The organism is Streptomyces sp. NPDC044033 (assembly GCF_056434425.1).
The window spans coordinates 52,526-108,786 of record NZ_JBWKFF010000025.1; the positions used below are offsets into that span (position 1 = coordinate 52,526).

A 56,261-nucleotide genomic window follows, 5' to 3' on the forward strand; every position below is an offset into this window, starting at 1 on the left:
CATCTGGTAAGATCGCCCCCCGTGGGCCTCCGAGACCTCGACGAACTGCGTCGTCGTCCTCTACGGCGCGTCTCCCTTCCCCCCCTCCCCCCCCCCTCCCGGGCCCGGGCCCGGACCCAGGCGCGGGTCCGGGCCCGCAGTGCCCGCACCCGTAGGGGCCCAAAGGCCATAGCCCGTAGCGCCCCAGCTCGCCGACCCACCACCGCTCCCTTCGGAGGCACCACTCATGCCCCTCACATCCCGGGCCTCGGCCCCGGCCGGCCGGCGCCGCAGACGGCGCTCGGCGGCCGCCTCGGCGCTCGCCGCCGCTCTGGCCGCCACCGCGGTCGCCGGCTGCGGCTCGGGCCGCGGGAGCGACAGCCGCACCATCACGATGTGGACCTACCCGGTGATCTTCGACGAGGCGAAGAACAAGGCGTACTGGAACGGGCTGGTCAAGGAGTTCGAGAAGCGGCACGCCGGGATCACGGTGAAGGTGGAGACCTTCCCGTGGGCCAACCGCGACACCGCGCTCGCGACCGCCATCGCCTCCGGCAAGGGACCCGACGTCGTCTACCTCGTCCCCGACCAACTCCCGATGTACAAGCGGAACATCCGGGTGACGCAGGCCGGGGACGCGATGGCCCGCCCGGTCGCCGAGGTCGCGCTCGTCTTCACCCTCGCGCTGCTGCATCGCGTGCACCGCTTCGACCACGCGCTGCGCTCGGGCGCGGACTGGGAGACCGCGAGCACGGCCCCGCCCCGGCACGAGATCCACGGGAGCGAGATCGGAGTGATCGGCGCCTCGCGCACGGGCCGCGCCTACATCGCGCTGGTCCGCGCGCTGGGCGCCCGGGTCTCGGTCAGCGACCCCTTCCTGGGCGCCGAGGAGGCCGAGCGGCTGGGCGTACGCCGCGTCTCGCTCGACCGGCTGCTTCGGGGCAGCCGGGTGGTAGCGGTCCACGCCCCCGCGACCGAGGCGACCCGACGGCTCCTCGACGCGCGACGGCTGGCCTCGATGCCGGACGGGGCGGGCCTCGTGAACACCGCGCGCTCCAGGCTCGTGGACGAGGAGGCGCTGCTCGCCGAGGTGCGCGGCGGCCGGCTCGACGCGGCGATCGACGTCTTCGACACGGAGCCGCTCCCGTTGGGCCACCCCTTCCGGTCCCTGCCCAATGTGCTGCTCACCCCGCACCAGGCGGCGGGCACGGCAGAGGGCCGCCTCCGACTGGGGGCGAGCGCGGCCGACGAGGTCCTACGGCTCCTGGACGGACGCGGGCCCGCGCACCCGGTGGGGCCCGAGGCTCTCGTTCGCCTGCACTGAGCGGGGACGGCGGATCGGGGCGGATGGAGAAGCGGTCGGCCGGGGCGGGTGCGTCGCCAGGCCGGCCGCTCTCGGCTTCCCCCTACAGATCGCGTAGGCAACACATGGCTTCCCGGGCGCCGCTCGCCCCGCCGTCCACCGGCCCGCAGCGGTCTCAGGCCGCCCGCAGCCGCTCGTCGATCAGCTCGGCCAGCCGGTCCAGGCCCTGTTCGATACGGTCCGGGGTGAGGGTGCTGATCGACAGGCGCAGTTGGCGGAAGCCCGCCGAAGCGCCGTAGAAGTGGTGCATCGGCGTGAACAGCACGCCGTAGCGGCCGGCCGCGTACTCCAGGAATTCGTCGTCGACGGTGAACGGGACGGTGAGCACCACGAAGAACCCGCCCGTCGGCGCGTTCCAGGAGACTCCGGCGCGGTCGCCCAGCCGCTTGGCCAGCCCGTTCAGCACTCGGTTCAGATTGTCCCGGTATACGGCCGCCTCGCGGAGATTGGCGGCGATCATGCTGCAACCGTTGCTGAGCAGCTTTCCGCCGATCACCGCCTGGCCGATGGGCGAGGTGTTCACGGTGAGCATGCTCTTGATTTTCGACAGTTCGTCGGCGAACAGCCTGCTGTCTCCGCCACTCCCGCCGCCGTCGCCGTCACCGCCGGTCACGCGCTGGTCGGCGACCACATAGCCCACCCGCGCGCCCGGTACACCGGTCTTGGCGAATGAACCCAGATATACGACACGGCGCCGGCGGTCCAAGGCTTTGAGAGTGGGCGGCCGGTCGGGCCCGCTGTGGAACAGCCCGTACGCATTGTCCTCCAGCAGCAGGATGTCCTCGGCCTCGGCGATTTCCAGCAGCCGGTGCCGGTCGGAGGTTTTCATGCTCACGCCCACCGGATTGGCGAAATCCGGCGTCACATAGCAGGCGCGGACCCGCTTTCCCTCGCTCCGCGCGGCACGCAATCGGACCAGGAGGTCGTCCAGGTCGATCCCGAACTCACCGGTGCGCACCGTCCGTACCGGCAGGTCGGCGAGGAGCGCGGCGCCGGTCAGTCCGACGTAGGTGGGGCTCGGGGCGAGCAGTACGTCCCGGTCGTCGGCGCGCAGCGCGCGCAGTACCAGGAACATCGCCTCCTGGCAGCCGACCGTGACGACCACGGACCGGGGGTCGATCTCGATGCCCTCGTCCACGGCGAGGCTGCGCGCGACGAGGTCGGTGATGATTCCCTTGGTGTCGCCGTACTGGTAGAGCGTACGGGCCACTTGGGCGTCCGTCATTCCGCGTTCGGCTCTGAGGTGATCGCAGAAGACCCGCAGGTATTCATGTACCTGCGCCACCTCGTAAAACCCCTCATAGGGGCGCCCGGCCGCGAACGAGATGGCTTCCGGATACGCTCCGGCGATCTGGTTCAGCAGATTCATGGACTCCATCGACGCATCGCCCAGCGATGCGTGCAGCGTGGCCGCGTTCAACTCGGCGAGTGCGATGTCCGGTCGCGCGTTTTCCATGGATGGATTCCTTCTCGCAGAGGACGACAACTCACAGATGACGGCTCGCGGGGCGGCGGCTCGCGGGCGGAAAAGGCACTGCACACCGCACCGAGACTATCGCCCGGAAACACCCGCACAGCGATGACTGTTCATCCCGGACAGGTATGGGCAGCAGCCAAGGGCAGCACAACCCCAAGAAACCCACCTGCGGGAAGTCACGGTAGCGCCCCGGCATCAATCCTGACAGGTGCGGAATGCATGAGGGCAGACGTAGCATCGGGCCCGACCGGCATTGCGTTCCCCATCATTCGCTCAAGTGCTCCCCTGCGTGACAGGACGCCCATGACCGACGCACCGAAACGGACGACTTTCCTCCACGGCCTCGCGACCGAGACGCGGAACTGGAGCGCACGGGGGCGGCGTGCCCTTCGATAGCGGGCCGGAGCCCGCGACGCTCCGCTCTCTGGACGACGTGGAGCGGGCCGCCGCCGCGGTGCTGCCCCCGGACGTACGGGACTTCGTCGCGGGCGGCAGCGGCCGGGAGCGGACGCTGGCCGCCAACCGCGAGGCGTTCGACCGGATCTTCGTACGGCCGCGGGTGCTGCGCGATGTCTCGCGGTGCGCGACGGACACCACGCTGCTGGGCCGACCGGCCCGTATGCCGGTAGCCGTCGCCCCAGTGGCGTACCAGCGGCTGGTGCACCCCGAAGGCGAGTCGGCGACCGCCCGCGCGGCGAAGGCGGCGGGCGTGCCGTTCACCGTGAGCACGCTGAGCAGCGTGCCGGTCGAGGAGCTGACCGCCGTCGGCGGTTCCGTATGGTTCCAGCTCTACTGGCTCCACGAGGACGGGCGGTCCCTGGATCTCGCGCGCCGGGCCGAGGACGCCGGGTGCGAGGCGCTGATGCTCACCGTCGATGTGCCGTGGATGGGCCGCCGGCTGCGGGACGAGCGCAATGGATTCGCGCTGCCGGACCATGTGCGCGCCGCCCATCTGGACGCCGGAGCCGCTTCGGCGGCGCACCGGAACGCGGCCCACGCCTCGGCGGTGGCCGTCCACACCGGCCGGGCGTTCTCCCCGGCCCTCACCTGGTCGCACGTGGCCGAGCTGCGGGCCCGTACCCGCCTTCCGCTCATCCTCAAGGGCATCCTGGACCCCGAAGACGCGCTTCTCGCCGTGGAGTCGGGGGTGGACGCGGTCGTGGTGTCCAACCACGGAGGCAGGCAGTTGGACAGTGCGGTGCCCAGCGTCGAGGCGCTGCCGGAGGTGGTGGAGGCCGTCGGCGACCGCTGCGAAGTCCTGCTGGACAGCGGGGTACGCGGCGGTACGGACGTGCTCAAGGCGCTGGCTCTCGGCGCGTCCGGCGTGCTGGTCGGCCGCCCGCCGGTGTGGGGCCTGGCCGCCGGCGGGGAGAGCGGCGTCCGGCGGGTGCTCGATCTGCTGGCCGAGGAGCTGAGGGACGCGTTGGGGCTGGCAGGGTGCCAAAACGTCGCCTCGGCCCGAGAGTTGTACGTTCGCTCGGACCGTAGGCGGTAGCACGGACCGTACGTGGCAGCGCGGACCGTACGCGGTAGCACGGCCCTGCCGGAACTCGGATCGATGCGCCGACGAGGGCCCGGAGCCGAACCGACGCGGCCGGCCGGCCCTGTGCCCGTCGCCGTCCGCCTCACGTTTCCGGAGGCGCGCGGAGAAAGCTCCTGGTAGGCGCGGTTCCGCGAGCGCCCGCCAGGAGTTTGGGGACTGCGGCAGGCCGGGCGCGCGGTGTGCCCCGAAGGGGCCCCTGCCGGACCATCCGCAGACGCCCCCGGCAACGGTCGGCCAGCCCCCGGCGTACCTCCGGCTACAGGGCGACGGCACTCACCTCTCCCCGTGCCACCGGCCGGGCGAGGGTACGGCCCATCAGCGGCGTCAGCATCTCGATGGCGCTCGCGATGTCCTCGATGTCGGCGTCCACCAGCGCCTGGTCACCGTCGCACAGCGCCCTCTTCGGCTCCGGATGCACATCGATCATCACGCCGTCCGCACCGGCCGCGAGGGCCGCCCGGGTCAGCGGCAGCACCAGCTCCCGGCGGCCGGCCGAGTGCGAGGGGTCGACGATCACCGGCAGATGGGACAGCCGCTGGGCCAGCGGCACCGCGCTGATGTCGAGGGTGTTGCGGGTCGCGGTCTCGAAGGTGCGGATACCCCGCTCGCACAGCACGATGTCGAGGTTGCCGCGCTGCGCGATGTACTCCGCGGCCATCAGCCATTCCTCGACCGTCGCCCCGAAACCCCGCTTGAGCAGCACCGGCTTGCCCGCCGCGCCCACCGCCTGGAGCAGCGCGAAGTTGTGCATGTTGCGCGTGCCGACCTGGAGCATGTCCGCGTAGGAGGCCACCAGATCGACACCGGCCGCGTCGATCACCTCGGTGACCACCGGCAGCCCGGTCTCGGCCCGTACGTCCGCGAGGACGCGCAGTCCGGCCTCGCCGAGCCCCTGGTACGCGTACGGCGAGGTGCGCGGTTTGAACGCCCCGCCGCGCAGCAGCGACGCCCCGGCGGCCTGGGCCATCCGCGCCGCGGCCAGCGTCTGCTCCGGCGACTCGACCGCGCACGGCCCCGCGATCACGGTCAAGGTGTCCGGACCGATCGGCACCCCGCCGACCCTGACCACCGAGCGGTTCGCATGATGCTCCCGGCTGATCAGTTTGTACGGCACCGAAATCCGCACCGCGTCCAGCACCCCGGCCCGGCTGCGCAGATTGAGCGCCTCGAACGCGTCCACATCCCCGACCAGCCCGACGATCGTGCGCGTCACCCCACGGCTGACGAAGGCGTCACCGCCGGCCGTACGCACCAGATCGACTATGGCGTCGATTTCCTCCTGTGTGGCCTCCGGAGCCATCACTATCACCATGAGAGGTTCCTCCCGTCGCTGAGGCTCCCGGGCCGTAAAGAGTCCGGGAGCGGATGACATCATTCGGCGTGCCGTACGGGGGAAATCCGTGCGTCTTCGCTGCCCGGCCGGGGCGGACGAAAGGAATCCGGGTGAACACGTGCGCGGCCATGCCCGGAGCACCGTTCTTTCCGTCCAACAGGTTACGAGTTCCGGGATGGCCGCTCAACAATTCCGTGCTCCTCTCCAGCCGGATTCCCACTGACGGCAGACTGAGCGGTACGGGCCGGTCCGGAGAGACATCCCTCAGCGGTTCGGGCACCATGTAGGGGCCGGGAAGCGCGAACCTCCCGGCTCCTTCGCGCGTCGCGGGGGACGACCTGATCATTTTGATGTGCGCCACGGCGGCGGTGCTGTCGCCGGGGGAAGTGAGCAACCCATGGCCATGGTGGGCCTGTTCTGGATCGCGCAGGGTGATGTGTACGTAGGCGCGAAGCCGTCCGCTCCGGCTCCCGGGGTACGCCTGGCCCCCGAGGGCGTGATGGCCCTGGGCGACAGGCAGTCCGGCCTCTGCCTATGGGAGGACGTGCGCGCCCTGACGGTGGCGGACGTCCCCGTCAAATCCCTGATGCGGCAGGTCGGCGTGTTCAAGGGGATGGCTCTGAACGTGGCGGTGAACCTGGCTCTGCCCAACGGCCCGGGCCGGGTGGACGAGGCACCGCCGATGATGACGGTGCGCGTGGAGACAGCCGCTGGTACCCGCGAGTTGGCCGCTTTCACTGCCGCGGCCGTCGGCTACCCCCCGGCAGAGGTCGCTCTCTCCCGAACCCTCCTGTCCCGCCTCACGGAGGGCGAGGCGACGATGGCCACGACGCTGGCGGAGATGTCGGAGTGGGGCCGTGCGTGGCAGGGGGCGTCGCCGCGGGGGCCGGAGCGCGAGGCGTTGCTGCGGAAGTGGGTGGGCTGACGCCTTTCGGAGCTCCGGCGGTATGCCGGTGCGCACGCGTCGAGGCCGGGGCGGCGTCGCCGCGGCGGGCTTCGCACCCAGCGGACTTCGCACCCAGCGGGCTTCGCGCCCGTCGGCGCGCAGGGAACGGATGGGCGGGCCCGGTGCCCCAACCAGTTGGCTCAAAGCGGCCTGGACGGTTCCGGCCGTCTGTTCCGTCTTCCCGGGGCTCTCGGTCCCGGGTGACTATTGATCAAGGGGAACGGCGGTCCGGGAGGGCCGGTCACCGGGCCTCCCGCTCGAAAGGCCAATCGACCTGACTATTTCCTGGGGTATTTCCATGCCGCTTTCCACTCGGATTCCTGGAACCGCCATCACCGCACTGGTCATGCCGACAGCGCTCATCCCAGTCGGTACGAGCATGAACTCCACGTATCTCCACGGCGCCGGCGCGAGTGACGAAGTCGGCCTGTTCCGGGATGGCGGGCCGACCACGTCCGCCGCATAGTCCGGCCATCCGATTCGGTCGAACCGTCTTATGCGTCTCATCATGGTCACGCTCGCCCCGCGCGGCCGGCATCCGGCAAGCGAGCCGTTGGCCGCCGAGATCTCGGATGTGATGTGGGTATTCGCCACTCCGGAGGCCCAACTGGAGCACGTGAGCATCCGGTCCGGCGGCTGCTTCATCCATCTCGGGTTCTACAGCCGGCTCGACAGCGCGGCAGCGGCCGACGCGACCACGGCGATCTGCCGACGGGCGCTGGCGTCATCGCCTGTCCTGCGCGGCTGGGAGGTCGCCGCGCTCAGGCAAGCACCCGAGAATCCGGATTTCTGACCACCCGACACGCGAATTCGCCGCCCCTGCGCCCGGCGCGTCCCGGCCAGGCCGTCGCCCTGACCGGCGACGGCGACGACCGGGGCCCGCACTGGGCGCCCTCGACCACCGCCGCGTGGCGGCCCTCCATCCTGTCCCGCCCCGACGGGCCTTCGCCCGTCCCGCGCGAATCCCGGCGTTCACCCCGTCCCTTCCCCGGCATCCCCACTGCCCGACGAATGGTTCTGTCATGACTTACGCGCCCGATTTCGGCCTTGGCCATGTCGAGTTCCGCGTCGCCGATCTGGCGGCGGCCTCGGCCGAGATGACCGACCTCTACGGCTTCCGCCCGGTGGCCCGAGCGAACTCACCGGAGAGCGACTCCCTCGCCCTTCAGCAGGGCCGGATCACCCTCGTACTCACTCAGGCCCGCACCGAAAGCCATCCGGCGGCCGATTACGTCCGGGCTCACGGAGACGCCGTGGCGGACATCGCGCTCACCGTGCCCGACGTGCCCCTGGCGTTCGCCGGCGCCGTGGAGCGCGGGGCGGTCCCGGTCGCCCCGCCGTCCCGGCATCCGGACGGCCGTACCACCGCGGTGATCGCGGGCTTCGGGGACGTGGTGCACACCCTCGCCGAGGCCGGCTCGTCCGCGGTGCCACCGGCCTTCACCGCTCTCCCGGACACCGCCCCGGAGGGCTCGGACGCCCTGCCGCCGGGCGAACTCCCGCCGGATGAACTCCTCACGGACATCGACCACTTCGCGGTCTGCCTGGAGTCCGGCGACCTCGATGGCACGGTGGAGTTCTACACCCGGGTGCTCGGCTTCCGGATGACCTTCACCGAGGACATCGAGGTGGGGGCGCAGGCGATGGAGTCGAAGGTGGTCCAGAGCCCCTCCGGTGAGATCACCTTCACCCTGATTCAGCCGGTCGCCACCGCCGCGCCCGGCCAGATCAACCGCTTCGTCAAGGACCACGGCGGCCCCGGAGTGCAGCATCTCGCCTTCTCCACCGCGGACATCGTCACGACGGTCGGCACGCTGGGCGAGCGCGGCGTCGGCTTCCTGTCCGTCCCGGAGTCCTACTACGCCATGCTGCCCGGCCGGCTCGACCTGGCCAGGCACACCACCGCTCGGCTGCGTGACCGGAACATCCTGGTGGACGAGGACCACGACGGCCAGCTGTTCCAGCTCTTCACCCGCTCCACCCACCCGAGCAACACGCTGTTCTACGAGGTGATCGAGCGCTTCGGCGCCCGTACGTTCGGCAGCGGCAACATCAAGGCCCTCTACGAGGCGGTCGAGGCCGAGCGGCTGGCGTCGGAGGGTGAGTCCCGGTGAGCGGCCGGACGCAGACCACCGCGGCCGGTTCGGCGCCGGTGTCCGTGGCGGAGTTCGCGGCGATCGCCGAGCGGGTGCTGCCCCCCGAGGTCTGGGACTTCATCGCGGGCGGCGGCGACGCCGAACTGACCCTCGCGGCCAACCGGGCGGCCCTGGACCGGATCGGGCTCGTACCCCGCGTACTGTCCGGAGCCTCCGGCTGCGACACCGAGGCGGAGCTGCCCGGCGCGCCGACTGCCGCACTGCCGGTCGCGGTCGCGCCGATGGCGTATCAGCAGCTCGCGCACGCGGACGGCGAGCTCGCGACGGCTCGGGCGGCAGCGGCGGCCGGGGTGCCGTTCGCCCTGAGCATGCTCAGCAGCCGGCCGATCGAGTCCGTCACCGCGCTGGGCGGTATCACCTGGTTCCAGCTGTACTGCCTGCGCGATCCAGGCGCCACGGCCGAGTTGGTGCTACGGGCCGAGAAAGCGGGCTGCTCGGCGCTGGTCGTCACCGTGGACGTGCCCCGGATGGGGCGACGGCTGCGGGACCTGCGCAACGGCTTCGCCCTGCCGACCGATGTGGCGGCCGCCAACCTGGACCCGGCGAGCGTCCAGGTGACCCATGACCGGCGGCCCGGTGTCTCCGCCGTGGCCGAGCACACGGCCCGGACCTTCGCGGCCGGGCTGAGCTGGGACGACCTCACCCTGCTGCGGGAGAGGACCCGGCTGCCGCTGATCGTGAAGGGGGTCATGGACCCCCGAGACGCCGTACTCGCCGCCGACCTCGGCGCGGACGCCGTGGTGGTCTCCAACCACGGCGGCCGCCAGTTCGACTCCGCCGTGGCCAGCGTGGACATGCTGCCGGCGGTGCGCGAGGCGGTGCCGGGCCGCTGCCGGGTCCTGCTGGACAGCGGAATCCGCGGCGGTACGGACGTACTCAAGGCACTGGCGCTGGGCGCGAGCGGCGTCCTGCTCGGCCGGCCCGCCCTGTGGGGGCTGGCCGCCGGGGGCGAGGCGGGCGTGCGCAAGGTCCTCGACCTGCTCGGCGCGGAACTGCGCTCCGCCCTGGAGCTCTCCGGCTGCGCCGACCTCGCCGCCGTCCGGCTGCTGACGGCACGGGTGCCGGGCGGCCGCGCGTATGAAGGGGGTGTCCGATGACGACGGTCGAACCCGCCGCGTCCGTCCGGCTCGACCCGGCGGACCTGCACGCCTCGCTCCGCGACCCCGCGCTGCTGTCGATGAACTTCCTCAACGAGGTGGCGAACCGGTTCCCGGACGCGATCTCCTTCGCGCCCGGCCGGCCGTGCGAGGACACCTTCGACCTCGCCGACCTGCATCGCTACCTCGACGCCTACGCCGCCTATCTGACCGGGACGAAGGGCTACGACCGTACGCGGGTCCATCGGGAGCTGTTCCAGTACGGCCGCACCAAGGGCATCGTCCACGAACTCATCGCGCGGCAGCTCGCCGTGGACGAGGGGATCACCGTGGACCCGGAGGCCGTCCTGGTCACCGTCGGAGCCCAGGAGGCGCTCTGGCTGGTGCTGCGCGCCCTGCGGGCCACCGACCGCGATGTGCTGCTGGCCGTGGCGCCCACGTACGTCGGGCTGACCGGCGCCGCCCGCCTGCTGGACTTCCCGGTCCATCCGGTCGGCGAGGGCCAGGACGGTGTGGACCCGGACGACCTGCTCGCCCGGATCGCGGCCGCCCGTGCCGAGGGGCTGCGGCCCCGGGCGCTCTACCTCGTGCCCGACTTCTCCAATCCGAGCGGCCTCAGCATGACCGTACGCAGCCGCCACCGGCTGCTGGAGATCGCCGCCGAGCACGATCTGCTCCTGCTGGAGGACAATCCGTACGGGTTCTTCCAGGCCGTGGAGGGCGAGCGGCCGCCGACCCTGAAGGCGCTCGACACGGGGCAGCACGTGGTCTATCTCGGGTCGCTGGCGAAGACGTGCTTCCCCGGCGCCCGGGTGGGTTTCGCCGTGGCGGACCAGCGGATCGCGGGACCGGAGGGCGGGCTGCTGGCCGACGAGTTGTCGAAGGCGAAGAGCATGCTCACCGTGAATACCCCGGCGGTGAGCCAGGCCCTGGTCGGCGGCATGCTGCTGGAGCACGGGGGCAGCCTGCTGCGGGCCAACGAGCGACAGATCGGCATCTACCGCCGCAACCTCGACTGCCTGTTGCGCGGGCTGAGCCGACGCCTCGACGGCCTGGCGGGGGTCCGCTGGAACACGCCCGCCGGTGGCTTCTTCGTGGGTCTGACGGTGCCGTTCCCGGTCACCGACGAGTTGCTCGACATAGCGGCGAACCAGCACGGCGTGCTGTTCACGCCGATGCGCCACTTCCACGACAGCGAGGTGGCGGCGCGGCAGATGCGGCTGTCATGCAGCTACCTGACGACAGATCAGATAGAGACGGGGCTGGACCGGCTGACCACGCTGATCACGGAGCGGATCTGACCGCGGAGCCGACCAGGACCGCTGACCGGGCCCGCTGTCCCGCCAGGGTCCCGGCCCCGGTCGCCTTACGGCCGGGGCCTCCGCTCACACCCGCCGAGGTGAGCGCGGAGCCCCGCCCGTACGTCCTCGCCGTCGGCCCGGCCCGGCCCGGCGAATCCGGCCCAGCCGGGCCGACGGCGAGGAGTCCGCGGGGGCCGGGGTCAGAGCCAGCCGTGCTGTGCGGCCTTGACGCCCGCCTCGAAGCGGCTGCGCGCGCCCAGGCGCTCCATGATCGAAGCCATCATGCGCCGGGAGGTGCGGGGCGAGATGAAGAGCTGCGCGGCAGCGGACTCGTCGGTGTGCCCTTGCGCGATGAGCAGGAGCAGTTCGCGCTCCTGCTCGGACAGACCGGTCCGGCTGGTCTCGCGGTCCGCGCCCAGCGGGGTGGCGACATTCCAGACGCACTCGAAGAGCGCGACCAGTGAGGCGACGACGCCCGTTCTGGTCAGGCAGAGCGCGCCTTCGCGGGGGTCGGCGGGGTCGATGGGCAGCAGGGCGACCGAGTCGTCGACGAGGACCATGCCCGGCGGCAGGCTCGCCGTCGTACGGAACTCACCGCCGTGGCCGGTGAGCCACCGGGCGTACTCAAGGGTGACCGGATCGCGGCGGGTGGCGTCCAGCCCGACGGTGCGGACGGCCGCTCCGCGTCGGAGAACCGATGCGTCGTTGCGGCGCGCGGCCGCCAGCGACGACGGTGACTGGGCGCCGCCCGGCATGAAGGTCGCCACCGTTCGGGAGGCGTTGCACGAGAGCTGTTCGATCCGTTGCCGCACGGCCTGGACGCCGTCGAGTCGCTCGGTGCCGTACTCGTCACCGGCCCGGTCGTGGACGGTCTGCCGCCCGCTCTCGGCCAGCATGCGGGTGATCAGCTGCTGGCTGTCGGCGATCCGCTGCTGCCGTTCGAGCAGTTCGTGCCGCTCTTGGGCCAGCAGTTCCTGAAGACCCACAATGGGGTCGACGGCGAAAAGCTGGCCGGGGCTCTCATAGGACTCCTTCAGCAGTCTGAAGTCGAAGAGCACGTCTAAAGCGGCGCGTATGTCGTCGGTGGACAGTGAGAGATGGGTGGCGAGTTCTTCGACGGACAGCTCCTGGTGCTTGAGCATGGCCCGGTAGACGGTTTCGGTGATCCCCTGCACGCCGAGAAACGGAAGCAACGTACGACTCCTTGGACAGCCGGCGGCTCCCGCCACGGGGCGAACGCGGCGCATACGGTCTGGTCGCCCACGGTCCTACGGACCGCACGTGACCGACACTCCGACCCGGCCCGCGCAACGGCCCCGCGACCACCGCCGACAATGCGGACACGCGGGTACGGCTCGATGCTCTTCACTCTTCTTCGTCCGAGGAGTGCGCCTTCCCCGACGACGAACAGGCCCCTGCACAAGCCCCTTCGCCCCGGGCCGGACGCGCTCCTCCGCCATGTGGTCAAGGACCGGACAACCCGCCTCGTAAAAGGCCGAGGCTAACGGGCGGCACGAAGATCGGCCATGGCTCCTCCCCTCGCGGCACGCGGCGCGCCGTTGTCAGTGCCCGGGGCTACGCTCAGTTTTCGGAGGTCATCGGTACGGCGACGAGCCGGTGGCGGGGGCCGGTGCAGCATCGCCGTGCCCGAATCCGCGCCCACGATCGAGCACTTCAGAATCCTCAAGGGGAGATCTGCCATGAGCAGCGCCGAAGGCAGCACGCAGAAGCGATTCACGGCCGAAGAGCGGGCCGCGATGAAGGACCACGCCCAAGAGCTGAAGAAGGCGTCCCGCCGCGGTTCGCGCGCGGACAAGGCGGAGGAGGCGAAGCGGGACGTCACCGCGAAGATCGCCGAGATGGGGGACTCGGACCGGATCATGGCCGAGCGCGTCCACGCCATCGTCACGGCCGCCGCCCCGGCGCTCGCCCCGAAGCTCTGGTACGGAATGCCCGCCTACGCGCTCGACGACAAGATCGTCTGCTTCTTCCAGAGCGCGGCGAAGTTCAAGGCGCGCTACGCGACGCTCGGGTTCAGCGACCTGGCGAAGCTGGACGAGGGCACGATGTGGCCGGCCGCCTTCGCCCTGACCGAGGTGACGGCCGAGGCGGAAGCGCGCATCAGCGCGCTCGTGAAGCAGGCGGTGGGCTGAGCCGCCCCGGTCCGCTTCCGCTCGCTGAGCAGCGCCGGTCCGGTCGCGGAGGGCATCGCCGAGCAGGCCGTATGCGTCACACGCGGCGCCGCCGCACCGCCCCCCTGGCGCAGGGCCGGTCCGGCGCGGCCGGCGGTCAGCCATGAGCGGCGACGTGCCCGCCCGCTTCCCCGCAGGTCACGTGAGCTCAGTCGATCACGAGGCCGTCGGTCAGCGGACGCGGACGGAAGCTGATCCCGGTGCGGCCTTCAGCGATAACCTGAAGGCATGGCCGACCTGGAGACCCGAGAGCTTGAGTACTTCATCGCGGTCGCCGAGGAGCTGCACTTCGGCCGTGCCGCCGTCCGGCTGTCGATCGCGCAGCCGGCGCTGTCGAAGGCGATCCGGCGGGTCGAGACGCGGCTCGGGGTGCGGCTGCTCGTACGGTCGAGCCGTCATGTCTCGCTCACGCCGGCCGGTGAGGCGTTGCTCCAGCACGGTCGCCACGCGGTGAACGCGGTCAGCGCCGCGGTCCACAGTGCGCGGCGGGCCGGTGACGCCGAGGCGCGTCTACGCCTGGTGATCAAGCCGGGGGGCGATGCCAACCTGCTGTCCGGGATCCTCGCCGCGTACGCGCGCCGGCCCGACGCGCGCAGGGTGGACATCCTGTTCAGCGGCGGCACGGACCGGGTCGATTACCTGCGTGACGGCCGAGCGGATGTGGCGCTGCTGTACGTGCCCTTCGACGATCTCAAGGGCCTGGCCCACGAGACGCTCTACATCGAGGGGCGCGTCGCGATCCTCCCCGCCGACCACCGGCTGGCCTCGCGCACCGAGCTGCGGATGGCCGATCTCGACGGCGAGACGATGCCGCGCTGGAAGGGCGTCCCCGACGGCGGAACCGGGCCAGAGGTCGTGGACGTGACACAGATGACGCACCTGATCGCCCTCGGGCGCATGGTCGCGGTCCTTCCCCGCTCGCTCGTCGAACCCGTCCCCGCGGGGCTCGTGTGCCTCCCGGTGACCGACGCGAGCACCAGCCGGATCGTCGTCGCATGGCCCGAGCTCGACCGCCGTCCCCTTGTCGCCTCGTTCGCGGCCGCGGCAGTCGCCGCGAACCCCGCACCCGCGCACGGCACCGGCCCGGACGCGCCGCGCGCTGCGGCCGTGTCCGGCCCGGCCACCTGAGAGCCTGGGTCGTACCCCTGGCCCGAGCGCGCCGAACTGTCATCGGCCGACGGACGCCGGACAGCCCCTCAGCCGATGAGCCGCCCCCGCTCCCCCGCGTCCGAGGCCACCGCCGCAGCCGTCAGCGCCATCGCCGTGGCCCCGTCGAGGACGGCGCGGTCCGCCTCGCCGCCGACGCAGTGCGCGGCGAACTCCTTCTGGTGGTTGACGGCGGGCAGCGAACCGATGCCGAGATAGGGGTGGATGGCGGGCAGGACGCGCGACACATTGCCCATGTCGGTCGAGGCGCGGTTCATCCGGGCCGCCGGGGTGCCCGCCTCGAAGCGGCGGCCCAGTTCCTGGGCGGTGCGCCGGTAGACGGCGAGCAGCCCCGCGTCGTTGCGGAACTCCGAGTACGGGCGGCTCTCCGGCTCGATCTCCAGCTCGCACCCCGTCGCCAGCGCGCCCGCCTCGAAGCAGCGCTCGACGCGCGGGCGCAGTTCGTCGAGGTGCTCCAGGGTTTCCGCGCGTACGTACCAGCGGCCCTCCGTCAGCTCCGGGATGGCGTTGGGCGCCTCGCCGCCGCGCGTCAGCATGCCGTGCACCCGTGTCCCTCCCGGCAGTTGCTGGCGCAGCAGACCGATCGCGACCTGGGCGAGGGTGAAGGCGTCCGCCGCGTTGCGGCCCTGCTCCGGGTAGGCGGCGGCGTGCGCGGCCTTGCCGTGGTAGCGGACCTTGAGATGGGCGACGGCGAACGGGTCCGCCTCCGCGACGTCGACGGGCCCGGGGTGGACCATCATCGCGGCGTGCACCCCGTCGAAGGCGCCGCGCTCCAGCATCAGGATCTTGCCGCCGCCGCCTTCCTCCGCCGGGGTGCCGAAGACCGTGACGGTCAGGCCGAGTTCGTCGGCGAAGGGGGCCAGCCCCGCGGCCGCGCCGACCGCGGCCGAAGCGATGATGTTGTGGCCGCAGGCGTGGCCGAGTCCGGGCAGCGCGTCGTACTCGGCGCAGATCCCTATGTGCAGCGGCCCGGTTCCGGCGGTCGCGGTGAAGGCGGTGGGCAGCCCGGCGGTGCCGGTCCGGACGGTGTAGCCGAGGTCGTCCAGCGCCCCGGCCGTCCAGCGGGCCGCCTTCTCCTCCTCCCAGGCCACCTCCGGGTGCGCGTGAATGCGGTGGCTGAGGGCCAGCACGTCGTCGGCCGCCGCCGCGACGGCACGGCGGATTCCGCTCGTACGTCCCCCGGAGCTCGTACGCCCCACGGAGCCCGTACGTCCCTCGGAGTCCGCACGCCCTACGGAGCTCGTACGTGCCTCCGCTCCCGTGCTTTCCCCGGAGCCCGCCCGCTCCCCGGACCCCCTGCGCTCCCCCGTGCTCACGCGTCCCCCGGCACGCCGAAGGAGGGCGCCTCGCCCGGGGCGAGCGCGCGCTGGACGTACAGCTGTTCCTGCGGCTCCCAGAGCTTCCACAGCGCGGCCAGTTCGGCGATCGGGTCGCCGTCGGTCCAGTCAATGCGGAGGTCCGTCACCGGCCACGGCACGTCGCCGCTGACGAGCAGCCCGGCCGAGCGCACCGGGCCCTCTTCCCCTCCCGCCGCCGCGCCCGCGCCGAGCGCGTCGACGAGGCGTCGGGCGAGCGGGGCCGCCGGGTCGGCGGCGAAGGAGTCGAGGACGGCCCGCGGCACGCCGGGGTCGGCGAGGAGGTTGCCGGCGGCGACCGCGTCGGGGCCGGTGGCCTCCGCGTGCCGGCCCAGGGTGTGCGCCCCGGAGTACGCGGCGCCCGGCCCGTCGGCCCCGACGGCGGTCAGCTGCCGGTAGGGGATGTGCGGTTCGGCGCGCGCGGTCTCGCGGATCGCGGAGGCGGCGGACGCACCGCCCTTCAACAGGTCGAGCAGGCGGGCGCCGAGCCGGGGGTCGGTGATGTTCTGCGAGCAGACCGCGCCCACCCCCGCCCTGACGTACGCGCAGCGGGCGGCGACGGCGGGCGACGAGGAGGTGACGGCGACCCCGAACTGTCCGGTGCGTGCGCAGCGGGCGGCGATCGAGAAGGTCATGCCCCCTCCCCCTTCCGCACGGCCGCGGCGCGCGCGGCGGCCGCTTCGGCGCGCCGTTCCGCGGGGATCACCGCCGTGGCGTCGATCTCGACGAGCCACTCGGGCCGGGCGAGCGCGGAGACGACGAGGCCGGTGGAGACGTAGTGGACGCCCTTCAGCCAGCGGCCCATGACGCGGTAGACGGGCTCGCGGAACCGGATGTCCGTCAGATAGACGGTGATCTTGACGATCTCGTCGAGGCGGCTGCCGCACTCTCCGAGCAGCATCGCGATGTTGGCCATCGCCTGCTCGGCCTGGGCCGCCACATCGCCGACCCCGACGCTCTCGCGCGCGGCGCTGTCGATGTTCTGCCCGATCTGGCCGCGCAGATAGACGGTGCCCTCGGCGACGACGGCCTGCGCGAGGTCGTTGGAGAGGTCCTGTTCGGGATAGGTGGCCGCGGTGTCGAAGGGCCGGATGCGGTCGTGGACGGTCACTTGGCGGCCTTCCTTCCCAGCGAGCCGAGCACGTTGTCGGAGAGCCCGGCCGCGTCCTTGACCAGGTCGAGCGGCCCGTCCCAGCCGAAGTTGCGGTAGACGGCGCCCAGGTGGGCGAACGGCGGCGACTGCGCGAAGAGCTGGAAGGTCAGCCGGTGGCCCGCGTAGTCGGAGTTCAGCAGGTCGCGGGCGTACGCGAGGAGTTTGCGGCGGTCCTCCGCGACCCAGTGCTCGTTGACCGAGTAGAACTTCTCCAGCCACGGCCCGGTCTCGGGGTCGTCGAAGGACGCCTTGTCCGGGGTGATGCAGATCTGGCCGCCGCACAGTTCGCGTGCGATGTGCATCATCTCGTGGAGCTGCGAGCAGGCCAGCACCCGGCCGGTGTAGAGGAGCGACTGGTTGGGCATCAGCAGCCCGCCGGGGCTGGGCTCCGCCATGGCTATGGCGGCGGTGAGGTGCGCGTTGATGCCCTCGCGGTAGCAGGCGAGCGTGGCCAGCTTCTCCTGTACGGCCTGCTGCTTCTCCAGTCCCGTCTGCTTCACGTTCCACAGCGCGGCGCCGATCATCAGGTCGGCGAGGCGCAGGTTGCGCTGGGTGAAGGCGTAGGCGCTGTAGCGGTGCAGGGTGGCGCGGATGAAGGTGGCGGCCTTGGTGTCGCGGTAGAAGAGGATGTTCTCCCAGGGGATTTCGACGTCGTCGAAGACGACCAGGGTGTCGACCTCGTCGAAGCGGTTGGAGACGGGGTAGTCCTCGATGGGCTTGGCGCCGCCGGCGAAGCCGGTGCGGCAGATGTACTTGAGCCCGGGGGCGCCCATGTCGAGCATGAACCCGAGGGCGTAGTCGGAGAGTTCGGAGTCGCCCCAGTTGGCGATGGTCGGCTTGGCGAACGCCTGGTTGGAGTAGGCGGCGGCCGTCTCGTACTTGGCGCCCCGCACGACGATGCCGCGGTCCGTCTCGCGCACGGCGTGCAGCAGCATGTCGGGGTCCTGGTCCTGGGGGCGCTTGGAGCGGTCGCCCTTGGGATCGGTGTTGGCGGAGACGTGGAACGGGTCGCCGAAGCAGGCCAGGTCGATATGGCGCTTGACGTTCTCGGCATAGGCCGGGTTGATCTGGTTGAGGACGTCCTGGCCGTCGATGAGGGACCACACCTCGCCGATGGTCTCGTCGCCGACGCGGGTGACGACGCCGCCGGCGTCGGTGAGCACCGCGTCGGTGGCGGCCCGCTTGTCCTCCCAGTCCTCGCGGGTGCGGGGCGGCTTCTGCTGAACGGCGTTGAGTTCGCCGCTCTCCTCGTCCGTGTAGGTCATGACGGCGCTGGTCTCGGGGTCGTGCGCCATGTCGTAGATCCGGGACCGGATGTCGACGAGCGGCTTGAAGGCGGGGTGCGTGGGCACGTCCTTGATCTTCTCGCCGTTCATCCAGACCTCGCGGCCGTCGCGGATCGACTCGCGGTACTGCTCTCCGGTGCGGATCATCTGCGTACTCCTTGTCCTGGGCTCTCAGAGGGGGCGGCGGGCACCGCCAGAGGGGGCGGCGGGTGCCGTCAGAGGGGGCGGTGGGTGCCGTAGGTGCGGGCGTGGTGCACCAGCGGGAGGGCGTCCGGGGAGACGGCGGCGGCGGTGACGGCGCCGAAGAGGACCCGGTGCGTGCCGGAGACGACGGCGTCGCCGAGTCGGCAGTCGAAGACGGCGGCGGCGCCGCGCAGCAGCGGCGAGCCGGTGCCGAGGGTGTCCCAGTCGGCGCAGGTGAAGTCGTACGGTGCGCCGGCGCCGGGCCGGCCCGCGAAGACGTCGGAGACATGGGCCTGTTCGGCGCTCAGGACGCTGACGGCGAAGTGGCCGTTGCGGGCGGCGGCTTCGGCGAGCGGGCTGCGTTCGTTGACGCAGACGAGCAGCGACGGCGGATCCGCGGTGACGGAGCACATGGCGCTCACGGTCTGGGCGAAGCGGCCGGCGGGCCCCTCGGTGGCGACCACGGTGACGCCGGTCGCGGCATTGCCCATGGCCGCGATGAAGTCCTGCCGTGGGGTGGTGAGTTGGTCCGGGGCGATGCTCATGGTCGGCCTCCCTCGGCGCGGTGGAGCAGGTTCGGCGCTCGGTGCTGTGGGGCGAACTGCGGTGGAGCGAGCGAGTGCCACGAGCCCGGCGGGCGACTCTGGCGGGCTCGGCTGAGGACCACTATGGGCGGACCGGATAGTTCCGTAAAGCAGATCTTTTTGCTCACCTGCATCTGTTGAACAGATGCAGCGGGCGGGCGGCCGCCGTGCGCTATCCGCGCAGGGTCTCCCGGCAGGTCGCGGCGAACGCCTGCGCACGCCCCGTCAGGCGTACGCCGCGGAGCTTGGCGAGGACGACGGGGAGGGCCGGCAGCTGGTCGGCGATGGGCAGGCAGACGACGCGGGAGCCGCCGTACGTGCCGTCGTGCGCGGGCCGCTGGTTGAGCAGCGACCAGCCGTATCCGGCGGCGACCATGGAGCGCACGGTCTCGTAGTTCGTGGTGCGGTGGCTGATCTTCGGGCGCACCCCGGCCTTGGCCGCCGCGGACTGGAAGTAGTCGCGGCTGACCGGCAGGTCCAGCAGCACCATGGGTTCGCCGCCGAGGTCGGCGAGTCTGACCCGGCGGCTGCCCGCGAGCCGGTGCCCTTCGTGCACGAGCGCGTACGGGGGCGCCATCGCCAGTACCTCGTGCTCGATGTCCGCGTCGAGCTCAAGGTCGTACAGCAGCCCCAGTTCGCACTGCCCGGTCCGCAGCAGGCCCTGGACGGCGGGGGTGTCGCCCTCGTGCACGTCGACGCGGACGGCGGGGTGGCGCTCGGCGAACCCCCGCAGCAGGCGCGGCAGATAGAAGGGGGCGAAGGTCTGGAAGCAGCCGACGGCCAGGTCGCCGACCAGTTCCGAGCCGAGGCTGCGCGCCGATTCGGCCAGCTCGTCGGCGTGCGTGAGGAAGCCGCGCAGCTCGTGCTGGAAGCGCTCGCCCGCCGCCGTCAGCTCCAGCCCCTTGGCGTGCCTGCGGATGAGGAGCTGGACGCCGAGTTCGCGTTCCAGGTGGGTCACGGCGGTGGAGACGGCGGACTGCGAGACGTTGATGCGCTGGGCGGCGGCGGTCATGGATCCGAGCTCGGCGGCGGCGAGAAAGTAGCGCAGCTGCACGAGGGTGAAGTTGGCGTCATGGGGCATGCCCGGATTTTTACATCTGGAAATCCGATGCAACCCCCGTGAAAACAATGTTTGACCGGGGATTTGGAATCTTCGAGACTTCCCAACCACCCGACCCACCCGCGCTGCCCACCCGCAGTACCCCAGCGCTCTTCGCCCCTCACGTTCTAGGGAGTCCGCATGTCCGGTCCCGGAGGATCCGCACCCGACACCCCCGCCGCGGCCGAAGCGGCCGCCGTGCCGGACGCACCCGCCACGGTGGAGCGGCACACGATCGACCACATCCCCGACGATGAGCGCCACGGGCGGGTCAGAGACCTGTTCACCATGTGGTTCGGGACGAACATCGCCCCGTTGCCGCTGGTCACGGGCGCTATGGGGGTGCAGGTCTTCCATCAGTCGTTCTGGTCGAGCGTGCTCGCGATCCTCGTCGGCCAGCTCGTCGGCGGCGTCTTCATGGCGCTGCACTCGGCCCAGGGTCCGCAGCTCGGCGTGCCGCAGATGATCCAGAGCCGGGCGCAGTTCGGGGTGATCGGGGCGCTGGTGATCGTGGTCGTCGCGGCGGCCATGTACGTGGGCTTCTTCGCGTCGAACATCGTGCTGGCCGGGAAGTCCCTGCACGGTCTCGCGCCCGGCGTCCCCGTCAACGGGGGCATCGTGCTGGGCGCGCTGGGTTCGGCGGCGATCTGCTGGGTCGGCTACCGCCTGATCCACACCCTCAACAAGATCGCGACCTGGGTGCTGGGCCTGGGCATCGCCGTCGGCATCGCGGTCGTGGCCTTCCGCGGCCTGCCGGACGACTTCTTCACCCGGGGCGGCTTCACGTTCGCCGGCTGGCTGGCGACGGTGTCGCTGAGTTCGCTGTGGCAGCTCGCGTTCGCCCCGTATGTATCGGACTACTCGCGCTATCTGCCCCGTACCGTCCGCACCCCCTCGACGTTCTGGGCGACGTACTGCGGCTCGTGTCTCGGCTCGACGCTGTCCTTCCTGGCGGGCACGGTGGTCGCGCTCGCCGCGCCGGGCGCCGACGACACGGTCGCGGGCTTCGACAGCGCGGCGGGCGCGTTCGGCCCCGTCGTGCTGGTCCTCTTCCTCTTCAGCGTGATCAACCACAACGCCCTCAACCTCTACGGCGCCGTGCTGTCCCTCATCACGATCGGCCAGACCTTCCGCGCCCACTGGACACCGCGCCGAACGGCCCGCGGTGCGGTCTCCGGGTCGGTGCTGGCGGCGGCGCTGCTGATCGCGGTCGGCCTGTCCGACGACTTCGTCTCGCGGTTCGTGAACCTGGTGAGCGTCCTGCTGATCGTGCTGATCCCCTGGACCGCGATCAATCTGATCGACTTCTATCTCGTGCACCGCGGGCGGTACGAGATGACGGACTTCTTCGCCGCCGACGGAGGCCGCTACGGCCGCTTCAACCGCACGGCCCTCTCGTCGTACGCCATCGGCATCGCCGTTCAGCTCCCCTTCGTCTCCACCGACCTCTATACGGGCCCCCTGGTCGCCCCGCTGGGCGGCGCGGACCTCTCCTGGCTGATCGGCCTGGCGGTGACGGCCCCCGTGTACTACCTCTGGGCCCGCCCGCGCGCCGCGGAGCCCCACCCGGCGGCACGGGTCGCGCAGGAGGAACCGGCGCGCACGGTGCCGACCGCCTGACGGCAGATCACGCAACCGTCCTCGGCGACGCCGGATCCGTCGTACTAAAGTGCGACAGACGACAGGTACGAGGAGACGCGTGGAACAGCGGGTGCGCATACACAAGGTCCCGCTGGACGGCAGCGAGGTCCGGGTGATCCGGCCGGCCCCGGCCCCGGCGCGGCTGGCCCTGCGCGACGACGGGCATTGGCTGTCGATGTACGCCGACCGGGAGGGCGCCGCCCGGCTCGCCGCCATGTGGGCGCTGGCCGCCCGGTCCGCCCGGTCGCTGGTGTACCTGCCGATACGGGCCAACCCCGCTCCCGGCGGCGTCGTCAGCGACCGCGAACCGGTCGCACTGGACCTCGTCCTGGTCCACCACAGCCTGCAGTTCCCGCCCGCGGCGTGGAAGGGGGTCCGGGCCCGCCTCGGGACCGGCGCACCGCACACCGCGGCCACCCCGGACCACGACGTTCCCGACGCGAGCGCCATCGACTACGGGCGGCTGCAGTACCGGACGTACCGCGACCACCTCGGCTTCGACATCGCCGCGCACACCGTCTTCATCGTGGGCAGCTCCACCGCGTTCCGCGAGCACGGCACCGCGCTGCGCGACCTCGTCGACCAGGCCCCGTCACACCGGCACCGCCACCCGGGCGCCGGGCACTTCTGTGTCGAGTTCACCCCCGGCCCGTGGTCACGGGCGCGGACCCGCCGGCACGTACCCGCTCGCTTGCACATCGAGTACTGCCACGCCTGGTGAACGCGGCGCGCCTTGGGCGCCGCCGGCCTGGCGGGCCGTGCGCGACCGCGCGGCGATCGGCGGGCGGTCGCGCACGTTGCCGTCCCCGGCCGGTCGCGCCACGGCCGGTCCGGCGGGCCCGATGGCCAGGGGCCCGTACCGCTCCGAGCCTCGAATGGCGTGCGTGAATCAACAGACATAGCCTGCCCGAAAGTGCCGTTTTGCGCATGATGGCCGCATGGTGGACGTGGAAGGGTCGAGAGTCTTGAGCGCCGACACCGACGGACAGAAACCCCGGGAGCCCGGAGCGGGTCCCGCCCCCGGGGCGAGCCCGGAGTTCCACCCGTACCACCATCCGGCCGCGGGCTGGGGCGCCGCCAAGAGTGTGAGCCGCTTCCTGGTGCGCGAGGGCGCGCTGGTGGACGGCCCGCGGGCGATCATGCGGATGAACCATGAGAACACCGGGTTCGACTGCCCCGGATGCGCGTGGCCGGACGACACCAAGGGGCTGCGTCTGGACATCTGCGAGAACGGGATCAAGCACGTCACCTGGGAGATGACCCGCAAGCGGGTCGGCCGCGAGTTATTCGCCGCCCACTCGGTGACCGAGCTGTCCGGCTGGAGCGACCACGACCTGGAGAACCAGGGCCGGTTGACCGAGCCGATGGTCTACGACCCGGATTCGGACCGCTACGTCCCGATCGGCTGGAAGGACGCGTTCGAGCTGATCGGCGGTTCACTGCGCGGCCTGGACAGCCCGGATCAGGTCTCGTTCTACACCTCGGGCCGGCTCGGCAACGAGGCCACGTTCCTCTACCAGCTGATGGCCCGTGAACTGGGCACCAACAACCTGCCGGACTGCTCCAACATGTGCCACGAAGCCAGCGGCCGCGCCCTCCAGGCGGCCCTGGGAACCGGCAAGGGCACCGTCGACCTCAAGGACTGGGAGAGCGCCGACGCGCTGTTCATCCTGGGGGTCAACGCCGCCTCCAACGCGCCCCGGATGCTCACCGCGCTCGCCGAGGCCCACAGCCGCGGAACCCGGATCGTACACATCAACCCGCTCGTCGAGGCGGCGGCCACCCGCACCATCGTTCCGCACGACTTCACGGACATGGCCCTCTTCAAGTCGACCCCGACCAGCTCGCTCAACCTCCAGGTGCGCATCGGCGGCGACATGGCCCTGCTGCGCGGCATGGCCAAGGCGGTCCTGGAGCAGTCCGCGACCGACCCCAAGGCGCTGGACCGGGAATTCATCGACCGCCACACCACCGGATTCGAGGAGTACCGCGCGCTGTGCGAGGCCACGCCGTGGGCGGAGATCGAGAACCAGTCCGGTCTCGGCCGCGCCGACATCCTCAAGGCGGCGCGCGTGTACGGCGAGGCCGATCGCTCCATCGTCAGCTGGTGTCTGGGCGTCAGCCAGCACGAGCACGGGGTCGACACCGTCCGGGAGATCGTCAACCTGCTGCTGCTCCGCGGCAATCTGGGGCGGGAGGGCGCGGGCCCCTCCCCCGTACGCGGACACAGCAACGTGCAGGGCAATCGCACCTGCGGCATCGATCACCGCCCCGCCGACGCGTTCCTGGACCGCCTCGCCGAGGTCTGCGAGATCGAACCGCCCCGCGAGCACGGCCTGGACACCATCGGCACCATCGAGGCGATGCGGAGCGGCGCGGTGAAGGTGTTCGTCGGCATGGGCGGCAACTTCGCCCTCGCCGCACCCGACACCGTGGTCACCTGCGACGCGCTGCGCAACTGCGACCTCACCGTGCAGGTGAGCACCAAGCTGAACCGGAGCCATCTCGTCCACGGCCGTCAGGCCCTCATCCTGCCGTGCCTCGGCCGTACCGAGAAGGACCATCAGCGCAAGGGCGTCCAGAGCACGTCCGTCGAGGACTCGATGAGCATGGTGCACCTGTCCATCGGCATGAAACGGCCCGCCTCGCCGCACCTGCTGTCCGAGCCCGCCATCGTCGCCGGCATGGCCCGCGCAGCGCTGCCCGACAGCGCCACGCGCTGGGAGTGGTACATCGAGGACTACGACCGTATCCGCGACACCATGGCCCGGGCCCTTCCCGGGTTCGAGGACTTCAACCGCCGCGTGCGCCTGCCGCTCGGCTTCCGCATCAAGCAGCCGGCCCGTGAACTGGTCTTCCTCACTCCGTCCGGAAGCGCCGAGTTCTCCACCGCCGCCCTCCCCGACGTCGTCCCCGCCCCCGGCACCCTGGCACTGGGCACCATGCGCTCGCACGACCAGTGGAACACCACCGTCTACTCCGACAACGACCGCTACCGGGGCGTCAAGAACCTGCGCACGCTCGTCTTCATGAACCGCGCCGACATGCGCGACCGCGGCATCGACGACCTCGGCCCCGTGGACATCACGAGTACGGCGAAGGACGGCAGCCGCCGGTACCTCCATGGCTACCTCGCCATCCCGTACGACATCCCTCGCGGCTGCGCGGCCGGCTATATGCCCGAGATGAACGTGCTGTGCGCGCTCGTCGACCAGAGCACCCAGAGCGATCAGCCGATCATGAAGCACGTCAAGGTCACCATCGAATCAGCCGCCTGAGCAGGCGGTGCGCGGGGGCGCCGCGTTCAGGGCCTGGGCACTTCCAGGATCTCGACGCCGGCCCCGGCCGCCGCGCCGCCGGGCGGGACCACCGCGAGGCCGTCGGCGAGCGCCAGCCCGCGCAGCATGGCCGGGCCGTCGAACGGGAGCGGCGCGACCTCGTGCCCCGTGCGGCGCACCGGCAGCAGCCGGGTGTCCCGCGGGTGCCCGGGAAGCGCCGCGGCGGCGGCCATGCGCAGCGGTTCCGCGTCCACGTGTCCGCCGAGACGCCGCAGCAGCGGTACGGCCAGGGTCGCCGTGCCGGCCGCGGCGGCCAGCGGGTTCCCGGGGAGGCCGACCAGTCGGCGCGGCCGGCCGTCGGCGGCCGGCGGCAGCTCGGCGAGCAGCATGGGGTGGCCGGGCCGTACGGCGACGGAGTCGACGAGCAGCCGGGCGTCCGCCGCGGCGAGAGCGCCGTGCAGGAAGTCCACCGGCCCGGCGGCGGTGCTGCCGGTGGTGACCACGACATCGGCGGTGGAGTCGCTTACGGCCGCCCGTACCGCGCCGAAGTCGTCCGGCACCCGGCGGCGGCCGGTCACCCGCGCGCCGCAGCCGCGCAGCCACGGCGGCAGGAGAGGGCCGAGCGCGTCGCGGACCCGGCCGTCCCGCGGCAGGCCGGACTCCAGCAATTCGTCGCCGAGCACCAGCAGTTCCACGGTGGGGCGGCGGTGTACGGCCAGCCGGTCGTAGCCGGCCGCTGCCGCCAGGCCCAGCACGGTCGCGGTCACGGTGGTGCCGGCGGGGAGCAGTGGTTCACCCGCCCGGCACTCCTGGCCCCGCGGCCGGATGTCGCGGCCCGCGGCCACCGGGCCAGGACCGGCGGAGCGGTCGAGCAGTATGCCGCTCCGTTCCTCGATCTCCCCGTCCTCCCGGCGCAGCACGGCGCTCGCTCCCGTCGGCAGCCGGGCGCCGGTGGCGATGGGCACGGCCGCACCGTCGCCGAGCGGGCCGGGCCGCCCACCGGCCAGTACGCCGCCGCCACTTGGCCGCCACGGGCCGGGGCCGGCCACGGCCCAGCCGTCCATCGCGGAGGTGTCGAACGGCGGCAGATCGGTAAGCGCCGACAGCGGTTCGGCGAGGGCGTGGCCGAGCGCCTCGGAGAGATCACGGATGACGGCCGGCAGTGGCCGTGCCGCACAGCCCCGGGCGACCGACCGGGCCTCTTCCCACGCCATGGCGTGCCCTGCCGCACCCCTTCCGGCCGGGGCCTCTCGCCGGGTCGCGCCCTCCAGCGTGCTCGTACGTGCCACGGTCATGCGCTCCTCATCCGGCCCGCCCACGGCTCATCTCCGGCCCATTCCCGACTCATTCCCGACCCATCTCAATCCCGGAAATCAGAACGGGGAGCCAGAAGGGGAATTCACCTTTGCCCTTTTGAACTGGCAGCATCGCGTTCATCATTCACACATCACCCTCAGCGAATTCCTAGACGGACACATCGAAAAGGGGCTGTCGGTTATGCGATCGGAGGCGGCTGTCTCGCCGCGCCAAGGCATCTCCGACCGTACCAGCAGCGCCTCGCCGATGCGGTGCGGCGGCCGGGAGGGAGTTCGATAAGGCGCGTCTATCAAGTCATTGACGGAACCTCTTTGACTTTCCTCCGGCGGTCGACGGAGGCTGGCTTTCGCACGGGGAGCCGGAATATCCGCGGACGGCACACGCGCGTACGCGGAGGTCCGGCGCACGATCCCGGCTGGTTGACAGGGAAACGAGGCGGACCAAGAACATGAGCGGCAACGCGGACCCGAGCGACGACCTGCGGGTCACCCCGCCCAAGACCTGGGCGACGGGTGTGCCCGCGGTGGCCCACGCGCTGGAGTACTCCCTGAGCCAGACGTCCCCGCGGCGCACCGCGCTGACGCTGCTGAACATCAACCAGGCCAAGGGCATCGACTGCCCCGGGTGCGCCTGGCCCGAGCCCGCGCCGGGCAAGCGGCATATGAACGAGTACTGCGAGAACGGCGCCAAGCACATCAACGACGAGGCCACCTCGCGGCGCGTCACCCGGGACTTCTTCCGCGAGCACTCGGTCGCCGAACTGGACGGCAAGTCGGACTACTGGCTCAACCAGCAGGGCCGGCTGACCGAACCCATGGTCAAGCGGCCCGGCGCGACCCACTACGAGCCGATCGGCTGGGACGAGGCGCTCGGCCTGCTCGCCCAGGAGCTCAAAGCTCTCGACTCCCCCGACGAAGCCCTCTTCTACGTATCCGGCCGGCTGAACAACGAGGCCGCCTTCCTCCTCCAGCTCTTCGCCCGCGCGTACGGCACCAACAACCTGCCCGACTGCTCCAACATGTGCCACGAGTCCAGCGGATCCGCGATGTCGCAGACGCTGGGCACGGGCAAGGGCACCGTCTCGCTGGACGACCTCCACAGCTCCGACCTGGTCTTCGTCGTGGGTCAGAACCCGGGCACCAACCATCCGCGGATGCTGACGGCGCTGGAGGAGACCAAGCGCAACGGCGGCAGCGTCGTCGCGGTCAACACGCTGCCCGAGGCCGGGCTCAACCGTTTCAAGCACCCGCAGCGGCCGCGCGGGGTGATCGGCCGCGGCACGCAGATCGCCGACCAGTTCCTGCACATCCGCGCCGGCGGCGACCTCGCCCTGTTCCAGGCGCTGAACCTGCTGCTCCTCGACGCCGAGGACGCCGCGCCGGGCACCGTGCTCGACCACTCCTTCGTCCAGCGGAACACCACCGGCTTCGCCGAGTTCACCGAGCACGCGCGGAAGATCTCCTGGGAGCACATCCTCGAAGCGACCGGGCTGTCCCGCGAGGAGATCGAGCAGGTCCACGAGCGGGTCCTGAAGAGCGAGAAGATCATCGTGTGCTGGGCGATGGGCCTCACCCAGCACAAGCACGGCGTCCCCACCATCCGCGAAGTCATCAACTTCCTGCTGCTGCGCGGCAATATCGGCCGGCCCGGCGCGGGCGCGTGCCCGGTACGCGGCCACAGCAACGTGCAGGGCGACCGCACCATGGGCGTGTGGGAGCGGATGCCGCAGAAGTTCCTCGACGCCTTGGAGAGCGAGTTCGGCTTCACTCCGCCCACCCGGCACGGCCTGGACGCGGTGAACGGCATCCGCGCCATGTACGAGGGCCGCGCCAAGCTCTTCCTCGGCGTCGCCGGCAATTTCGTACGGGCCACCCCCGACAGCGCGGTGACCGAGGAAGCGATGCGGGGGTGCCGGCTCACCGCGCACGTCTCCACCAAGCTCAACCGCTCCCACACCGTCTGCGGCGACACGGCCCTCATCCTGCCCACTCTGGGCCGCAGCGACCGGGACTTCCAGGCCGCCGGCGAGCAGTTCATCACCATCGAGGACTCCATGAGCGAAGTCCACGCCTCCCGGGGGAAGCTGCCGCCCGCCTCCCCGGACCTGCTCAGCGAGGTGGCGATCATCAGCCGGCTGGCGCACCGGACCCTGGGCGATATGCCGCACCTCCCCTGGAAGGAGTTCGAGGCGGACTACGGCACCATTCGCGACCGGATATCCCGCGTCGTGCCGGGCTTCGAGGACTTCAACGCCCGGGTGGCCGTGCCCGGCGGCTTCAGGCTGCCCAACCCCGTGAACGAGTGGGTCTTCCCCACTCCGAGCGGCAAGGCCGTCTTCACCCGCAACGACTTCACGATGCCGCATGTCCCCGAGGGGCATCTGCTGCTGCAGACCCTGCGCTCGCACGACCAGTGGAACACCATCTGGTACGCCCCGAACGACCGTTACCGCGGCATTCACAACGCTCGCCGGGTCGTGCTGGTCAACCCCGCCGACCTCGACGCCCTGGGCATCGCCGACCGCGGCACGGTGGACCTGGTGAGCGTCTGGCACGACGGGAGGGAACGCCGCGCGGAAGGCTTCACGGTCGTCGCCTACCCCGCCAGCCGGGGCTCCGCCGCGGCGTACTACCCCGAGACCAACGTCCTGGTGCCGCTGGACAGCGTCGCCGACATCAGCAACTGCCCCACCTCGAAGGGCGTCGTGGTCCGCCTGGAACCCGTCGCCGCCGCGTGATCCCAGCGCGGGGCACCGCGCCCGGCGGAGCCGGTCCCGCCCCTGCCGAGCCGTTCGCCGCGGCCCGGCAGGGGCGGTTTCGCGCTCTCGTGGCGCGAGGCGGCCGTTCGGCAGGGCCCACCGGCCGCCGTTGCCACGGTCCGGCAACATCTCTCAAACGTTGCCAGAAACCGCCAGTGCCGGTGTTGCCGGGCGCAACGCGCGCCGAGCGCTCCATGCTGTGCCGTGTCCCCGAGTAGCCATTCGGGGACACGAGGCGCGGCCGGGTCGGCCGCGGTCCGAGAGGGAAGACGTGGAACGATCACTGTTGTCGCTGAGGTCGGCGCTGGTGCTCTTACTCGCGGCGCTGACAGGCATAGGGGCCGGGGTGCTGACCGCCCTGGCCGGCAATGACGTTGCGCGGAGCGTGCTGTGCGGCGCGGTGGCCGTCGGTGTGTCGGTGCGGTTCTTCGACCGGCTGGTCGCCGCGGAGGACCGCGGGGCCGCGGAAGACCGCGGAGCGTCGGAGGGGCGCGGGAGCGCGGACGACGCACGGCGTACCCGTGACACGAGTCCGGAGGGCCGGCGTGGCTGATCTGCGGCCCCTGGCCGACGACTTGAACAGCGACGCCAAGGCCCTGGCGCGGATGCTCCGCGAGCTGTTCAACGGGCTGGACGTGTCGGTGCGCCGCTACGCCGCGCGCCGCCACCGGGATGCCGGCACCTTCTCGCGCTACCTCAACGGTACGCGCGTACCGCCCTGGGAGGTCGTCCTGGATCTGTTCACCGACCTGGCGGAGCAGCTGGGCACGGCGGCGACCCCGGCCGCCATCGATCTCGCGCGCGGACTGCATCAGACCGCCGTGCGCAACGGCGGCTCGCCGCAGCACGCGGTCGAGCTGATCGAGCAGCAGCTCGCCGACGCCGACCGGGTGGCCCGGCGCACCACCGCCCACGGGGACGTACTGGGCGATGCCCTGCTGGACCGCCGGCACCGGATCGCCGATCTTGAGGTGCGGCTGAGCCAGTTGGAGGCGGAGTGGACCGCCGAGCGGGCCCGCGCGGACGCCATGGCGCAGGCCGTCCCCGACGTGGACGGGCTGCTGCGCGAACGCGACGCCCTGCGGACGGAGGTGCGGAAGCTGACGGGGGAACTGTGCGACGCCCGGCGGCTGCACCAGGCGGCGGAGGAGCGGTGCGAGCTGCTTGAGCGCCAGTTGGAGACCATCGAGGCCACCCAGCGGGCGAACGGCTCCCACGCGCTGAAGCCGGCCCCTTCCACCGGTTGGCGCGGCATGCCCAAGGTGCTGGTCGTCGACGACCAGGCGGACAACCTCCTCGCCATGAACGCCGTGCTGTCCACCCTCGACCAGGAGGTGGTGGCCGTCTCCTCCGGCCGTGACGCCCTCAAGGCGCTTCTCGACCACGACGACTTCGCCGTGATCATCATGGACGTCCAGATGCCCGACATGGACGGCTACGAGACCGCCGCCCACATCAAACGCCGCAACCGCGACCGCGACGTCCCCATCATCTTCCTCACCGCCATGGGGGCCGACGCCGAGCACTCCGCCCGCGGCTATGCCGCCGGCGCGGTGGACTACATCGGCAAACCCTTCGACCCCTGGGTGCTGCGCGCCAAAGTCGCCGTGTTCACCGGCATCTTCCTCGAACGCCACGTCACTTCCCGCTGAGAGGTGGCATCTCCCGCCGCCGGTTCCGGCGGCGGGTATGCCGCGGGCTTCAGCCCGCGGCCGCGATTCCGTCCAGGAGCACGGCCAGCCCGGCCGTGAAGGTGTCGTCGACTTCCCGCTCCCACGAGGGCGCGGGCTCACCCTCGTGCAGAGGCTCGTTCACGGACGCCGCCTCCGTCGCCAGCCGTACGGACATGGGGAACCGCTCCGCGAAGTCGGGGGCGACCTCCTTCAGCAGCGCCGCGCGGCCGGCCCACCACTCCTGGTCGGACACGCCGGTCGCCGCTGCCGCCTGCCGGGACTCGGCGGCCGTCTGCGCGGAGCCGCGGACGAAGTGGAACAGCGAGCTCACGATGGCCCGAAGGGGCCGGGACGGCAGCCCGGCCCCGTACAGGACGCCCGCCAGCGACTCCAGTACGGCCTGCTCGTGCGGGCCCAGCACCGGGCGCGCGTAGGAGACCTGGAGCACCCACGGGTGGCGCAGATAGAACGCTCTGAGCTCCGTGGCCCACGATGTCACCGCGGCCCGCCAGTCGCGGTCCGGGGCGTGGTCGGCGGCCAGTTCGGCGTGCGCCCGGTCGTACATCAGGTCGAGGAGTTCCGCCTTGCCCGGCACGTAGGTGTAGAGGGCCATGGAGGTGCGTCCCAGCCGCTCGGCCACCGTGCGCATCGACAGCCCGGCCATGGAGTCCGCGTCGGCCACGGCGATCGCCGCCGCCACGATGGCATCGACGCTCAGGGCGGGCTTGGGCCCGGGGGCGGTCCGCTGGGCCCGGTCTTCCGGGGCGGCCCACAGCAGGGCCATGGACACGGCCGCGTCTCCCTGGCCGGCGATGACACTCACCAGTAACTCCTTATGCCATAAGCTATTGTCTCCCGTTATTACTTTACAGCCTACGGAGTCACGGCGGAGACCGGCGGCGCCAGCGCCCTGACCGGCGCGGATCGGGAGATGACGATGACCGAAGCGAGAAGGACCGAAGCGAAGCTGCACGACGGCAGCTCCATCGCCGTGGAGATCCACGGCGCCGGGCCCACCGTTCTGCTCCCGGTCGACGCGCGGCGGGCCGAGGGCGAGCGGGCCGAGGAGATGCGCCGGTGGGGCATGGATCCCGCGCTGGGCCGATCCCTGATCGAGGGGCTCGGCGACCGCTTCCAGGTGGTGGCCTTCGACTACGAAGGCCACGTCATGGCGGCGCCCAAGCCGGACACCCTGACCCCCGGCAACGTGGCCGCGGATCTGCTGGCGGTCGCGGACGCCGCGGGAGCCGATCGGTTCGCCTACTACGGCTACTCATGGCTGGCCCTCAGCGGCCTCCAGCTCGCGATGCGCACCGACCGCCTCTCGGCTCTCGCCATGGGCGGCTTTCCGCCCATCGGCGGCCCCTACGCCGAAATGCTCCGCGTCACCACGGCCGCCCACGGGATGTCGGGCCGGACCCCGAGCACCCCTCGAAGCTCCGGCCAGACGGCCGACGACTACGACTGGTCGACCGTCGAAGTGTCGGCGACAGAGGCCCAGACCCGTCAGTTCGTCACGCTCTACCAAGCGCTGCGGGGCTTCGACGACCGGGCGGCGCAGGCAGGGGTCGGCTGCCCCCGCCTGTGCTTCGCGGGCTCGGCGGACGAGATCGCCTACGGCGAGCGCTGGGGCGGCGTGACCGTGAGCATCGGGGCCGAGGTCACGGAGCGGCGCGCTGAGCTGGAAGCCGCCGGATGGGACGTACGCACCCTGGACGGGCTCGACCACACGCAGGCCATGCAGCCCGCGAACGTCCTGCCCGTCCTGCGTCCCTGGCTCGCCGCCCGCCTCGGTCTCTGACACCCGCCTCGCCCGGCGCCTCATCCGGACGACGGTACCGCCGTACGGCCGTGCGACCCCCGGCGGCTGAACGCCCCTGCCGACAGGCCCGTACAGAGCGGTGAACCGTCGACGGAAGAGGAAGCACACCATGACGCACTCGCCTCAGGGGCCCGCCGCCCCGAGCCGCCGCACCGTCATCGCCGCGGCCGGCGGCGCGGGGCTCGTCGCCATGCTCACCGCGTGCGGCGGCCCGGACAGCGAAGCCCGCGGCGACCCGGCCACCGGGAAGCCACAGGGCGGCGCCGACACGACCGCCGCACCCGGCGCTGAAGGAGCCGATCCGCCCGGCGACCAGGCCCTGGCCAAGACGTCGGAGATCCCGCAGGGCGGTGGAAAGGTCTTCAAGGAGCGGAAGGTGGTGGTGACACAGCCCGAGAAAGGCCGGTTCAAGGCGTTCTCGGCGGTGTGCACGCACCAGGGCTGCCTGGTCGGAGACGTGTCGAACGGGACGATCAACTGCCCGTGCCACGGCTCGAAGTACAGCATCGAGGACGGCGCTGTGCGGCACGGGCCCACCACGAGGCCGCTGCCCGCGACGCGGGTCTCCGTCCAGGGGGACTCGGTCCGACTGGGGTGAGAGCGCCCCGGGCCACGGCACTCACCGCCGGCCGGCCGCGCCCGTGGAGCGTGTGAAGCAGTCGAGTACGGACTCCGCCGTCGTGACCGTGGCGACGAGCGCGAGCGTGTTGCGGACCATCGCCGCGGTGTAGTCGGCGGGCACACCGGCGATGGCGTCCGAGGGCACGACGGCCGTGTAGCCGAGGTTCACGGCGTCGAAGACCGCCGCCGGGATGGCGACGTTGGCGGAGACGCCGGTGACGATCAGGGTGCGGCAGCCGAAGTTGCGGAGCAGGGCGTCCACGTCCGTACCGGCGATCGGGGACAGCCCGTGCAGCCGCCGTACGATGAGGTCCCCCTCGCCGACCGGTATCGGCTCCGCGATCCGCACCGCCGCGGTCCCGGTGAGCTGTTGTACGGGCAGCCGCTCGGCGGCGCGGAAGAGGCGGGCGTTGCGGTTCGCGCCGCGGCCGTCGGGGCGGCGTTCGGCGACGGCGTGCAGCACCTGCACGCCCGCCGCGTGCGCGCCCGAGACGAGGCGGGCCACGTGCATGAGGGCCCCGGACTTCCGTGCCATATCGGCGAGTTCGGGCAGCGCGCTCTCCGGGCCGACGACGCCGCGCTGGCATTCGACGGTGAGCAGCACGGTGGTCGCCGGGTCGAGTTGCGCGGCGAGCCGGTCAGCGGCCCGCGCCCTTGACGGTCCGTCCGGGCGCCCACCTGTTGCCGCATCAGCTCGCGCCCCTGACGGTTCGCCGGGCCGTACCCCTGACGGCGCCATGTCCGCTGCCACCTCCGGCTCACTCTCGGGCCTCCCCGTGCGGGCGGACCCGCGCGGCCCCGGCCACGGCGGCCGGATCGGGGGAGGCTAGCGGCCATTGCGCGGAGAGGGAAGAGACCCCATCCTTTTCTGACGCACAGTCAGCTATGTGTGGTCGACTACTCGTCGGTCACCGGAAAGGGAGGCGGGCATGGCCCTCACGCAGCGGCGAGGCCGCCGGATCATGATGTCGGGAGCGGAGCTCGACGGCTTCCTCACCGAGCAGCGCACCTGCCGGGTGGCGACGGTCGGACAGGACGGCCGGCCGCACGTCAGCACCCTGTGGTTCGCCTGGCACGGGGGCTCGCTCTGGCTGTACTCCGTCACCCGCAGCAAACGCTGGGCCGACCTGCGGCGGGACGGCCGGGTCGCGGTGGTGATCGACGACGGGGAGGAGTACGGCGAGCTGCGCGGCGTGGAGCTGTCCGGCACGGCGGTCTTCGTCGGCGAGGCGCCACGCACCGGCGAACCGCACCCCGAACTCGACGCGCCGGAGCGGCTGTTCGCCGCGAAGTACTTCGGCCTGGACGCCATGCCGTACGACGGCCGGCACGCCTGGCTGCGGTTGACCCCGGAGTCCGCCGTCTCGTGGGACTTCCGGAAGCTGCCCCGCTGACCCGCGGTCCCTCCCCTCTCAGGCGTCGGCCGCCGCCGCGCGCAGCGCCTCCACCGCCGCCCGGATGGACGGCCGCCGGTCCGCGTCCGCCCGCCAGATGGCGTAGACGTGCCTGCACATGGTGTGCCGTACGGGCACCACGCGCACCCCTTCCGGCACCGGGCCCCGCCCGAGCCGCGGCGCGACGGCGACGCCGAGCCCCGCGTCGATCAGGGCGAGCTGGGTGTGGTGCTCCTCGGCCATGTGGGAGATGCGCGGCTCGATGCCCTTGCCGCGCAGGGTCTGCATCAGCCAGTCGTGGCAGAACTCGCCCTTGGGCCAGGAGACCCACTCGTCGTGCGCGAAGTCCTCAAGGTCCACCTGGTCGCGGTCGGCGAGCGGGTGGCCGGCGGGCATCGCGACGTCCGCGGGGTCGTCCAGGATCGGCGCCTTGGCGAGCCCGTCCGGCAGGGGCAGCGGCTTGTTATACCAGTCGAGGACGATCGCGAGGTCGATGTCGCCGCGCATGACCCGCGGCACCGCCTCGTCCGGCTCCATCTCCCGCAGCCTGCTCCGGAGCTTGGGGTGTGCGCGGCGCAGTTCGGCGAGCGCGGCGGGGAACAGGCCGCGGGCGGCGGTCGGGAAGGCGCCGAGCAGCAGATCGCCGACGGCTTCGCCGCGCTGCGCCTCCAGGTCGGCCTGGGCCAGTTCCACCTGGGAGAGGATGCGGGCGGCGTGGTCGGCGAGCAGCCGGCCGGCGTCGGTGAGGCGCACGCCGCGGCCGTTCTTGGCGAGCAGTTGCTGACCTGTCTCGCGTTCCAGCTTCGCCACTTGCTGAGAGACGGCCGAGGTCGTCACATGCAGTCCGTCCGCGGCGCCGCTCACCGAGCCGTGGCGGGCCACGGCGTGCAGTGTCCGCAAGCGATCAAGGTTCAACATGTAAGTGATGCTACGCGATAACGTGCATTTTATTTCGCTTGTCCTAAGTGATCGTGCCCACCATGGTGGAGCCCATGAGCACCACCGACGCCCGCCGGAACGCGTCCGCCGCCCCCGCCCCAGCCCTCTCCCCCGCCGCACCGCGTCGCTCCGCTCTCGACTGGCGCGTCCGGTTCGTCACCCTCTGCCTCATCTGGGGCCTCAGCTTCCTGTTCATCAAGGTCGGCACCGACGGGTACCCGCCGCTCAACGTCTCCCTCGGCCGGATGGTGTTCGGCTCCGCGGTGCTCCTCGCCGTGCTGGCCGTCAGGCGGCAGCGGCTGCCGCGCGCCGGGCGCACCTGGGCCCATCTGCTCGTCGCGGCCTTCTTCCTCAACTCCCTGCCGTTCACGCTCTTCGCCTACGCCGAGACCACCATCACCTCCTCCCTCGCCGGCATCTGCAACGCCACGTCCCCGCTGTGGAGCATGGCCCTCTCGCTCGTCGCCCTGTCCGAGGACCGGCCGACCCGGCGGCGCTTCGCGGGGCTCGGCCTCGGCTTCATCGGCGTGCTGACCGTGCTCGGCGCCTGGCAGGGGTTCTCCGGCCAGGACCCGGCGGGTACCGCGATGGCGCTGGTCGCGGCGGTCAGCTACGCCATCGGCTGGATCTACGTACGGCGCACCCTCACCGGAACCGGCGAGTCCAACCTCTCACTGTCCGGCGCCCAGCTGCTGGTCGGCACCGTCCAACTGGCCGTTGCCACCCCGCTGTTCAGCTCCTTCCCGCGCTCGTTCCCCGCGGTCCCCCTGCTCGCGATCGCGGCGCTCGGCGTACTGGGCACGGGCGTCGCGTTCCTGATGCAGTACGGGCTGGTCGCCGAGGTCGGCCCCACCACCGCGATGCTCGTCACCTACTTCGCCCCGGTGATCGCGACCGCCGCGGGCGTCACCCTGCTCGGCGAGCGGCTCACCTGGAACACCCCGGTCGGCGCGGTGATCGTGCTCGCGGGCGCGGCCCTCACCCAGAGCAGGCGGCGGCCCGCCCGTTCCGGACCCCAGCACCCGGCCGGACAGGCCGAGCCTCAGTCGTAGCGCCCCGTAGGCACCCACCCGATCGCGGACGCCAGCGCCTCCGCGACCTGTTCCACCTCCCGCGGCCCCATGGTCGAGATCGTCACCCGCACCCCCGGCGGCGAGGCCAGCCGGAAGCGGGCCCCGGGGGCCACCGCCCAGCCTGCCTGGAGCAGCCGCGCCACCGCGCCCGTCTCGTCCGGCACCGGCAGCCATACGTTCATCCCGCTGCGCCCCCGCGCCTCGATGCCGCGCGCCCGCAGCCCCCGTACGAGCGCGTCGCGCCGCCGGCCGTACGAGGCGGCGACCGCCCGCGCGTCCACGGCCCCCGTCCGCCACAGCTCCACCACCGCGCGCTGGAGCAGATGACTCACCCAGCCCGGGCCCAGCCTCAGCCGGCCGCGCACCCGGTCCACGGTGACGGTGTCGCCGGTGAACGCCGCGAGCCGCAGGTCGGGCCCGTACGCCTTCGCCACCGAGCGGACGAGCGCCCAGTGCGCCGTCCCGCCCACGACAGGGCACAGCGGAACATCCACGATGCCGTGGCCATGGTCGTCCTCGATGAGCAGCGCCCGCGGGTGGCCGGACAGGACGGCGCGGAGCTCGCGGGCGCGCGCCGCGCCGATCGCGGCGCCCGTCGGGTTCTGCGCGCGGGCCGTGATCACGATCGCCCGCGCGCCCTGCCACAGCGCGCGGTCCACCTCGCCGGGCAGCGGGCCGTCGTCGTCGAGCGCGACCGGGACGACGCGCAGGCCGAGCGCCGGGATCAGGTCGAGCAGGCTGCCCCAGCCGGGGTCCTCCACCGCCACCGCGTCGCCGGGTTTCAGATGCGCGTCGAGCACGCGCTCGATGGCGTCGAGCGATCCGGAGGTGACGGCGACGGGGCCGTCGGGCACCCCGTCCGCGTCGAACGCGGCGCGGGCCAGCCGCTCCAGCTCCGGGTCGACGCCGGGCGCCCCGTACAGCGTGGGCATCGCCACGGCGCGCGCCGCGGCGGCGGCCAGCGCCTCGCCGAGCGGCGGCAGCAGCGCCGGGTCGGGGTTTCCCGTCGCGACGTCCCGGACCCCCTCGGGCGCCTCCACGCGCATGACGTCGCGCGGCGTGCTGGCGGGGCGGGAGCGGACCCTGCTCCCCCGCCGCCCCGCCGTCTCGATCACGCCCCGGTCACGCAGCGCGCGATAGGCGGAGGCGACCGTATTGGGATTGACCCCCAGTTCGGTCGCCAACTCCCTTACCGGCGGCAGCGATTCGCCCGGGGCCAGCTTTCCGGCGCCCACCGCCCGTTCCACGCTCGCGGAGATCTCCGCTGCGCGGCGGCCTTCGATCCGATACTCTCCTAGCACAAACAGCATTATGCACTAATACAATGGAGTCGCGCCATGACCGCCACCCCGCAGCACGGACAGGACCGGCAGGAGAACGAAGGCAGCACATACGCGCGCACGGACCGGACGATCACCTCCCGCGACCGCGAACGCGCCTCGTACGACCGCGAATACGTGCACGCGATACTCGACGAGGGGTACGTCTGCCACCTCGGCTTCCTCCGCGACGGCGCGCCCGTGGTCCTGCCGACCCTGTACGGACGGATCGGCGAGCGCCTGTACGTACACGGCTCGACGGGCTCCCGCCCCCTGCGCACGGCCGCGCGCGCCGACGACGGCATGCCCGTGTGCCTGACCGTCACCCATGTCGACGGCCTCGTCCTCGCCCGCTCCGGCTTCCACCACTCCATCAACTACCGCTCCGTGGTGGTGCACGGCACCGCGCGGCCCGTGACCGACGAGACGGAGCGCCGCACCGCCCTCGACGCGATCGTCGACCAGGTGGTGCCGGGCCGGGCCGCCGACTGCCGGCCCGCCGACGCCAAGGAGCTGGCGGCCACCGCCGTCATGAGCCTCGACCTCGCGGAGGTGTCGGCGAAGGTCCGTACCGGCGGCCCCAACGACGAGCCCGAGGACCTCGGCCTGCCGTACTGGAGCGGCGTCGTGCCCGTCGCCCCCGTCTATGGAGCGCTTCAGCCGTCCGAGGACCTGGGGCCCGACATCCCGGTGCCCGGCTACCTCGCCGACTTCCGGTCGCACTGACGGCACTGACGCTCCTCGCACAGGAGGCACGGACATGCTCATCCATCCCTGGGACGCCGCGCTGGACTCCGCCGAGTGGCAGCGGTGGCTCGCCGGGCACGACTTCGGCCAGCTCGCGGTCAACGGACTGCCCGGCGAGCCGCCGCACGTGCAGCCGATGCACTTCGCCTACGACCCGGGCCCCGGCGAGCACGGCGAAGCGCTGGCCCATCTCGCCCGCCCCAACCCCGTCTGGCCCGCGCTCCAGGCCGATCCGCAGGTGCTGCTGAGCGTCGTCGACGACTACGTCTTCGTCCCCGGCCCCTGGCAGGCCCCGGAGGGAGCACCGCCCGAACACGGCGTGCCCACCAGCTTCTACGCCGCCGTGCAACTGCGCTGCACCGCCCATGTCGTGGACGATCCGCATGAGAAGGCCGGGCTGCTGGCGGCCCAGATCGGCCACTTCCAGCCCGAGGGCGGCTCCGCGCCCGTAACGGTCGGCGAGGAGCCGTACGGCCGGATGCTCTCCGGCATCCGTGGCCTGCGGCTCGAAGTGACGGCCGTACGGGCCAAGTTCAAGTACGCGGGCCACAAACCCGAGGCGGTGCGGCAGCGTATGGCGGCGGCTCTCGCCACGCGCGCCGCACCGCGCGATTCAGCGGCGCGGGCCCACCAGCTGCGCCGCGGGGCCACCGCCGCGGGTGCGGACGGCTGAACTCCGCGCCTCCGCCACGGCCGGCGCGCACACCGCGCACAGCAGGACGGACGTGCCCACCGCCGTGGCGGCGGTGAGCCGTTCGCCGAGCAGCGCGACGGCTATCACCGCCGCCGTGACCGGCTCGATGAGGGTGATCACCGTGACGGTCGTGCCGCGCACGGCCGCGAGCCCCGCGAAGAACAGCCCGTAGGCGAGGACGCTGGGCACGGCGACGAGGTAGGCCATCATGCCCAGCGTGCGGCCGAGGTGGTGCGCGTGCGGCCACAGCCCCTCGACGGCCGCGAACGGCAGCAGGCAGACCGACCCCACGGCGAAGGACGTCATCGCGGCCGCGCGGGGATCACCAGCGCGGCCCCGGCGGCCCAGGTGCCGGGTGAAGAGCGTGATGGTCGCGTACCCGGCGGCGGAGAGCAGGGCGAAGGCGACGCCCGCCGGGCGGACCGTGCCCGTACCGCCGCTGCCCAGCATCAGCACGGCGAGTCCGGCGAGGGCGCCGGTCACGGCCACCGAGCCGCCCGCGCCGATGCGTTCGCCGAGCAACGCCCGGCCGCCGAACGCGACCAGTACGGGCGCCGTGCCCATCGTCAGGACCGTCCCGACGGCCAGCCCGGTCCCGGCCACCGCCCCGAAGTACCCGGCCTGGAAGACGGTGAAGCCGACGCCGGTGACGAGGACGCGGACGATGCGCGAGCGCGTCGGCTCGTGCGGGCGGGAGGCGGCGGGCCCGGCGCGGTGCGGCCGCAGGGCGCGGACGGCCAGCAGGAGCGCGAGGCCGCCCAGGGTGCGCCAGAAGGTGAGCGCGAGGGGGCCGAGCCCGCTGCTGTCGTAGAGGTATGCGGCGGCCGCGCCGACGGTGCCCCAGGAGGCGGCGGCGACGGTGACGTAGAGGAGGCCCCGGCCTACGGACAGGGATGGGTAAGGAGAGGTATGCACGAGTGTTCTCCCGCGGAAGACATGAAGTGATCACGTGGTCCCGTGTGCGGGCAGCGGCGATCAGCTCGGCTCCTGGAGATCACTCCTGGTCCGAGCCCGGTCTTCCGGGAGCGGCCGCCCGCGCTAGGCGGCGGGAGGCGGCAGAACGGTGAGGCGCATGATCGACAGCCTATGAGCGGTTCGGCCGGACGGACAAGTCCCCGTCGGCGACGGTGTCCTCATCCGTATCGCCCTCATCGGTATCGCCCTCGCCCGTGCCGTCCTCGCCCGTGCCGTCCTCGCCGGAGCCGTCCTCGCCGGAGCCGCCCGCCACCGGGGCCGCGGCGGCGTCGCCGTCGGTCCGATCGGGCCTGGCGACCTGGGCGATGAACGCGCCCAGCAGCACCACGGCCCCGCCGACGAGCTGCGGCGCGGCCAGGTGCTCGCCCAGCAGCACCCAGGCCAGCACGGTCGCGATGACCGCCTCCAGACAGGCGACCACCCCGGCCACCTGCGGCGAGAGCCTGCGCACGGAGACGACGCCCGCGAGGTAGGCGATCACGGTCGCGAACAGGACGAGCCAGGCGAGCAGCAACCCGGCCGGCACCGGTGTGCCGTCCAGCTCCACGCGGCCGGCCAGCACGGAGAAGTCCATGTCCCAGGGCCGTGCGACGACGGTGAGTACGAGCGCGCCGACGGCCATCCCGTACGCGATGACGCCGACCGGGTCCGCGGCGTCCTCGCCGTCGCCGCCGTGGTCGGCCAGGATGAAGTAGCCGACCTGGCAGAAGGCCGCGCCGAGGGCGAGCAGCAGCCCGGCCGCGTCGAAGGTCAGTCCGGACCACACCTCGACGACCGAGGCGAGCCCGCCGAGCGCGAGGACGACGCCGATCGCGGCCGACCGCGTGACCGGCCGCCGCCGCACAAAGCGCACCCAGCCCAGTACGAGGGCGGGCGCGAGGTATTCGACGAGCAGCGCCACGCCCACGGGGATGCGGGAGAGGGCCGCGAAGTAGCACGCCTGGACGCCCGCGACGGCGAGCAGGCCGAATCCGGCGAGGAGGGCGGGGCGGCGCGGCACGAGGCGGCGGTGGCGCCAGGCGAGGGGCAGCATGACCAGCGCCGCGCCGGCCGCTCGCAGCCACACCACGTGCAGCGGATCGAGCCCCGCCTCGATCAGGGGCTTGGCCGCGACGCCGGAGCTGCCGAAGGCGAGCGCGGCCAGCAGCGCAAGGCCGAGACCGGCGTTCCTGCTCCCTGACGCGCGCATCGGCACAGCATGACAGCTCGCGCCGGTCCGGTCAGGTGCGTTGTCAGGTCGGGCTCCTGTCGGGCCGGCCGGGGTCAGGTGAGCTGCCTCGTCCGGTCGGGCGGCGTCAGGCGAGCTGCCTCGTCCGGTCGGGCGGCGTCAGGCGAGCCGCCTCGTCCGCCCGACCGACGTTTGGTGAGCCGCCATTTCCGGTCGGGCGGCATCAGATCGGACGCATCTCGTCCGGTCGACCGGAGTCAGGTCGGCATGAGCCGGGTCAGCGGCGTCGTCAGGTCGGCTCCTGGCGGGCCGCGTCGTCGAGCCTCTTGGTCAGCGAGTCCAGGTCGACGCCTGCCCGGTGCAGCACCTCCACGGCGCGGCATTCGCGGTCGTGGGCGAGGGCGGCGAGCAGATCGACGCCCGTGGCGAGGTCCGCGCCGCGCGCGCAGGCGCGGCCGATCGCGCCGTCCATGGCCGCCGCCGCGGCGGGCGACCAGCCGGGTACGGCCGCGCCGTTCAGGACGGGGATGGCGCCGGAATCCTCGACGGAGCCGTGCCACCGCAGCCCGTATCCGATGGTGCGCTGGACGAGATAGCCGAGCAGTCGCGCTATCTGCGGCGGTCCGCCGTCGAAGGCGTCGCGCGCGCCGGGCGCCGATTCGAGGAGGGCGTGCAGGAGGTGGGCGGTGTCGATCTGCTCATCGCCGTCGCGCGTCGCGCGCCTGCGCGCGCCCGCGACGACCGACGCCATCTCCACACTGAGCTGGCCCTCGTGTCCGTCGCCGGTGGGATCGGTGGAGGGGATACGACTTTGCACCCTCCTACCCCATCAGCCTCCAGCAACCGAAACATCCCCGGCGGGGAGCATTTGCGCATCCCACCATGGTTGGGCACAGATGTCCGGGATCTCATCCTTGGGGAGGAGAAGGGAGCGTAGGTTTCAGGGACCGCTCAGGGGCCCGCCTCGGGGTCCCGCACTGGGGCCTCGCGCTGGGGAGCGCCGGGCAGCTCGTTCGGCGCACAAGGGGCGCATTCTCTGCCGTCGCACGCCCCCCAGGCAACCGGGGCCCGTGTGCCACACGTCCCTCACCGGCGACGGCAATCGCCATCCGCACCACGCGGAGAAGGAGACCGATGGCCACCAGACCACTGCTCTTCCTGGACATCGACGGAGTCCTCAACCCCGTCTTACCCACCCCCGGCTTCACCGCCCACGACCTGCTCGGCTTCACGGTGCTGCTGACCGTCGACCACGCCGACTGGCTCCGCGAGCTCTCCGGCACGTACGACCTGGTGTGGGCCACCACCTGGGAGCACGAGGCCAACCGCCATATCGCGCCGCTGCTGGAGCTGCCGCGACTGCCGGTCGTGGAGTTCACCGGCTACCGGCCGCAGCCCGGCGACCCGCGACTGCCCGCCCGGGAACTCTTCGAGGGCCGCAAATGGGCACCCTTGCTCCGCTTCGCGGCGGGCCGCCCCTTCGCATGGATCGACGATGTCATCCCGCCCCGGCTGGTCCGCCGCGCCCGGCTGCGGCGCGACCGGCTGCTGTTGCCGATCGACCCTGGTCACGGGCTCACCAGGGCCCATGTGGACCGCCTTCTGGCGCGCCCGCCGGCGCCCCTCTTCCACCCCCGGCCACGGCGCCGCAGGAAACCTGACGACCCATCAGTATTGAATGTTCCGCGCCCCGGGGCTACGTTCCGCGACACCGCGGGCGCACCGGGCCCGCGGCGCCGGAGCCGGTAGACGCGACAGCGGGCGCGGCGGGCCCAGTGAACGCGGCAAGCGCACAGACGTACCGAACACGGAGACCCAAGGGGTGGTCGCATGGCCGAGGTCAGCGCAGAGGCACGCATCGGGGCGCCCGCCGAGAAGGTCTGGGACCGGCTCACCGACTTCTCCTCGTACGGACAGTGGAACGCCACCCACACCAGCTTCCCCCACGGCGGCCCCGAGACGCTCGCGGTCGCGGCCACGTACCAGGAGAACATGAGGCTCATGAGCTTCCCGGCCGAGGTGGCCTGGACGGTCACGGCGTGCGACCCCGCACGGCTGCTCGTCACCAAGGGCAAGGGCCCGATGGGCGTCAACCTGACCATGAGCTACGCACTGACACCCGACGGGGACGCGACGGTCGTCCGGATCGACGGGGAGTTCACCGGCGCCGCGGTCTCGCTCATGGCCGGCAAGCTCAAGGAATCGGCGACCGCGGCGCTCGAAGAGTCGCTGCGCAAGCTCGGCGGGCTGGTGACCTGACCCCCCAGGGCCACCGCGCGACGGAGCCCCGCGGACATCCGCGGGGCTCCGTCGTCTTCGCCGCCTCCGCCATCGAGGGGCTCAGCCTTCGTCGGCGAGGATCAGGTACAGCTTCTTACGCGATTCGTTGATGACCGCGAGCGCCTTCTGGCGCTGCTCGGCGCTGCCCGTCTTCCAGACCTGCCCGAAGGCTTCCATCAGCCCGAAACCGGCCTGCCGGATCTCCTGCATGCCCTCCCAGTCGACGCCGCGCCCGGCCTCCTCCCACGGGGTCTGCGACCCCGCGTCGGCCTCGGCGCGCCCCTCCTCGGTGAGCGTGAACAGCTTCTTGCCGCCCTCGCTCTCGCTGGTGATCAGCCCCTCGTCCTCCAGCATCTGGAGCGTGGGGTAGACCGAGCCGGGGCTGGGCTTCCAGGCGCCGTCAGTGCGTTCGGCGATCTCCTGGATCATCTCGTACCCGTGCATCGGGCGGTCCTTCAGCAGGGCCAGGATCGAGGCGCGCACATCGCCCCGCCGCGCCCTGCCGCGCGACCCTCCACGCCCCCGGCCGCCGAATCCGGGCCCTCCGAAGGGCGGCCCGAACGGCCCGAAGGCGGCACGGCGCCCTTCGGAGTCCCCCCGCTCACGCCGACCGCGCTGGCCGGGTCCGCGGTGCTCGTCTCCATGATCGTGTCCGTGGTGCCACATTATGACGTTCCCCTATCGTTGATCGGTCGCGATGCGTCAACGATATATCGGGACCTGTCGCCTAGCAAGCCCTTCTCCGCGTGTGCCGTGTCTTCGCACGTCAGTCGGCGAGCCGGTGGACGCCCGGGATCGGTCCGGCGCCCCGCCGCCAGGACACCGGCGGCGGGAGGCTCCAGGGCGTCGCACCGGAGCGCACCAGCGGCAGCCGGCGAGACTCCTCAGGGGGTGTGACCGGGATACGCGCCAAAGGGGCAACGGGATGATCTTGAAGCCCTGATCTGCTCGGATCTACGTGCGGCGACGTGCAGCGGGGTCGCGTTCGGCGACGTGCCGAGCGACCGAGTCGACGCCGGGCCGTGCGTATCGCTCCAGGGAGCGGACGGAGGCGCGGCGGGAGCGGGCCAGCGGCATCGGGGTGGAGGTGCCGTCTTCCGCGTCGTGCGTGAGGGCACTGTGCCGTAGCCGGTGGAGCGTCCAGCCGTCCAGGTCCTCGATGTCGTCGGGTGAGACGAGGGGGTTGGCCAGCAGCCGGGTGTTCTCCTCGAAGATCTCCTCAGCGCGGCGGCAGGAGAGCCGGGCCCGGCCGGTCTCCGGGCACACGTCGAGCGTCGGTGTTCCGGCCGGGGCCTTGCGGTCGGTGAGGAACAGCGGGCCGCGGGTGCGGCGGGCGATGAGGCGGGGCAGGAGCTGGGCGATGCCGGACTGCCAGTGAATCCACTCGATCGCCCCGCCCTTGGCGGTGGACTTCCCCCGCTTGCCCTGCGGGTACAGGTCTTCCACGTTCAGGCACAGCACCTCGTCGGCCCGTGCGGCAGACTCGTTGAGCATCTTCCACTGCGTCTTCTCCCGCAGCGCGACATCGAGGCGCCACAGGGCAGCGATCTGATTCTCCGCGAGAGCCCTGGTGCGCGATGGACAACTCCCGGTTGACGGTGTCGGCATCCACCTCGTCCGCCCGCGCCGCCGCCAGCTCGGCCAGCACCTCGGGCAGCGCCAGGCCGTCGATCGCGGCGAGGGGGAAGAGGGGCGGCTCCGCGCCGCGGCGAGCCGGTCCGGTCCTGTCGGTGCGGGTTCGCCGGCGAGCATCCATCCCCACGTCGTCAGTGAGATCCGGTAGATCCGCGCGGAGGACTTCGCGATGCCCGCGCCGGTGAGGCACCGCGCGACCGCCGCGGTGTACGACGAGGACGGGGCGGATAGAGGTACGATCCGAGCGCGCGGCAACCGAAGTGCGCCCTCGTTCCCGAGCTCGGTCACCGGTTCGATCGTCATGCCCGTCCCGCCCTTCCGGTGCTGCCGCAGTAAATGCGTACACCTCGCCCCGGTGGCCGGAATCGCCCGCCGCAGGTCGCGATGATCACGGTTGGGGCTCCGCCGCAGTAAATCCGGCATTTACTGCGGCACCGCGCTGGCGAGCCGTCAGGCGCACCGAAAGTCCGATAAACGGAATCACTGCTACTTGCCCGTTCGTCGCGGTTACACGAGAACGGGGCCGTGATCCCCGTGAGTTCGCGGAAACTGAAGGTTCTTCAGCGAGAGCCCGAGGGTCCAGGGACGCCATACTCTGGGGTTGACCCGTGGGTTCGCGGCGAACACGCGGGAGCGGCTTCGAGGTCGGCCTGGAAAAGCGGCCTGACCCCGCTCCTTGGCGATGTGGTCTCGCTTTGTCAGGCCGGCAGGGCGATCACAGGACGAGCATGAGCTTGCCGCCGGGTCGGCGGGACTGGCTGAGCTCGGCCGCTTCCTGGATCTGGTCGAGCGTGTAGGTGCGGGCGACCGGTATGACCAAGATGCCTTCGCCGGCGAGTCGGGCGAACTCGTCCATCTGCTCATAGCTGATCTCGGTGGTGGTCCGGACGCCCAGCTCGGCCGCGGCGGCGAAGTCCGAGACGGTGAGGACACGGTCGGGATCCCCGGTCAGCTCGATCAGCGTCGGCAGTGAACCGCCGGCCGGGCTGGGCTGGTCGGCGCGGTCGATCCGGCCGCCGGTCGGCGCCGCGTCGAGGGCACGATCGATGTGGACTCCGGATAGTGCCCTGACGCGTTCGGCCATGCCCTCGCCGTAGGCAGCCACCTGGGCGCCGATCTCTTCCAGAGCTGCTGCCCGGGTCTGCCCGGCGGTGGCTATCACCCGAATACCCCGGTGCAGCGCGAAGCGCACCGCCGCCTCACCCACGGTGGTGCCCGCGCCGTGGACGAGCAGCAGCTCACCCGGCTGGACGCCGAGGTCGTCGAGCGCGCGCCACGCCGTCTCGGCCGCCATCGGCAGCGCGGCGGCCTGCTCAACGGTTACGTCGTCGGGGATACGTGCCCAGGCCGGCATCAGCGCGTACTCGGCAGCACCGGCCGTCGGACCGTCGAAGGTGGCCGGGCCGAACACGCGGTCGCCGGTCCGGACGCCGGTGACGCCCTCGCCGAGTGCGTCGACGGTGCCCGCGATCTCGAGGCCGAGTCCGCGCGGCAGCGGCGGCAGATGGTCGGCGAGGAGACCGTCGACGACGTGCCAGTCGGCCGGTGTCAGGCCGCACGCCCGCACGGCGATCCGGATTTGACCGGGTCCCGGCTCCGGCTGTGGGACGTCGCGGAGCACGATCACGTCCGGGGACCCGAACCGGTCGAACTGAAGAGCCTTCATGACGATCTCCCAAGTGATGACAGCATCTGTTGTCATCGACAATATCATCGTGACAACAGATGCTGTTGTCGTATCCTGGCGGGTATGCCGAGATGGGAATCCGACGCACAAGGCCGGCTCGAGCGCGCGGCGCTCGAACTCTTCGAGACACAGGGGTACGAGCGCACCTCGGTCGCGCAGATCGCGGGCGCAGCCGGTCTGAAGGAGCGCTCCTTCTACCGTTACTTCCCCGACAAGCGGGAAGTCCTCTTCGCCGGTAACGAACTCGAGGCCCACCTCGTCGCCCAGGTCGAGTCGGCCGACCCGGGCCTCACGCCGATCGAGGCGCTGCTGACCGCGCTGGGAACCGCCGAGGAGATCTTCCGCCCGCGCGAGTTCCTGCTGCGCCGGGGAAGAGTGATCGCCGCCAACCCGGCACTGGCTGAGCGCGATCTGATCAAGCTCGCCGACATCGCCGACGCGCTGGCGCCGGCGCTTGAGCGCCGCGGCGTCGAGCCCGGAAAGGCACGCTTCATCATCGACGTGGTGCTGGCGATCCACCGGCGCGTCATGCCTCGCTGGCTAGCCGAGCCGGACACCACCCTCGCTCAGCTCATGGCCCAGGCCGCCGCCGAGCTGCGTGAGGCGGTCGCGCTGCCGGCTCCGACGGCCCGCTGAGTCGGCCCCCGACTCCGAAGCTGTCCACAGCGGACACGACGGTGTCCCGTCCCGGGTCGGCTGACATGGCCCCTTTTGGGCTCACCTCGGCGATACCCCGGCTTCGATCTCGGCCTGGAGAAGCTGCCGGGCGGAGTCCGCGTAGCGGATGGCGGTCTTCTCATCGATGCCGAAGACGAGCGCGAGGCGGAGTGGGTCGGCGCCGTGGGTCAGGGCCTCTTCGAGCTGTCGGTCGACGCGGAGCCGTTCGAGGGTGGCGGTGAGGTTGCGGGTGGCTCGGGTGGTCCAGAGCTTGCCGGCCGGGCCGAGTTCGACGGCGGTCTTCTGGGTGATCAGCAGGTGAGGGTTGGCCGTGTTCGGCCAGCGGCTGCGGCGGTGGCCAAGCCAGTCCAGGACCGCTCGGTGGGTGAGGTCGTCGAGCGGGCGGACGTGGCCGCCGATGGTGATGCGCCGGTTGCCCACGTCGACGTCGTCCAGCTGCATGGTGCGGATCGCCTTCGGCCGTGCTGCGTGAACGGCGGCCAAGGCGATGATGAGCCGGATGTCTGGGGTAGTGGCGGTGGCGATGGCCTCGTCGATATCCGTCTGTTCGAGGGCCTGGAGGACGCCGCCGCTCTGTCGGGGGACACGAATGCGGATCGTCGGGTTGCGGAAGACCTGGCCGTTCTTCTTCGCGTGCCGGAACAGTGACCGCAGTGCGACGATCCGGCTTTCGCGCTGTTTGCCGGTGCCAGCGTCCCGGGCCGCGATGATGTCCTGCCGGGTGACCTCTCGCAGGTGGTCGTAGCGGCTGGACCACTCCAGCAGCACCGGCTGGATCTCACCAAGGTAGGCCCATGTCGTATGCCGGGAACGGGGCTCGGACCGCGGGCCACCGCCGAGGAGAGTGCGAACCCAGGCTTCGACGGCGCGATGGATACCCGGGGGCATTCCGTCGAGCTTTCGTTCCAGCCACCGGTCGACGGCGGGAGTACGGTCGTCGACGAACAGGCCGAGACGGTCGAGGACTTCCGCGATCCGCACGACGGGAAGTCCACGGACTCGTAGGGCGGAGAAGAGCTCGGAGTATCGGATCAACTCGCCTTCGCGGAAGCCGGACAGCACGATGACCAGGGCTCGGTTCACGTCGCTGGTGATCCAGCGGCTCCAGCCGCGGGCTTCTCCCAGCGCCCGAGCGGCTTGCCGGGCCCGGATCAGCCAGGGATTGGCCAGGTCGGCGTGGAGTTCCCGGTCGAATCGGTGGAAGTCCCGGGCGACGGTGAACAGCGTCAGCTGCACCGAGGCCGTGGTCACGCGACGCGGTTCGGGAAGTGGCTGCGGCTTCGGCAGGCGTCGTCCTGCCTTACCGACTCGCGGCCCGCCGCTATTGGGCCGTTGGAGGTTCGCGAAGAACAGTTGTTGGCAGGTCACCTGCCGCAGGTACGGCTCGATCACCGAAGCTTTGCCGCTGGCCTTGACCGCCCAAGTCGCCTGAGCCCGGCAGAGACGGCAGTAGCCGTGCTTGTCATCGACCGGGACCTGCCGCCGACAGCCGGCGCACTCGCAGACAGCATGTAGCTGGCCGTAGGTGTAACAGCCGCGGCAGAACCGGCCGGGCAACTGCCCATTCTCCGCGGTGGCGGCGTCAAGGTTCGAGCAGTCCCCGGCGATCACCGCGGCGACCTCGACCTCGTAGTCCCACAACTGAGCGCCCGGGGCGATGGGGACCTCGTCGTGCGGTCCCTTGATCGCCGCCGGGTTGGAGAAGTAGAAGAGCGGATACTCGTACCAGACCGGGCTGACCCTGCCGTCGCCAACGGCTGCCGTACCCGCGTTACTGATGTGACGTTCGAACGCGGCGAAGTCCCGGACCGCCGGGGGCACCGGTATCGGCGGCAGCAGGTCGGCCGCAGCCAACTCGACGATCTCAGACGGTTCTCCGGTTGCGGCGGCCTCCAGCCCGCCTTCGGCGCGCAGCAGCTTCAACAGGCCCGAGCCCACGGCGTGGGTCCTGTTGTCGTGCACCACGCCGCAGCGCGTGGAGCCGTCGGTGGAGCGGTAGCTGACCCACTTCATCGGGCAAGCACCTCCCGGGTGTAGTCGTAGAGCCGCCGCGCGTCGGCGAGGGAGGATGCCTGAGGGTCCAGGGGGACGGCGCTTCCCTCGCTCACGGCGACGGGGTGGTCCGGGGCGCCGGAATCCAGGAACGGCAGGATCTCCTTGACAGCGGTCTCCACGGATCTACCGGTCGCGCGAAGACGATCGATCTGCGCGGCCTCGGCCTCGTCGTAGTCGCCGGCGAAGCTCGTGGCGACGGTGCCGGGGAAGGTGTTCACGTACCGGATGGCGGGGTGACGGCCGACGAAGTCGACCGCGAGCGCAGCGTTGAGGATCCCGGCCTGGATCATCGCGGTGAGGCCGTGATACCGCGTCCGCTGCTGAAGGTCGTCCCAGCGTGGGGGCCCGAAACGCCCTGCGCCGCCGAAGTTGAGCACGACCGGATCCGCGGCGCGGCCGAGTAAGCCGGCCAGGCCGTGGCTGAGCAGGAAACGGCTGAGGTAGGTCAGCGCGAAGTTGGACTCCAGGCCGTCGGCGGTCTCCCTACGCCTGGAGCGCTGGAACCGGGCACCCAGGACGAGGACGTCGATCGTGTCGAGCTCGGCGGAGAGCCGGTTGATCAGCCGCCTGTTCTCGTCGATGAGCTCCAGGTCGGCCCGGATGAACCAGGCGCCGGGCTCGGCCTTGGCCTTGTCCGTCCCGACGACCACGACCTGATCCCCACGCTCAAGGTAGATACGGGCGAGGCCGCGCCCGATGCCGTCCGTGCCCCCGGTGATCACGACCGTCTTCATGCGGCCACCGTCCGCGCGAACTTGACGATCTCCTCGACGAACAGCTCAGGCTGCTCAAGGGCGGCGAAGTGGCCACCCGCGGGGATGTCGTCGTTGAAGTAGCGCAGGTCGTGATAGGCGCGCTCGGCCCAGATGCGCGGGGTACGCGTCAGTTCGTCCGGGAAGACGCTGACCCCGACGGGAAGGTCCAGCTCGGTCAGAGCGAGCGGCTGCCGGGCGTACTCCCAGTACAGGCGGGCGGAGGAAGCAGCGGTGCCGGTGAACCAGTACAGGGAGATGTGGTCGAGGATCTCGTCGGGGGTGAGGGCGTCGGGCCGGGCCCAGTCGAGGAACTTCTCGTAGATCCAGGCGGCCTGCCCGGCCGGGGAGTCGGTCAGGGCGTAGCCGATGGTCTGCGGCCGGGTGCGCTGCACGACGTGGTATCCGGAATGGACGGCGAAGAAGCGGCTGCCCTGTTCGAGTGCGGCCTTCTCCTCAGGGGTCGGGGCGTCGCCGACCGGTGGTGCGGCGAGGAACTCAGGGAAGTTGACGTGGATCGCACGCAGGCCCGTCAGGCGCTGCGCCCCCATGCGGGTCGCGACGACACCGCCCCAGTCGCCGCCCTGGGCCAGGTAGGAGTCATAACCGAGGCGCCGCATGAGCACGCCGTACGCGCGGGCGATCCGGTCCGGGCCCCAGCCTGTCGAGGCGGGTTGGTCGGAGAAGCCGTAGCCGGGCATCGAGGGGACGACGAGGTGGAAGCCGTGCTCGGTGAGCGGGCCGACGGTCTTGAGGAACTCCAGGAACGAGCCCGGCCATCCGTGCAGCAGCAACAGGGGGGTGGCGTCGGGGCGGGGTGAGCGTACGTGCATGAAGTGGAGGCCGAGACCGTCGATGGTCGTGCGGAACTGGTCCAGCTCGTTGAGCCGCCGCTCCAGATCGCGCCAGTCGTACCCGGTGGCCCAGTACTCCAGCAGCCCCTCAAGGCGCTCCCGCTGCACCCCCTGGCTGCTGTCCGGCGCTGTCTCCCGGCCAGCAAGGCGTACCCGGTGGAGCCGGACCTTCAGATCCTCCAGGGCACTGTCCGGAATGTCGATACGAAACGGTGTCACGCTGTCCGATGTCATGGTCACCACGGTGCGGCCGCGACGAGCGCGCAGTCCAATGATTGTTCCGACACATGTAATACACGCTGCGTATAAGGCCAGCTAGAGTGGGATGGTGTCCGAACGCTTCCCCGCACCCGTGGACCTCGACCTCCGGCTGGTGCAGTGCTTCACGGTGGTCGCCGAGTACCAGCACTTCGGCCGTGCCGCCGAAGCGCTGCACACCACCCAGCCGTCGCTGAGCCGGCAGATCCGCCGCCTCGAACAGCAAGTGGGCGTCCGCCTGCTCGACCGCACCACGCGCGGCACCCGGCTCAGCGAGGCCGGTGAGGTTTTCCTGCCCCGGGCCCAGGGGGTGCTGCGCGCCGCGGTCGAAGCGATGGCCCACACCCGGGCCGCGGCCCGGCCCAGCAGCATCACCATCGGCTACACCAAGGGGCTGGTCATCACTCCGGCCGTGCGAGCCCTGCTCGACCGCAATCCCGATGCCGAGGTCCACACCCGCCTGCTCGCCTGGAACGACTCGCGCGGCGCGCTGCTGGAGCACCGCGTCGACGCGGTGGTGACGCGCCTGCCGTTCCCCACCGACCAGCTGCGCGTCACCGTCCTCTACGACGAACCGCGCGTACTGGTCGTGCCCCGGGACCACCGTCTGGCCGGCAAGGAGTCGGTCACCCTCGGCGACATCGCCGACGAGCCGATCCCCCACGTACGCCAGTCCGACCCGTTGCTGAACGCCTACTGGCGGCTCGATCCCCGGCCCGACGGGCGGCCCGCGCCCGACGGCCCCCTGGTCGAAGCCCTTGAGGACAAACACGAACTCATCGCCGCCGGGCAGGCCGTGGCCATCGGGCCGCCCCTCGACCACGCGACCGGCCTGCATCCCAGCCTCACCACCGTCCCGTTGCATGGGGTCGAACCGAGCCAGGTCGTACTCGCCACGCGCACCGGCGACCGCAGCCGTCTGGTCACCGCTTTCCGCAAGCATGCCGAAGCTCTGCTTACCGGAACCCACCGTGCGGGACCGATCCGCACGACATGATCAGCGACAGCTCCGCCCGCGTACGCAAGCGATCATGGCCCGTGCCTGGTCTGCCGCCACAGCGTCCCGACGAGATCGGGGATCTCCTCCGGGGACGTCCTGCGCACCGCTGAACTGGACGACGCCGAGCGGGCCGCGCTCGATCAGGGCATAGACAGTACGGCGCGGTCAGGGCCGCACCTCGCGCGTCAGCACCACACCCGGTGTGCACCGCGCTCACCGCGCCCGATGCCAGCCTTTCGACGGCGCCCCGGCCATCCTGATACAGCGCAAGACCCGCCGCGAGTACGACCGGTCGGCGGACATCTCGTGTACGCGCTTGGCCAGGATCTCCGCGTCCTGGGTGTCGGCCGCGAACTGGCCCGAGCCCGGATCCGTCCCGGCAGGAGATGGGCAGCACCGCGGCGGCGGGGCCCGGCCCGACGCCCTGGGAGACCTCGTTGAGGGCGTGCAGGGCACACGCGAGTGCAGGCCCCGCGGCCGGAGAGCCGTCCTGCGCGCAGGCGGCGCTGATTCAGCGTCCGTACTGCTCAGCGGGTACGGCGGGACTCCGTTGCTGTCTGATCGGCCGTGCTGGCCGGGTTCCGGGGATGACGGAAGGTAATCCCATCCAGGACGGGGCCGAGGGGGCTTCACCCGTACGTGCTGCACGTCCTGGACACTGCCTCAGTGACTCCAGATAACGAAGCCGAGCCGGGTCGGGCCGGACTTGTTCGCGACTAGATGGTTGATTCCAAGGGGTAGCTGCGTGGACGCGAGGGTGCCCAGTCTCGATGTGTGACGACCGAGATAGACACCCTCGCAACTGCACTGTACGTGCGGGTCGATGACCTTTTGAAGGCGTCGCCGCATCTGGCTCCGTGGCGGCCGCGAGTGGGTTTGGCACCCAAGCTCAGCGACGCCGAGCTGGTCACCCTCGCGGTGATGCAGGCCTTGTCGGGCTTCGTCTCCGAAGCCCGCTGGCTGCGCTATGCCCATGCCCACCTGCGGTATCTCTTCCCGTACCTGCCGCAGCAGCCGGGCTGGAACAAGCGTCTGCGGCGGGCCGGCGGACTGGTCAGGCTGGTCCTGCGCGAGCTGGCCACCGATACCGCCCTGTGGACTGACGATGTATGGATCGTGGACTCCACGCCCGTTGAGTGCGGACGCTCCCGCGAGACCGCGAAACGTTCCGACCTGGCCGGATGGGCCGAGTACGGCTACTGCTCCAGCCACTCACGGTTCTTCTGGGGCCTGCGCCTGCATCTGGTCTGCACCCTGCACGGCCTGCCCATCGCCTTTGCACTGACCGGCGCCAAAGCCGCGGAGCGCGAAGTACTGCTGGACATCTTCCACGTCGACCCCGGCCTGCTCGCCGACCGGAGCGGACCCACTCTGCTCGCCGACAAGAACTACTACGGCCGCGACTTCGAACGAGACCTCGCCCGGCTGGGAGTCCGTCTGCTGCGGCCGGCCCGCAAGGGCGAACCCCAGCAGGCCGGAGCCGAACTGTTCAAACCGCTGCGGCAACTGATCGAGTCGGTCAACCAGACCCTGAAAGCCCAGCTCGACCTCGAACGCCACGGTGGCCGCACGCCCGCCGGGGTCATGGTCCGAATTCTGCAACGACTCCTCGCTCTGACCGCCGCGATCTGGCACAACCACAAGACCGGACAACCACTCATCCGGTCACTGATCGCCTACGACCACTGACCTTGGAATCAACCATCTAGATCCCAGTCGCTACCCGCCGGCGTCCAGCACGCCACCACGTCCTCTGGCGACCACTCCCGGCGTATGAACGCTCCCAGCTCCGCCTTGGCCTTCTTGATCTTCGTCGCCACGCGCTTGCAGAACATCGTCGCCAGGTCGTCCCGCACCCTCATCCGCCGCCTTGTGCGTCAGGGCCGCGACCAGTGCGATGCGGTTGACGGGGACGAAGTCCCGCAGCTCCGAGGCGTCCGCCGCATCCGCCTCCCCGGCGAAGTCGGTGACCTTCCCCGCGGCGACTCCATCCATCCACACGTCGGTGTCGCCGAGCCCGTTCAGCCATTCCAGACGCTTGGTCAGGTTCTTGAAGTGCGACCAGGTCGGGCCCTTGGCGGGCTTCTTCAGCCGGTTGAACAGCGTCGTCCCGTCGCTGTCGCGCTCCTCCAGCAGCCGCATGAGCCCCGCCCGCTGAGCAGCACTCATGCGGTCGTGGATGCCCGTGCAGATCGAGGCGTTCACCTCGGTGCGGATTTTCGAGGCCATCTTGTCGAAGGTGGAGAACCCGGGCAGTTCCAGCCCGGCCTCCACCACCTTCTCCAGCGCGATGTTGATCAGATCCGCCGGGCGGTTCTTCGCCGCGGCCTCCATGCGGATCGACTGCTCGACGATCCCGCGGGCTCTGGCCTGGTCGTATGTCACGCCGGCCTGCTTGCGGACCAGTCCCCGGTGGTGCTTGGCGGTCCGCTCCGCCCAGTACACCGGCAGCGTGCCCTCCGGCAGCTCCACCACCCGCCCGGGCCACGTTCCCGGAATTGGCCATGGCCCGCGCTCTCACCGCGCGGCTACGGTCGCTGCCATGCGGATACGAATCGTCGACGCCTTCACCGACCGCGCCTTCGGCGGCAACCCGGCCGGGGTTCTCCTCTTCGACGCCGGCCCCTTCCCCGACGACGCCTGGCTCCAGCGCGTCGCCGCCGAGGTCAACCTCTCCGAGACGGCCTTCGCCCACCCGCTGCCCGCGGGGTCCGACGCCGACTGGGCGCTGCGCTGGTTCACCCCGGCCACCGAGGTAGACATGTGCGGCCACGCCACCCTGGCCACAGCGCATGTCCTGCACACCACGGGCGCCGCCACCGGCACCGTCCGCTTCACGGCCCGCTGCGGCACCCTCACCGCGACCGCACGGGACGACGGCGCCATCACCCTGGACTTTCCGACCTCACCCGTCACGCCGGTCGAGGCACCCACCGGCATGCCCGAGGCGCTCGGCGCCGAACCGCTCTCGGTCCATGATTCGGGGCCCGCCGTCGGCGATCTGCTGGTGGAACTGGCCGACGAGAAGACGGTACGGGCCCTGGCCCCGGACCTGGCGGTGCTCGCCCGGTGCTCCCGGCGCGGCGTCATCGCCACGGCCGCCGCCGAGGACCCCGCCCGCGGTTACGACTTCGTCTCCCGCTGCTTCTTCCCGAACGTGGGCATCGACGAGGACCCGGTGACCGGCAGCGCGCACACCGTGCTCGCCCCCTTCTGGTCCGCCCGCCTCGGCCGCGCCGAGCTGACCGGCTTTCAGGGAACCGCCCGCACCGGCCTCGTACGGACCGCGCTGCGCGGCGACCGTACGCTGCTGACCGGCACCGCCGTCACCGTCATCGACGGCGAACTCCTGGCCCGGCCCTGACGGCGGGCGGGGCGGGCCCATAGCAGCGGCGGCCCCTTGCCGTACGGCTCGGGCAGGCCGCCGCG

The 56,261-nt window shown here is 71.6% G+C and carries 51 protein-coding genes; 27 read left to right on the forward strand and 24 right to left on the reverse strand.

Annotated features, from left to right (window positions below; translation table 11 throughout):
• Positions 1–226 precede the first annotated feature (226 nt).
• A complete protein-coding gene (locus tag AC07AB_RS33500) occupies positions 227–1,303 on the forward strand; it encodes a hydroxyacid dehydrogenase (RefSeq protein WP_478575095.1) in 1,077 nt (358 codons plus the stop codon).
• A 154-nt stretch (positions 1,304–1,457) separates the two neighbouring features.
• On the opposite strand, the gene AC07AB_RS33505 is transcribed toward AC07AB_RS33500, so the two are convergent.
• On the reverse strand, positions 1,458–2,798 hold the full coding sequence (locus AC07AB_RS33505) for an aminotransferase-like domain-containing protein (RefSeq protein ID WP_478575098.1): 1,341 nt from the start codon (positions 2,796–2,798) through the stop codon (positions 1,458–1,460).
• A gap of 403 nt (positions 2,799–3,201) precedes the next feature.
• Between AC07AB_RS33505 and AC07AB_RS33510 the strand changes: the two genes are divergently transcribed.
• Entirely contained in the window at positions 3,202–4,314 is a 1,113-nt protein-coding gene (locus tag AC07AB_RS33510) for an alpha-hydroxy acid oxidase (RefSeq protein WP_478575101.1), read from the forward strand.
• Between the two features lie 304 nt (positions 4,315–4,618).
• Here AC07AB_RS33510 and aroF read toward each other — a convergent pair whose 3' ends face one another.
• Positions 4,619–5,674: a 3-deoxy-7-phosphoheptulonate synthase gene (gene aroF, locus AC07AB_RS33515; protein WP_478575103.1), complete on the reverse strand. Its 1,056-nt coding sequence runs from the start codon at positions 5,672–5,674 to the stop codon at positions 4,619–4,621.
• A gap of 418 nt (positions 5,675–6,092) precedes the next feature.
• Between aroF and AC07AB_RS33520 the strand changes: the two genes are divergently transcribed.
• From AC07AB_RS33520 to AC07AB_RS33540, 5 genes are all read left to right on the forward strand, one after another.
• Complete coding sequence (locus tag AC07AB_RS33520; RefSeq protein WP_478575106.1) at positions 6,093–6,620, forward strand: hypothetical protein; 528 nt, start codon at positions 6,093–6,095, stop codon at positions 6,618–6,620.
• 529 nt (positions 6,621–7,149) lie between these two features.
• Positions 7,150–7,434: a hypothetical protein gene (locus AC07AB_RS33525; protein WP_478575109.1), complete on the forward strand. Its 285-nt coding sequence runs from the start codon at positions 7,150–7,152 to the stop codon at positions 7,432–7,434.
• A gap of 229 nt (positions 7,435–7,663) precedes the next feature.
• Positions 7,664–8,755 carry a 4-hydroxyphenylpyruvate dioxygenase gene (gene hppD, locus AC07AB_RS33530; protein WP_478575112.1) on the forward strand — a complete coding sequence of 364 codons (1,092 nt, stop codon included), beginning with the start codon at positions 7,664–7,666 and terminating at the stop codon, positions 8,753–8,755.
• On the forward strand, positions 8,752–9,894 hold the full coding sequence (locus tag AC07AB_RS33535) for an alpha-hydroxy acid oxidase (protein ID WP_478575115.1): 1,143 nt from the start codon (positions 8,752–8,754) through the stop codon (positions 9,892–9,894). The genes hppD and AC07AB_RS33535 overlap by 4 nt, the downstream gene beginning before the upstream one ends.
• A complete protein-coding gene (locus AC07AB_RS33540; protein ID WP_478575117.1) occupies positions 9,891–11,195 on the forward strand; it encodes an aminotransferase-like domain-containing protein in 1,305 nt (434 codons plus the stop codon). The genes AC07AB_RS33535 and AC07AB_RS33540 overlap by 4 nt, the downstream gene beginning before the upstream one ends.
• A 200-nt stretch (positions 11,196–11,395) precedes the next feature.
• On the opposite strand, the gene AC07AB_RS33545 is transcribed toward AC07AB_RS33540, so the two are convergent.
• Entirely contained in the window at positions 11,396–12,388 is a 993-nt protein-coding gene (locus AC07AB_RS33545; RefSeq protein ID WP_478575119.1) for a helix-turn-helix transcriptional regulator, read from the reverse strand.
• 507 nt (positions 12,389–12,895) lie between these two features.
• Between AC07AB_RS33545 and AC07AB_RS33550 the strand changes: the two genes are divergently transcribed.
• Positions 12,896–13,348, forward strand: a complete 453-nt coding sequence (locus AC07AB_RS33550) for a hypothetical protein (RefSeq protein ID WP_478575122.1) — start codon at positions 12,896–12,898, stop codon at positions 13,346–13,348.
• 267 nt (positions 13,349–13,615) lie between these two features.
• Positions 13,616–14,515, forward strand: a complete 900-nt coding sequence (locus AC07AB_RS33555; RefSeq protein ID WP_478575124.1) for a LysR family transcriptional regulator — start codon at positions 13,616–13,618, stop codon at positions 14,513–14,515.
• A 68-nt stretch (positions 14,516–14,583) separates the two neighbouring features.
• On the opposite strand, the gene AC07AB_RS33560 is transcribed toward AC07AB_RS33555, so the two are convergent.
• The 6 genes from AC07AB_RS33560 to AC07AB_RS33585 form a co-directional block, all read right to left on the reverse strand.
• Positions 14,584–15,753: a M20 family metallopeptidase gene (locus tag AC07AB_RS33560; RefSeq protein WP_478575127.1), complete on the reverse strand. Its 1,170-nt coding sequence runs from the start codon at positions 15,751–15,753 to the stop codon at positions 14,584–14,586.
• A 113-nt stretch (positions 15,754–15,866) separates the two neighbouring features.
• Positions 15,867–16,544, reverse strand: coding sequence for a DUF1028 domain-containing protein (locus AC07AB_RS33565; protein WP_478575130.1), 678 nt, complete (start codon positions 16,542–16,544; stop codon positions 15,867–15,869).
• Entirely contained in the window at positions 16,541–17,020 is a 480-nt protein-coding gene (locus tag AC07AB_RS33570) for a RidA family protein (protein ID WP_478575133.1), read from the reverse strand. Before AC07AB_RS33570 ends, AC07AB_RS33565 begins: the two co-directional genes overlap by 4 nt.
• Positions 17,017–18,495, reverse strand: a complete 1,479-nt coding sequence (locus AC07AB_RS33575; RefSeq protein WP_478575136.1) for a 4-hydroxyphenylacetate 3-hydroxylase family protein — start codon at positions 18,493–18,495, stop codon at positions 17,017–17,019. The genes AC07AB_RS33570 and AC07AB_RS33575 overlap by 4 nt, the downstream gene beginning before the upstream one ends.
• A 68-nt stretch (positions 18,496–18,563) precedes the next feature.
• Entirely contained in the window at positions 18,564–19,076 is a 513-nt protein-coding gene (locus AC07AB_RS33580; RefSeq protein WP_478575139.1) for a flavin reductase family protein, read from the reverse strand.
• Between the two features lie 211 nt (positions 19,077–19,287).
• Positions 19,288–20,196 carry a LysR family transcriptional regulator gene (locus tag AC07AB_RS33585; RefSeq protein ID WP_478575142.1) on the reverse strand — a complete coding sequence of 303 codons (909 nt, stop codon included), beginning with the start codon at positions 20,194–20,196 and terminating at the stop codon, positions 19,288–19,290.
• A gap of 159 nt (positions 20,197–20,355) precedes the next feature.
• Here AC07AB_RS33585 and AC07AB_RS33590 point away from each other — a divergent pair, with 159 nt between their 5' ends.
• The 3 genes from AC07AB_RS33590 to AC07AB_RS33600 all read left to right on the forward strand — a co-directional run bounded on the left by AC07AB_RS33590 (position 20,356) and on the right by AC07AB_RS33600 (position 25,133).
• On the forward strand, positions 20,356–21,834 hold the full coding sequence (locus AC07AB_RS33590; protein WP_478575145.1) for a purine-cytosine permease family protein: 1,479 nt from the start codon (positions 20,356–20,358) through the stop codon (positions 21,832–21,834).
• Positions 21,835–21,925: 91 nt separating this feature from the next.
• A complete protein-coding gene (locus AC07AB_RS33595) occupies positions 21,926–22,576 on the forward strand; it encodes a hypothetical protein (RefSeq protein ID WP_478575147.1) in 651 nt (216 codons plus the stop codon).
• A 217-nt stretch (positions 22,577–22,793) separates the two neighbouring features.
• Positions 22,794–25,133, forward strand: coding sequence for an FdhF/YdeP family oxidoreductase (locus tag AC07AB_RS33600; protein ID WP_478575149.1), 2,340 nt, complete (start codon positions 22,794–22,796; stop codon positions 25,131–25,133).
• Between the two features lie 26 nt (positions 25,134–25,159).
• Here the strand turns inward: AC07AB_RS33600 and AC07AB_RS33605 are convergent, their stop codons facing one another.
• Positions 25,160–26,347, reverse strand: coding sequence for a molybdopterin molybdotransferase MoeA (locus tag AC07AB_RS33605; RefSeq protein WP_478575262.1), 1,188 nt, complete (start codon positions 26,345–26,347; stop codon positions 25,160–25,162).
• Between the two features lie 551 nt (positions 26,348–26,898).
• Here AC07AB_RS33605 and AC07AB_RS33610 point away from each other — a divergent pair.
• The 3 genes from AC07AB_RS33610 to AC07AB_RS33620 all read left to right on the forward strand — a co-directional run bounded on the left by AC07AB_RS33610 (position 26,899) and on the right by AC07AB_RS33620 (position 30,860).
• Entirely contained in the window at positions 26,899–29,187 is a 2,289-nt protein-coding gene (locus AC07AB_RS33610) for an FdhF/YdeP family oxidoreductase (RefSeq protein ID WP_478575151.1), read from the forward strand.
• Between the two features lie 292 nt (positions 29,188–29,479).
• Positions 29,480–29,761 (forward strand): hypothetical protein, encoded by a 282-nt coding sequence (locus tag AC07AB_RS33615; RefSeq protein WP_478575153.1) that lies wholly within the window; start codon positions 29,480–29,482, stop codon positions 29,759–29,761.
• Entirely contained in the window at positions 29,754–30,860 is a 1,107-nt protein-coding gene (locus AC07AB_RS33620; RefSeq protein WP_478575156.1) for a response regulator, read from the forward strand. The genes AC07AB_RS33615 and AC07AB_RS33620 overlap by 8 nt, the downstream gene beginning before the upstream one ends.
• A 49-nt stretch (positions 30,861–30,909) precedes the next feature.
• On the opposite strand, the gene AC07AB_RS33625 is transcribed toward AC07AB_RS33620, so the two are convergent.
• The gene (locus AC07AB_RS33625; RefSeq protein WP_478575159.1) at positions 30,910–31,704 is read right to left on the reverse strand and encodes a TetR/AcrR family transcriptional regulator C-terminal domain-containing protein; all 795 of its coding nucleotides are present in this window, start codon (positions 31,702–31,704) and stop codon (positions 30,910–30,912) included.
• Positions 31,705–31,818: 114 nt separating this feature from the next.
• On the opposite strand from AC07AB_RS33625, the gene AC07AB_RS33630 reads away from it, so the two are divergent.
• Positions 31,819–32,682 carry an alpha/beta fold hydrolase gene (locus AC07AB_RS33630; RefSeq protein ID WP_478575161.1) on the forward strand — a complete coding sequence of 288 codons (864 nt, stop codon included), beginning with the start codon at positions 31,819–31,821 and terminating at the stop codon, positions 32,680–32,682.
• Between the two features lie 130 nt (positions 32,683–32,812).
• On the forward strand, positions 32,813–33,301 hold the full coding sequence (locus AC07AB_RS33635; RefSeq protein WP_478575164.1) for a Rieske (2Fe-2S) protein: 489 nt from the start codon (positions 32,813–32,815) through the stop codon (positions 33,299–33,301).
• Between the two features lie 21 nt (positions 33,302–33,322).
• Here the strand turns inward: AC07AB_RS33635 and AC07AB_RS33640 are convergent, their stop codons facing one another.
• Positions 33,323–34,063 carry a cysteine hydrolase family protein gene (locus AC07AB_RS33640; RefSeq protein WP_478575166.1) on the reverse strand — a complete coding sequence of 247 codons (741 nt, stop codon included), beginning with the start codon at positions 34,061–34,063 and terminating at the stop codon, positions 33,323–33,325.
• A 190-nt stretch (positions 34,064–34,253) separates the two neighbouring features.
• Here AC07AB_RS33640 and AC07AB_RS33645 point away from each other — a divergent pair, with 190 nt between their 5' ends.
• Complete coding sequence (locus AC07AB_RS33645) at positions 34,254–34,718, forward strand: pyridoxamine 5'-phosphate oxidase family protein (protein ID WP_478575169.1); 465 nt, start codon at positions 34,254–34,256, stop codon at positions 34,716–34,718.
• 18 nt (positions 34,719–34,736) lie between these two features.
• Here AC07AB_RS33645 and AC07AB_RS33650 read toward each other — a convergent pair whose 3' ends face one another.
• Complete coding sequence (locus tag AC07AB_RS33650) at positions 34,737–35,636, reverse strand: LysR family transcriptional regulator (protein ID WP_478575172.1); 900 nt, start codon at positions 35,634–35,636, stop codon at positions 34,737–34,739.
• 74 nt (positions 35,637–35,710) lie between these two features.
• On the opposite strand from AC07AB_RS33650, the gene AC07AB_RS33655 reads away from it, so the two are divergent.
• Entirely contained in the window at positions 35,711–36,709 is a 999-nt protein-coding gene (locus AC07AB_RS33655; RefSeq protein ID WP_478575174.1) for a DMT family transporter, read from the forward strand.
• On the opposite strand, the gene AC07AB_RS33660 is transcribed toward AC07AB_RS33655, so the two are convergent.
• Positions 36,700–38,031: an aminotransferase class I/II-fold pyridoxal phosphate-dependent enzyme gene (locus AC07AB_RS33660; RefSeq protein WP_478575176.1), complete on the reverse strand. Its 1,332-nt coding sequence runs from the start codon at positions 38,029–38,031 to the stop codon at positions 36,700–36,702. The genes AC07AB_RS33655 and AC07AB_RS33660 overlap by 10 nt on opposite strands.
• 36 nt (positions 38,032–38,067) lie before the next feature.
• Here AC07AB_RS33660 and AC07AB_RS33665 point away from each other — a divergent pair, with 36 nt between their 5' ends.
• A complete protein-coding gene (locus AC07AB_RS33665; RefSeq protein ID WP_478575178.1) occupies positions 38,068–38,775 on the forward strand; it encodes a pyridoxamine 5'-phosphate oxidase family protein in 708 nt (235 codons plus the stop codon).
• Between the two features lie 34 nt (positions 38,776–38,809).
• Positions 38,810–39,469: an FMN-binding negative transcriptional regulator gene (locus tag AC07AB_RS33670; RefSeq protein ID WP_478575181.1), complete on the forward strand. Its 660-nt coding sequence runs from the start codon at positions 38,810–38,812 to the stop codon at positions 39,467–39,469.
• Here the strand turns inward: AC07AB_RS33670 and AC07AB_RS33675 are convergent.
• The 3 genes from AC07AB_RS33675 to AC07AB_RS33685 form a co-directional block, all read right to left on the reverse strand.
• Positions 39,410–40,405, reverse strand: a complete 996-nt coding sequence (locus AC07AB_RS33675) for a DMT family transporter (RefSeq protein WP_478575184.1) — start codon at positions 40,403–40,405, stop codon at positions 39,410–39,412. The genes AC07AB_RS33670 and AC07AB_RS33675 overlap by 60 nt on opposite strands.
• A gap of 169 nt (positions 40,406–40,574) precedes the next feature.
• Positions 40,575–41,654 carry an EamA family transporter gene (locus tag AC07AB_RS33680; RefSeq protein ID WP_478575187.1) on the reverse strand — a complete coding sequence of 360 codons (1,080 nt, stop codon included), beginning with the start codon at positions 41,652–41,654 and terminating at the stop codon, positions 40,575–40,577.
• Positions 41,655–41,922: 268 nt separating this feature from the next.
• Positions 41,923–42,450 (reverse strand): peptidase, encoded by a 528-nt coding sequence (locus AC07AB_RS33685; protein ID WP_478575189.1) that lies wholly within the window; start codon positions 42,448–42,450, stop codon positions 41,923–41,925.
• Positions 42,451–42,767: 317 nt separating this feature from the next.
• On the opposite strand from AC07AB_RS33685, the gene AC07AB_RS33690 reads away from it, so the two are divergent.
• Together AC07AB_RS33690 and AC07AB_RS33695 are read left to right on the forward strand one after the other, a co-directional pair.
• Positions 42,768–43,382 (forward strand): HAD domain-containing protein, encoded by a 615-nt coding sequence (locus AC07AB_RS33690; protein ID WP_478575192.1) that lies wholly within the window; start codon positions 42,768–42,770, stop codon positions 43,380–43,382.
• An 81-nt stretch (positions 43,383–43,463) separates the two neighbouring features.
• Complete coding sequence (locus tag AC07AB_RS33695; protein ID WP_478575195.1) at positions 43,464–43,892, forward strand: type II toxin-antitoxin system Rv0910 family toxin; 429 nt, start codon at positions 43,464–43,466, stop codon at positions 43,890–43,892.
• Positions 43,893–43,973: 81 nt separating this feature from the next.
• Here AC07AB_RS33695 and AC07AB_RS33700 read toward each other — a convergent pair whose 3' ends face one another.
• The 3 genes from AC07AB_RS33700 to AC07AB_RS33710 all read right to left on the reverse strand — a co-directional run bounded on the left by AC07AB_RS33700 (position 43,974) and on the right by AC07AB_RS33710 (position 47,250).
• Positions 43,974–44,579 carry a PadR family transcriptional regulator gene (locus AC07AB_RS33700; protein ID WP_478575197.1) on the reverse strand — a complete coding sequence of 202 codons (606 nt, stop codon included), beginning with the start codon at positions 44,577–44,579 and terminating at the stop codon, positions 43,974–43,976.
• 288 nt (positions 44,580–44,867) lie between these two features.
• Positions 44,868–45,521: a site-specific integrase gene (locus tag AC07AB_RS33705; RefSeq protein ID WP_478575200.1), complete on the reverse strand. Its 654-nt coding sequence runs from the start codon at positions 45,519–45,521 to the stop codon at positions 44,868–44,870.
• 742 nt (positions 45,522–46,263) lie between these two features.
• On the reverse strand, positions 46,264–47,250 hold the full coding sequence (locus AC07AB_RS33710) for an NADP-dependent oxidoreductase (RefSeq protein WP_478575203.1): 987 nt from the start codon (positions 47,248–47,250) through the stop codon (positions 46,264–46,266).
• 48 nt (positions 47,251–47,298) lie between these two features.
• Between AC07AB_RS33710 and AC07AB_RS33715 the strand changes: the two genes are divergently transcribed.
• Positions 47,299–47,871 (forward strand): TetR/AcrR family transcriptional regulator, encoded by a 573-nt coding sequence (locus AC07AB_RS33715; RefSeq protein ID WP_478575206.1) that lies wholly within the window; start codon positions 47,299–47,301, stop codon positions 47,869–47,871.
• A gap of 81 nt (positions 47,872–47,952) precedes the next feature.
• Here AC07AB_RS33715 and AC07AB_RS33720 read toward each other — a convergent pair whose 3' ends face one another.
• From AC07AB_RS33720 to AC07AB_RS33730, 3 genes are read right to left on the reverse strand one after another with little or no spacing between them, the layout of a single operon-like run.
• On the reverse strand, positions 47,953–49,926 hold the full coding sequence (locus AC07AB_RS33720) for a fumarylacetoacetate hydrolase family protein (RefSeq protein WP_478575208.1): 1,974 nt from the start codon (positions 49,924–49,926) through the stop codon (positions 47,953–47,955).
• Positions 49,923–50,702: an SDR family NAD(P)-dependent oxidoreductase gene (locus AC07AB_RS33725; RefSeq protein WP_478575211.1), complete on the reverse strand. Its 780-nt coding sequence runs from the start codon at positions 50,700–50,702 to the stop codon at positions 49,923–49,925. The genes AC07AB_RS33720 and AC07AB_RS33725 overlap by 4 nt, the downstream gene beginning before the upstream one ends.
• Positions 50,699–51,808 (reverse strand): epoxide hydrolase family protein, encoded by a 1,110-nt coding sequence (locus AC07AB_RS33730; protein ID WP_478575213.1) that lies wholly within the window; start codon positions 51,806–51,808, stop codon positions 50,699–50,701. Before AC07AB_RS33730 ends, AC07AB_RS33725 begins: the two co-directional genes overlap by 4 nt.
• A 94-nt stretch (positions 51,809–51,902) precedes the next feature.
• On the opposite strand from AC07AB_RS33730, the gene AC07AB_RS33735 reads away from it, so the two are divergent.
• Together AC07AB_RS33735 and AC07AB_RS33740 are read left to right on the forward strand one after the other, a co-directional pair.
• Positions 51,903–52,829 carry a LysR family transcriptional regulator gene (locus tag AC07AB_RS33735; protein ID WP_402051501.1) on the forward strand — a complete coding sequence of 309 codons (927 nt, stop codon included), beginning with the start codon at positions 51,903–51,905 and terminating at the stop codon, positions 52,827–52,829.
• A gap of 777 nt (positions 52,830–53,606) precedes the next feature.
• Complete coding sequence (locus AC07AB_RS33740) at positions 53,607–54,521, forward strand: IS982 family transposase (RefSeq protein ID WP_478575216.1); 915 nt, start codon at positions 53,607–53,609, stop codon at positions 54,519–54,521.
• Positions 54,522–54,551: 30 nt separating this feature from the next.
• Here AC07AB_RS33740 and AC07AB_RS33745 read toward each other — a convergent pair whose 3' ends face one another.
• Positions 54,552–55,307, reverse strand: a complete 756-nt coding sequence (locus AC07AB_RS33745) for a DUF4158 domain-containing protein (protein ID WP_478575218.1) — start codon at positions 55,305–55,307, stop codon at positions 54,552–54,554.
• A 67-nt stretch (positions 55,308–55,374) separates the two neighbouring features.
• Here AC07AB_RS33745 and AC07AB_RS33750 point away from each other — a divergent pair, with 67 nt between their 5' ends.
• Complete coding sequence (locus AC07AB_RS33750) at positions 55,375–56,196, forward strand: PhzF family phenazine biosynthesis protein (protein ID WP_478575221.1); 822 nt, start codon at positions 55,375–55,377, stop codon at positions 56,194–56,196.
• Positions 56,197–56,261 lie beyond the last annotated feature (65 nt).

Excerpts from the sequence above, each read along its gene's own strand:
- AC07AB_RS33705 (WP_478575200.1), bottom strand. The coding sequence starts at position 45,521 with ATGCCGACACCGTCAACCGGGAGTTGTCCATCGCGCACCAGGGCTCTC.
- AC07AB_RS33585 (WP_478575142.1), bottom strand. The coding sequence starts at position 20,196 with ATGCCCCATGACGCCAACTTCACCCTCGTGCAGCTGCGCTACTTTCTC.
- AC07AB_RS33680 (WP_478575187.1), bottom strand. The coding sequence starts at position 41,654 with ATGCGCGCGTCAGGGAGCAGGAACGCCGGTCTCGGCCTTGCGCTGCTG.
- AC07AB_RS33505 (WP_478575098.1), bottom strand. The coding sequence starts at position 2,798 with ATGGAAAACGCGCGACCGGACATCGCACTCGCCGAGTTGAACGCGGCC.
- AC07AB_RS33520 (WP_478575106.1), top strand. The coding sequence starts at position 6,093 with ATGGCCATGGTGGGCCTGTTCTGGATCGCGCAGGGTGATGTGTACGTA.
- AC07AB_RS33750 (WP_478575221.1), top strand. The coding sequence starts at position 55,375 with ATGCGGATACGAATCGTCGACGCCTTCACCGACCGCGCCTTCGGCGGC.
- AC07AB_RS33730 (WP_478575213.1), bottom strand. The coding sequence starts at position 51,808 with ATGACATCGGACAGCGTGACACCGTTTCGTATCGACATTCCGGACAGT.
- hppD (WP_478575112.1), top strand. The coding sequence starts at position 7,664 with ATGACTTACGCGCCCGATTTCGGCCTTGGCCATGTCGAGTTCCGCGTC.
- AC07AB_RS33715 (WP_478575206.1), top strand. The coding sequence starts at position 47,299 with ATGCCGAGATGGGAATCCGACGCACAAGGCCGGCTCGAGCGCGCGGCG.
- AC07AB_RS33725 (WP_478575211.1), bottom strand. The coding sequence starts at position 50,702 with ATGAAGACGGTCGTGATCACCGGGGGCACGGACGGCATCGGGCGCGGC.
- AC07AB_RS33650 (WP_478575172.1), bottom strand. The coding sequence starts at position 35,636 with ATGTTGAACCTTGATCGCTTGCGGACACTGCACGCCGTGGCCCGCCAC.
- AC07AB_RS33720 (WP_478575208.1), bottom strand. The coding sequence starts at position 49,926 with ATGAAGTGGGTCAGCTACCGCTCCACCGACGGCTCCACGCGCTGCGGC.
- AC07AB_RS33700 (WP_478575197.1), bottom strand. The coding sequence starts at position 44,579 with ATGTGGCACCACGGACACGATCATGGAGACGAGCACCGCGGACCCGGC.
- AC07AB_RS33550 (WP_478575122.1), top strand. The coding sequence starts at position 12,896 with ATGAGCAGCGCCGAAGGCAGCACGCAGAAGCGATTCACGGCCGAAGAG.
- AC07AB_RS33610 (WP_478575151.1), top strand. The coding sequence starts at position 26,899 with ATGAGCGGCAACGCGGACCCGAGCGACGACCTGCGGGTCACCCCGCCC.
- AC07AB_RS33500 (WP_478575095.1), top strand. The coding sequence starts at position 227 with ATGCCCCTCACATCCCGGGCCTCGGCCCCGGCCGGCCGGCGCCGCAGA.
- AC07AB_RS33540 (WP_478575117.1), top strand. The coding sequence starts at position 9,891 with ATGACGACGGTCGAACCCGCCGCGTCCGTCCGGCTCGACCCGGCGGAC.
- aroF (WP_478575103.1), bottom strand. The coding sequence starts at position 5,674 with ATGGTGATAGTGATGGCTCCGGAGGCCACACAGGAGGAAATCGACGCC.
- AC07AB_RS33555 (WP_478575124.1), top strand. The coding sequence starts at position 13,616 with ATGGCCGACCTGGAGACCCGAGAGCTTGAGTACTTCATCGCGGTCGCC.
- AC07AB_RS33590 (WP_478575145.1), top strand. The coding sequence starts at position 20,356 with ATGTCCGGTCCCGGAGGATCCGCACCCGACACCCCCGCCGCGGCCGAA.
- AC07AB_RS33605 (WP_478575262.1), bottom strand. The coding sequence starts at position 26,347 with ATGGCGTGGGAAGAGGCCCGGTCGGTCGCCCGGGGCTGTGCGGCACGG.
- AC07AB_RS33640 (WP_478575166.1), bottom strand. The coding sequence starts at position 34,063 with ATGGCGCCGTCAGGGGTACGGCCCGGCGAACCGTCAGGGGCGCGAGCT.
- AC07AB_RS33655 (WP_478575174.1), top strand. The coding sequence starts at position 35,711 with ATGAGCACCACCGACGCCCGCCGGAACGCGTCCGCCGCCCCCGCCCCA.
- AC07AB_RS33525 (WP_478575109.1), top strand. The coding sequence starts at position 7,150 with ATGGTCACGCTCGCCCCGCGCGGCCGGCATCCGGCAAGCGAGCCGTTG.
- AC07AB_RS33635 (WP_478575164.1), top strand. The coding sequence starts at position 32,813 with ATGACGCACTCGCCTCAGGGGCCCGCCGCCCCGAGCCGCCGCACCGTC.
- AC07AB_RS33580 (WP_478575139.1), bottom strand. The coding sequence starts at position 19,076 with ATGAGCATCGCCCCGGACCAACTCACCACCCCACGGCAGGACTTCATC.
- AC07AB_RS33665 (WP_478575178.1), top strand. The coding sequence starts at position 38,068 with ATGACCGCCACCCCGCAGCACGGACAGGACCGGCAGGAGAACGAAGGC.
- AC07AB_RS33690 (WP_478575192.1), top strand. The coding sequence starts at position 42,768 with ATGGCCACCAGACCACTGCTCTTCCTGGACATCGACGGAGTCCTCAAC.
- AC07AB_RS33695 (WP_478575195.1), top strand. The coding sequence starts at position 43,464 with ATGGCCGAGGTCAGCGCAGAGGCACGCATCGGGGCGCCCGCCGAGAAG.
- AC07AB_RS33575 (WP_478575136.1), bottom strand. The coding sequence starts at position 18,495 with ATGATCCGCACCGGAGAGCAGTACCGCGAGTCGATCCGCGACGGCCGC.
- AC07AB_RS33565 (WP_478575130.1), bottom strand. The coding sequence starts at position 16,544 with ATGACCTTCTCGATCGCCGCCCGCTGCGCACGCACCGGACAGTTCGGG.
- AC07AB_RS33600 (WP_478575149.1), top strand. The coding sequence starts at position 22,794 with ATGGTGGACGTGGAAGGGTCGAGAGTCTTGAGCGCCGACACCGACGGA.
- AC07AB_RS33630 (WP_478575161.1), top strand. The coding sequence starts at position 31,819 with ATGACCGAAGCGAGAAGGACCGAAGCGAAGCTGCACGACGGCAGCTCC.
- AC07AB_RS33645 (WP_478575169.1), top strand. The coding sequence starts at position 34,254 with ATGGCCCTCACGCAGCGGCGAGGCCGCCGGATCATGATGTCGGGAGCG.
- AC07AB_RS33710 (WP_478575203.1), bottom strand. The coding sequence starts at position 47,250 with ATGACAACAGATGCTGTCATCACTTGGGAGATCGTCATGAAGGCTCTT.
- AC07AB_RS33670 (WP_478575181.1), top strand. The coding sequence starts at position 38,810 with ATGCTCATCCATCCCTGGGACGCCGCGCTGGACTCCGCCGAGTGGCAG.